Below are 54,892 nucleotides of genomic sequence, written 5' to 3' on the forward strand. Positions count from 1 at the left end.
CGCTCGAGCTCGAGCGCGGCCTCCGCCGCGTGGCGGCGCTCGTCGAGTATCCCGGTGTGCGTCTCGACGTGTTCGCGCAGCGCCGCGTGCTCGGTCTCGAGCGCGGCGAGCGCGCGGGCGAGTTCGTCGATGTTGGCCGCGCGGCGCTCGGCGTCGAGCGCGGCATGGCGCTGGTCGGCGGCGAGGCACTGCTTGTCGAGGTAGTCCAGGCGCGTGCGTTCGACCTCGGCCGCCTGCCCGGCCTGCGACGTCGCGAGCGTGTGCCGGTCCCACTGCGCCTGCCATTCCGACAGCTGCAGTTCGCTCGTACGGAGGGCTTCGGCGGCCGCTTCGTCGGCATCGCGCAGCGTTTCCAGTTGCGGGGTGGCGTCGGCGAGCAGCGCGCTCAGCTCCTCGAAGCGCTGGCGGTCGTTCTCGATGTGCTCGGCGAGCTCGGCATGCGCGCGCTCGGTTTCCTCGCGCGCGCGCTCGAGCTGCTCGGCGAGCTGCCTGCTGTGCTGGATCTGCTGCTCGACCCGCGCGATCTCCGCGCCGACCTTGTACACCTCGCCCTGCACGGCGTTCATGTGCTCGACCGCGGCGGCATGCCTCTCGCGGCCGGTCTCGAGCGCCGCCTCGGTGTGGCGCTGCTCGGCGAGCTGCTGCTCGATCGCGAGTTCGGCCTTGCGCAAGGCGCCCGACTGCCCGTCGACTTCGGCCTGCGCCGCGCGCAGCGAGAGCGCCTTGACCTCCGCCTCCTTCTTCTTCTGCTCTTCCTTGAGCTGCTGCCAGCGCTCGGCGGTGCGCGCCTGGCGCTTGAGGTGCTCGAGCTGCTTGTCGACCTCGTCGCGCACGTCGCGCACGCGATCGAGGTTCTCGCGCGTCGCCTTGATGCGGTTCTCGGTCTCCTTGCGGCGCTCCTTGTACTTGGAGATGCCCGCCGCCTCTTCCAGGTGGTTGCGCAACTGCTCGGGATCGGCCTCGACGATCTCGCTGATCATGCCCTGCTCGATGATCGAATAACTGCGCGGGCCGAGGCCGGTACCGAGGAACAGGTCGGTGATGTCGCGTCGACGGCAGCGCACGCCGTTGAGGAAATATTGCGACTGGCCGTCGCGACTGACCACGCGCTTGACCGAGATCTCGTTGTAGCTCGCGTATTCGCCGACGATGAGCCCGTCGGAGTTGTCGAACAGCAGCTCGACCATCGCGCTGCCGACCGGCTTGCGGCCGTTCGAACCGGAGAAGATCACGTCGGTGAGCGCGTCGCCGCGCAGGCGACTCGCCGCGCTTTCGCCCATGACCCAGCGGATCGCGTCGATGATGTTCGACTTGCCGCAGCCGTTCGGACCGACGACGCCGGTCATGTTGGTCGGCAGGTGCAAGGTGGTCGGGTCGACGAACGACTTGAATCCGGCCAGTTTGATCGTTGTCAGGCGCATCTAGCGGTTACCTCGGAAATCCATGGCGCGAGCGATCCGCTCGCGGACCTGCGGCCGGCGACTCGTCTCAGCCTTCGCCCGGCGCCCGCGCGTCGATCGCGAGCGCGTGGATGTCGGTCTGCATGAGGTCGCCGAGCGCGGCGTACACCGCGCGGTGGCGCGCGAGCGGTGCCTGGCCACTGAATGCGGCGCTCACGACGCGCACGCGGAAGTGTCCGCGACCGTCGCGCGCGCCCGCGTGCCCGACGTGGCGATGGCTTTCGTCGTCGACCGCCAGCTCGAGCGGTGCGAAAGCGGCGGCCAGGCGATCCCGGATGCGGTCCACGCGCGCACTCAAGGTGCCACCTTGCGGAATGGACGCACGCTCACCTGCGCGTACACGCCCGCGGCGACGTACGGGTCCGCATCGGCCCACGCCTGCGCCGCGGCGAGGTCCGCGAACTCGGCGACGATGAGGCTGCCGCTGAATCCGGCCGGCCCCGGATCCTCGGCGTCGATCGCCGGGAACGGGCCCGCGAGCAACAGTCGCCCTTCCTCGCGCAAGCGGTTGAGGCGTTCCAGATGAGCCGGGCGCGCCGAGAGCCGGCGCGCGAGGGAGTCGGGCACGTCGCTACCGACGATCGCATACCACATGAACGGGGCATCCTGCGGACAAAAGACTATGTTAGCCGATGCGCTGCGCGACACGCCGTCGACACCCGACGGTCACGGCATTTGCGCATCGGCGCATTTCCCCGTAGTCTAGGGCCGAATCGAGAGGGCGGAGCCCGCGCGCGCCGACGCGGAGCGTTCCCAGCCCACCTCCCGACCTTTTTTAGGATGGCCGACCTCCGGACCCCTCAGGATCCGGGCGTCCTTGTTGCAGGCCTTGCGCACCGGCGGCCGATTCGCCGCGCGTGCGGCCGCACGCCGTGATCGTTGCACGACCCGCCGCGCCGTGAGGCGCCGGAAGGCGTGGAATCGGGATCATCGATCGAGCATGAACCAGACCGCCGAACAGCCCAGCACAGACTCACCGGCCAGCACGTTCCCGCAGGTGCCGCAGCAGCAGGAGATCCCGCTCGCGGTCGTGCGCGGGCAACCCGTGCTCGAGATCCCGCAGGATCTCTACATCCCGCCGGACGCGCTCGAAGTGATCCTCGAGGCGTTCGAGGGACCGCTCGACCTGCTGCTGTACCTGATCCGCCGGCAGAATCTCGACATCCTCGACATCCCGATCGCCGAGATCACGCGCCAGTACGTCGACTACATCGAGATGATGCAGGAGATGAAGCTCGAACTCGCGGCCGAGTACCTCGTGATGGCCGCGATCCTCGCCGAGATCAAGTCGCGCCTGCTGCTGCCGCGTCCGCCGGCCGAGGAAGGCATCGAGGACGACCCGCGCGCCGAACTCGTGCGGCGCCTGCAGGAGTACGAGCGGTTCAAGAAGGCGGCCGAGGACATCGATGCGCTGCCGCGCCAGGATCGCGACTTCGTGCCCGCGCACGTCGTCGTCGACGACCGCAACGTGATCCGCCTGCCGCCGCCGGTCGAACTGCGCGAGCTGCTGCTCGCGCTCAAGGACGTCATGAAGCGGGCCGAGCTGTACGGCCACCATGCGATCCAGCGCGAGGCGCTGAACGTGCGCAGTCGCATGAGCGACGTGCTGAACGCGCTCGGCGACGGCGAGTTCCACCGTTTCGAGAAGCTGTTCGACGCGAGCGAAGGCCGACGCGGGGTGGTCGTGACCTTCCTGGCGATGCTCGAACTCGCCAAGGAGCAGCTCATCGAGATCGTGCAGGAAGCGTCGCTCGCGCCGATCTACGTCAAGTCCCTCGCGACCGCCGACGGTGCGGGCGCGTCCGACGGGTCGCCGAACGAGGCGCCGTCGGCCGAGGGCGAGCCCGCGACCCTCGCGTCCTGAACCGGACGCAGGCGTAATTCCCGCGGTCGAAGCGACCGCCTTCCGACAGCATACGAACTCCTGTACCGATGGAACTGCAGCCACTCAAACGCATCATCGAGGCCGCCCTGCTCGCCTCCGCGCAGCCACTGTCGCTGCCGCAGCTGTCGGGTCTGTTCGACGAATTCGAGATGCCCTCGCACGAGGAACTCGCGAAGGCGGTCGAGGAACTCATGACCGACGCCGAGGGGCGCGGCATCGAACTGGTCGAGGTCGCGTCCGGCTTCCGCTACCAGGTCCGCGGCGACGTGCATGCACACGTGTGCAAGCTGTGGAGCGAACGCCAGACGCGCTATTCGCGCGCGCTGCTCGAGACCCTGTCGCTGATCGCGTACCGCCAGCCGATCACGCGCGCGGAAATCGAGCAGATCCGCGGCGTCGCGGTGTCGACCAACATCGTGCGCACGCTCGAGGAGCGCGAGTGGGTGCGCGTCGTCGGCTACCGCGACCTGCCCGGCAAACCCGCGCTGTTCGGCACCACCAAGCAGTTCCTCGACTATTTCAACCTCAAGTCGCTCGACGAGCTGCCGCCGCTGGGCGAGTTGCGCGACATCGAGGAGCTCGATCCCCAGCTCGCGCTCGACGAGCCCCGCGGGGCGATCGCCGTGCAGGTCGTGGTCGTCGAGTCGGACGAGGCGCCGGAGCGGGACGCCGACCAAGCACCCATCGCCGAGTTGGCCGACGCGCGACGCGCCGAGGCCGATGCGGAACCCGTTGACAACCGCGAAGCGCCGACCGACGGCGACGCACACGAAGACACCCCGGAATCCATCGCATGACCACCTCCAACCGCGCCATCCTCAAACTCAAACGTCCGGCCGAATCCGCCGATGCCCCCGCGGTCGAAGAACGCCTGCACAAGGTGCTCGCCAACGCCGGCCTCGGCTCGCGCCGCATGCTCGAGGCTCGCATCGAAGCCGGGGAGGTGCAGCTCAACGGCGCGGTCGCGACGCTCGGCCAGAGCGTGCGCAGCGGCGATCGCGTCGAGATGGATGGCAAGCGCTTCGTCGTCGTCGCCGACAACGCCGAACACGCGCAGGTCCTGCTCTACAACAAGCCCGACGGCGTCGTCGCCACGCGCGACGATCCCGAGGGCCGGCCGACCGTGTTCGAACAGCTGCCGCAGCTCAAGGGCGCACGCTGGATCGCAGTCGGTCGCCTCGACATCAACACGACCGGCCTGTTGTTGCTGACGACCGACGGCGACCTCGCCAACACGCTCATGCATCCACGTTCGGAGATCGAGCGCGAATACATCTGCCGCGTGCACGGCGAAGTACCCGACGAAGTGCTGGAGCGACTGCGCACGGGCATCGAGCTCGAGGACGGTCCGGCGCACTTCGAAGAGATCGGCGTGATCAGCCGAGGCGCGAGCCATTCGTGGTTCCGCGTCGTGTTGCGCGAGGGACGCAACCGGGAAGTGCGCCGCATGTGGGAATCGCAGGGCCTGCTCGTCAGCCGCCTCAAGCGCATCCGCTACGGCACGATCGAACTCCCGCGCGGCCTGCTGCGTGGCCAGTCGACCGAACTCGACGCCGGCCAGGTCGCCGCACTGCGCGAGCGGTGCGGCGTCGGCACGCCTGAACCGCGGCTCACGCTCGCACCGGTGATCGGCCAGCGCCGCGCGACGCCGACCGAATTCCGGCCACCGAAGGCGCAGCAGGGCTGGACCGGCGCGCGTGCGGACGAAGCGCGGGAATTCGCCGCGTTCGACCGCCTCCGCGACGACGGCTGGCGCGGAGCGGCCAAGCCGCGCAAGGCGCGCGGTGGTGGTGCCGGTCGCAAGGGACGCCCCGGCGCACAGGACTCGCAGACGCAGGGCCAGCGCCCCGCACGTGGACCGCGGCAAGGGCAGCGCCCGGGCCAGGGCCCGCGGCCGGGCCAAGGGCAAGGCCAGCAACGCCAGGGTCAGGGACAACGCCAGGGCCAGGGCCGTCGCGGCCAGGGGCCGGCGCAGGGTCAGAACCAGGGCCACGATGCGCCGCGTGCCGCCTGGGCCGCCGAACCGGGCCTCAGCCCGGCCGTGCTGCGCAGCTGGTTCCCGGAATCGGCACCGGGCAGCAAACGGCGTGGCGCGCGACCGGGCATGGAGCAGCCATACCATTCCGGCCAGTTCCATCCGCAGGGGCGCGACGATCGCCACGGCAACCGCGCGGCACCGAAGGACGCTACCCGCGGTCCGCGTCCGCAGCGCAGCGGTTCACCCGGCAACTCGGTGCACGACCTTCCCTACGGCCATCCCGATTCGCGCTCGCCGCACGGCGGCCCGCGCCGGGGCGGTGGCGCGCCCGGCAACTCGACGAATGATGCGGGCAACCGCGCACCGGGGGGCAACCGCGCGCCGGGTGGCAACCGCCCGCCCGGTGGCAACCGCGGACGCGGCGGCGGTCGCGGTGGTCCGCGCTCCCGCTGAAGCCTTCAAACCTCGCGCATCGAGGTGCGGCGCCGGACATGCCGCGCGCCAGCCGTTGCGCGCACCTGCGCAAGAAATGAAAAAGGCGGGCGAAAGCCCGCCTTTTTCGTTTCCCGCAAACCGCGCTCAGTCGAGCTTGAGCGACTTGCGGTTGCTGTCGCGGCGCTTCTGCTCCTTCGCGTCGAATTCCGACTCGCAGCTGCCGCGCTTGACCATCACGCAATCGAGATAATCGCTGATCTCGACGAGTGCGGCGCCGATCGCCTTGCCCGCCGGCGTATTCGACTCGTGCGCGAGGTCGCCGCCGAAGCCACCGCGGAACACGCCCACGCTCACGCCGCCACCCGAGCTGCGACCTTCGATCGCGCGCGAGAAATCGACTTCGCCCGTGGTCGCGTTGACGACGCGCACGTCGATGCGGATGTATGCCTCGGACTTCTTGCCGCCGAGCGAAATGCCCTTGAAGCTGATGCCACCGCCGGTGCTCGCGGTGTTCTCTTCATACGCCGTGACCGTGCCGAACACGAGATAGTCGGCGCCCGTCACCTGCCCCATCTTCGCGCCGGTGCCCGCGCGCACGCGGCCGGACGCAGCGAGGTTCTGCTCCTCGAGCACCTTCTCGAGCTTGGAACGCTCGACGATGCGGAAATCGCCGGTGCTCGACAGCTCGTTCGAGAGCATGCCCGACAGTTCCCAGCCCACGCCGCCGCGCCACCATCCGGCTGCCGATTCGTTCTTGAACTCGGCGACGCCGATCGACGGCTTGTTGGCCGCGACCGCGGCACCGCTGGCGACCACGCCGGCAAGGCAAAGCAGCACCGCACAAAACGACTTGCTCATCTCTCTCACTCCCATGAATGGAACCCCGATGCCCCCGTCCAGCAGGCCGCCCCCGACACAGGCTTGGGCCGCCGGCGCTGCAGCTGGCCGGCATCCCGCGTCGCCGTAACGATTGAAGGCATTCTAGCAAACGACTTTCGGCGCCAGCTCGGACACGTTCGGCGAACCGGGGTGGAACTGGTTCACGCCACGAACGTGATGCGGGCTGCACCCGACGATGGAAAAAGGCCATCCCGGGGACTGCGCGGCGGGGAGAACGCGCAGGCGGGATGGCCGGGGGAAACGAGTCCGGCGGGTTCGACGCTCCGCGCGGGATTGCCCGTCGCGACCGGCAGGCTCGGTGCCGGCCATCGCGGAAGCTGCCGGCGAACATGCGCCGGCGTAGTCATCCCCAGGCGTCGCGCGGGTCGCCGCCGGCGTGCCGTCAGAAGCCGGGCGGCGCATCGAAGCCATTGGCGAAGATGCGATCCGGGTCGCCGAACAGGCGCAACAGCGCGAAGTCGTGCGGCGCGACGTTTGGATGCGAGGTGTAGCCGCCGGCGAGGATGTCGCCGGAAATTTCGACCGCGACCGCATACGCGCCGTCCTCGACCGTGGACACCTGCGCGACCTTGAGGCCCTGCTCGCCGAACGTCGTGTCGACGGTGCCGTCGGCGTTCCAGCGGCCCACGAAGAAGTCCTGGTGCGCCGCACCGGTCGCGCGGTTCGTCGCCGAACCCGCGGCGACGATCCGGCCGTTACCCTGCAGCGCGAGCGCCATCGCGATGTCCTCGTCGGCACCGCCGCTGAACTTGATCAGCGAACGGCCGTTCTGGCCGAACGTGGTGTCGAGCGCGCCGTTCGCGTTGAAGCGCATGACTGCCATGCCGCGATCGTTGCCTTCGCCGACGACGACGATGTGGCCGTCGGCGGTCAGGCGGGCCGCCGCCAGCATGTAGAGGCCGCTGAATACGCCGCCGCTGTTGGCCGCCTGGAAGGTCACCCGACCGGTGCCGTTGAACGTCGTGTCGATCGCGCCGTCCGCGGTGAGCCGGGCGAGGAACGAGGTGTTGCGCCCGGAGGTATAGCCGCCGACGACGATGCGGTCGTCCGCACCGAGATTGCCGGCCTGGTCGAGCGCGATCGTGCTGAGCGTGTCGCCCGCCGCGCCGAAGAACGGCGCGAGCACGACGTAGCCCTGCCCGGCCGCGAACGTGGTGTCGAGCACGCCCTCGGCCGTGAAGCGCGCGACCGCGACCTGGCCGTACCAGAAGCCGTCGTGGAACACGCGCGTGATGCCGGCCAGCACGATCTTGCCGTTGCGCTGCACGGCCATCGCGTAGGGATTGTCGTGGATGTCGACGCCGCCGATGTCGAGGCGCACGTAGCCCCTGCGCGCGGTGCCAGCGTCGGGCTCACCGAACGTCGTATCGAGCGAGCCGTCGGCCTTCAGCTTGACCACGCCGTAGTCCGAGTGCGAGGAGGTCGAGAGCGTGCCGCCGACGAGCACGCTGTTGTCGGACAGGACGCGCACCGCACGACCTTCGTCCGATGCGCCGTCGACGTCGAGGTGGAACAACCCACCCGTGCCGAAGCTCGGGTCCAGCGCTCCGTTCGGGAGGTAGCGCGCGACCGCGACGTTCTCGCTGCCGCCGTCGCCGCTCGCGTTCGCCCCGACCACCTTGCCGGTCGCGACGAAACGGCCGTCGCGCATCGGTGCGACGGCGAAGATCCGCTCGTCGGTGCCGAAGAAATCGTTGGTGACGAAGCCGCCTTGGCCGAACCCGCCGTCGATATCGCCCGGGTGCGCCGCGGATGCGGCCCCCGCGGTGCAGGCGAATGCGAGCAGCGTCGCGCCGAAGCGACGCAGGCATGCGGCGGAACGAGTGGAGACCGCGGCGCTGCCGGCCTCATGTCGATGCCGGACGTTCGGCATTCGGTTGCGAGTACACTTCATCTTCCATCTCCCGTTTCGGATTCAGTGGCCGTTCGCGCGACGGCGGTCGTCCGCGCTGTGGCATTCACCGGATCAATACGGGGCGGTGCGGGATTTCCTATCATCGGCGCGAGCGACGTGCGGGACAGGCGCATGAACGAACCCTACGCAGCGAACGACGGGCAGGAGCAACAGGCGGTCACGCGGCTCCTGCACGCATGGAACGACGGCGACGCGTCGGCGGCGGAGCGCCTGACCGAACTCGTCTACGCGCAGGTGCGTGCGATCGCGGGCAAGCACCTGCGCCAGTTCGGCGGCCGCATGACCCTGCAGCCGACGGAGCTCGCGCACGAACTGTTCCTGCGCCTCATGAACGCGGACGTCGCATGGCAGGACCGCCGCCACTTCTACGGCGTGGTCAGCGTCGCCATGCGCCGCATCCTCGTCGACGCCGCGCGCGCGCGGGGGGCCGAACGCCGCGGCGGCGGCGAGGTGCACGTGACGCTGTCGGCTGCGGACGAGGCGCCGGGCGAGGACGCGCAGGGCGAGGCGTTCGCGCTCGAGGAAGCACTCGCGGCACTGCGCCAGATCGATGCGCGCAAGTGCGAGGTGATCGAACTCAACTACCTGCTCGGCCTCAAGCGCGAGGAAATCGCCGAGGTGATCGGCGTGTCGGTGCCGACGGTCGACCGCGAGCTGAGATTCGCGCGGGCCTGGCTCAAGCAGAAGCTCGCTGCATGAGCGGTGATCCGCGCTGGGAGCGCCTGCAGGAACTGTTCGATGGGTTGCTCGCACGCCCGCCGGCGACGCGAGAGGCGTGGCTCGCCGATGTCGAACCCGATGCGGATCTGCGCGCCGAGGCGCTCGCGCTCGTCGCAGCCGAAGGCGACGGCGAGGACGGCATCACGCGCCAGTTGCGGGAAGCGGCGGCGCGCGCTGCGACGGTGCCCGCGAGCGGTCGACAGCTCGGACCCTACCGCCTCACGGGCGAGATCGGCAGCGGCGGCATGGGCACGGTGTTCCTCGCCGAGCGCGTCGACCAGCATTTCGACCAGCGCGTCGCGATCAAGCTGCTGCGCGGCCTGCCCACGCGCGATTCGACCGAGCGCATGCGCCGCGAACGGCAGATACTCGCCGACCTCAGCCATCCGCACATCGCGCGCCTGCTCGACGGCGGCACCACCGCGGACGGCCAGCCGTACCTCGTCATGGAATACGTCGACGGCGTGCCGCTGAACGAATTCTGCCGCGCGCGCGACCTTCCACTGCGCGAGCGCCTGCAACTGTTGCTGAAGATCTGCAGCGCCGTGCAGTACGCGCACCAGCGCCTCGTCATCCATCGCGACCTCAAGCCCGCCAACGTCCTCGTGCGCGGCGACGGTGAGCCGGTGCTGCTCGATTTCGGCATCGCCAAGCTGCTCGGCGAGACCGGCGGCACCGCGCAGCAGACCGGGCTGCCGTGGTTCACCCCCGCCTACGCGAGTCCCGAGCAACGAAAGGGCCACCCCGTGAGCACGGCGACCGACGTGCACGGCCTCGGGTTGCTGCTCTACGAGACGATCAGCGATTGCGTGCCGAGCCGCGACGAGACGGGCCGGCTGCCTCCGCCGAGCCGCGTCGCGAAGCGTCGGCTGCCTCCCGAGCTCGATCTCATCGTCGCCAAGGCCACGCACGTCGAACCGGAGCGCCGTTACGTCTCGGCGTCCGCGCTCGCCGACGACGTCACGCGCTACCTGCGCGGCCGGCCCGTGCATGCCGCGCCGGACCGGATGCACTACCGGATCGCCAAATTCGTCAGCCGCCATCGCCTCGCGACCCTCGCAGGCGTCGCCGCGATCGCGCTCGCGGCATGGTTCACCTGGCGCCTCGCCAACGAACGCGATCGCGCGTTGCGCGCCGAGGCACTCGCGCGGCAGCAGTCGGCGACCGCGAACAGCGTCGTCGATTACCTCGTCGCGCTGTTCCATTCGGCCTCGCCGGAGGAAGCGGGCACGCGACCGATCGCCCCGCGCGACCTCGTCGACCGCGGCCGGCGGGAGATCGACGCGCGTCTCGCCGAAGCGCCGCAGCAGCGAGCACGCCTGCTCGGCGCGTTCGGCAAGATCTATCTCGAACTCGGTTTGCCCGACGACGCCGCCGACAGCCTCCTGCGGGCGGCCGAGCTCGAGCGCAGCCACGGTACGCCGCGCCAGCGCGCCGCGTACCTCGCCGACCAGGGCTTCGCGCTCAATCTCGCCGAACGGCCCGGCTCGGCGGAGCCGGTGCTGCGCGAAGCGATCGCAACCCTCGGCACGGTCGCGCCCGAGGATCGCAAGCTCGCGGCCGACATCCTTTCCACGCTTGGCCTCTCGCAGGCGCGCAACGGCGACGCATCGGGCGGCGTCGCGAGTGCGCAGCGCGCGCTCGAGTACGCGGCCGCCGCGGAAGGCAAGGACAGCGTGACGTATGCGCAGTGCCTGTATGCGCTCGCCGAAACCGAAATGCGCAGCGGTCGTTTCGACGACGCCGAGCGCGACGCCCGGCTCAGCATCGAGACGATGCGACAGCGCCTCCCCGACGATGCGGACGAGGTGATCCAGGCGAAGGGTTTCCTGACCGAAGTGTACGAACAGCAGGGCCGCTACGCCGATGGCGAGCGCCTGCTGCGCGAAATGCTCCAGACGCGCCTGCGCACGCTCGATCCCGGCAGCGCATGGGCGGTCACGGCGCGCAACAACCTCGCCCAGGCGATACAGCTGCAAGGCCGGATCGTCGAAGCGACCGCGCTGCTGCAGGAGAACGTCGATCTCATGCGCGCGAACCACCAGGAACGCACGCCATCGTATTCGATCGGGCTCAACAACCTCGCGAGCCTGCTCGAACAGGCGGGCGACTACGCGACCTCGCTCGCGATGTTCCGCGAGGTGCTCGACAACGCGCTCAAGCAGTCGACCGAGACCGACGATCCGCGCCTGCCGATCTACCGCCAGAACCTCGGCCGCAGCCTCATGCTCAACGGCAAACTCGACGCCGCACGCGTGATGCTCGACATGCCGATCGAAGGCAATGCCGACTCGATGGACCTGCGCATCGAGCGCGCGCGCCGCTTCGCCCATCTGGGGGACTGGATGCGCCGCAGCCATCGCTACGACGAAGCATTGTCCTACCTCGACCAGTCTTCGGCCGCTTTCGCCGCACTCTACCCGCCGACGCACGCGCGACAGGGTTCGATCGCGCGCTTGCGCGGCCTCGTGCAGCGAGATCGCGGCCATCTCGGCGAGGCGGAGTCGGAGCTGCGCCGTGCTGTCGAGATCCTTTCCCGGAGCGCGGGCCCGCAGGCCAATTCGACCATCGATGCGGAGCTGGAACTCGCCGACGTGCTCGTCGTGCGAGGACAACGCGAGGAGGCGCGCGCGCTGTACGACGCGGTCGCCCCGCTGCTCGCGACGCGCTTCGTCGACGGCTCGGCGACGCGCCGCCGGCAGGCCGAACTCGGCCGCAAGCTCGGCGCAACGGTCGCTACGCGCGAGTGACGAGGTCGGCGTAAGCCGGGTGGCGCTGGATCCATGCCGACGCGTAGGAGCAGGCCGGCACGACGCGCCAACCCTCGCGCCGCGCGGTTTCGAAGGCCGACTTGACCAGTTCGCCGGCGATGCCGCGCCCACCGACCTGGACGGGCACGCCGGTGTGCGTGATCGTCATCACGCCGTCGCGCAGGTCGTACTCGAGTACGCACGACACGCCATCGACGACGGTCTCGAAGCGGCGCTGCGCCGCGTTGTGCTCGATATCCACGAAAGTGTCCTCGCTGCAGATCGAATTGTTCCGCGTCGCGCACGATACGTGGTTTCGCTCCGGCGCGCTCGCAACGGGCCGAGCCGGAAAGTGGACGGAATCCGCGCGCAGGACGCGACGAGCCATCGCAGGTCGGAGCACGCCGCACGCACGGCGGAACACGCCGTGGTCCAATCGCGACGCGCCTCGAACGTCCGCCTCCCGCCCCGTCATGCATCGCCGAGGCGGTCACGGTGCACGTTGCCCTGCTCCGCCCGCGATCGCCGACGATGACCCGCGCGCAGCGCGAAGGCGCAAGCCGCGGTCCGCCGCCGAGACGCTGCATGCCTCAGGCGTCGGAATCCGGTTGTTGTCCCTCGGGTTCGAGGTCGCGCGCAGCACGTCCTTGCCGCTCGTCGCGACCGGCGACGATGATGCGCGCGTGGCGTTGGTACGTGAAGTACGACCAGATCCACTCCGCCATGACGACGGCGCGATTGCGAAAACCGATCAGGAAGAACAGGTGCGCCCACAACCAGAAGAACCAGGCCGGCGCACCGGAGAAGCGCACGCGACCGAGATCGACGACGGCCGCCATGCGACCAATCGTCGCGAGGTTGCCGTAGTCGCGATAGCGGAACGCGCGCGTCGCGCGGCCTGCGAGCCGGTTGCGGATCATCGCCGCCGCGTGCGCGCCCATCTGCTTCGCGGCGGGCGCGACGCCGGGCACGGCCTTGTCGTCGTGCATCACGCTCGCGAGATCGCCGACGACGAACACGTCGGGATGCGACGGCAACGAAAGATCGGGCGCGACGCGCACGCGGCCGACGCGGTCGACATCGGCGCCGAGCTGCATGCCGAGCGGCGACGCGGCGACGCCCGCTGCCCACAGCACGGTCCGCGCATCGATACGCTCGTCGCCGAGCTCCACGCCGCGGGCGTCGATTGCGGTCACGGCCCGGCCGAGATGCACGCTCACGCCGAGGCGTTCGAGCTGGCGGCGGGCGCGCTCGGACAGCGTCGCTGGCATCGACGGCAAGACGCGCGGCCCCGCTTCGACGAGATGGATCTTCGAGCGTCGCGGATCGCTGTGGCGGAACTCCTGCGGCAGCGCATGGCGCGCGATCTCGGCGAGCGTGCCCGCGAGTTCGACGCCCGTGGGCCCCGCGCCGATGATCACGAAGTCGAGCCATTCGGCCTGCTCGCGCGCATCGGGCGCGCGTTCGGCCGCCTCGAACGCCTCGAGCATGTGGCGGCGGATCTGCAGCGCGTCGTCGAGCGTCTTCAACCCCGGCGCATGGCGAGCCCATTCGTCGTGGCCGAAATACGCGTGCCGCGCGCCGCTCGCGACGACGAGGTAGTCGTAGTCGAGCGTGCCGCCGTCGAAGCGGACCCGGCGCCCGGCGACGTCGATCTCGCGCGCGACATCCATGCGCACGGTCACGTTGCGCTGCCGGCGCAGGATGTGGCGCAACGGCGCGGCGATATCGGGCGAGGAAAGGCCCGCCATCGCGACCTGGTACAGCAAGGGCTGGAACAGATGGTGGTTCGTGCGATCCACGAGCGTCACGCGCACGGGCGCCGTGGCCAGTGCGCGCGTCGCCCACAGTCCGCCGAAGCCGCCGCCGACGACGAGTACGTGGGGTAACGCGCGTTCCGTCATCTCGTGTTCGCCTGGTCCACGGCGCTATTCTGCCCGAACGCGTTCCGGCTTCGCGCGCAGCGCGAAGCGGTCGAGCGCGACCAGCAGCAGGCCCGCGCCGACGAACAGGACGGCGATCGCACCGGCGTTGCGCAACACCCGTGCAATGCCGAGCGCATCCACGTCGATGAACGGATACGGATACTCGTGCACCCAGGCGCCGCGCAGCAGGCTCCAGGCGAAGAACGCGGCCGGGAACAGCAGCACGCGCAGAGGATCGGTCCATCGCAGTCGCCCGTGCGGGACGCAACCGACCCACCAGGCGAGGTAGAGAACGGGAACGACGTAGTGCAATGCGACGTCGGCGACGAGCTGGAGCCCGCGCGGCGACCAGGTCGACGCGAGGAGGACATGATAGATCGCGCAGACGATCGCGATGCAGAGCGCGGTGCCGCCCTGCACGCGTGCGCTGGTGAAGACTCGATGCCAGGCTCCGTCGCCGCCGCGGGCCGCGGCGCTCGTCGTCAACGCGACGGCCAGGTTGCCGAGGATCGTGAAGTAGCTGAAGTATCGCAGCGTGCCGAGGCCGGGACCGATGCCGTTCCAGGTGGCGGCGAGCAGCAGGATGTACTGCAGCGCGAGCGCCGACCATGCAATCGCCGCGACGGCAAACGCGATCCGGCGTCGCGCGAATGGACCGTTCATGTTCACCCTGCCGCACGTGGCATCGGTTGCCCTGCGCTGCCATCATAGGCCGCCCCGTGCCGGCAAGTGAACGCAATGGTCGATCCATCTCTCCCGCACGCGCGCGTCGCGGCGCGCGCCGAGGTCCGCGTCGGCATCGGTGGCTGGACGTACGCGGCATGGCGCGACAATTTCTATCCCGCCGGACTCGCGCAGCGACGCGAACTCGAGTACGCGAGCCGACACGTCTCCACGATCGAGGTCAACGGCACCTACTACGGCGCGCAGAAGCCGTCGACCTACGCCAAATGGCGCAGCGAGACGCCCGACGGATTCGTGTTCTCGCTGAAGGCGCCACGCTACGGCACCGACCGGCGCGTGCTCGCCGATGCAGGCAAGGTCGTCGACGCATTCGTGCACGGCGGGCTCGCGGAGCTCGGCGATCGACTCGGCCCGATCAACTGGCAGCTCTCGCCCGACAAGGCGTTCGAGCGCGACGACGTCGCCGCGTTCTTCGACCTGCTGCCGAAGGAACTCGATGGCCTGCCGCTGCGGCACGCGCTCGAAGTTCGTCACGCGTCGTTCGCGTGCGACGGGTATCTCGCGCTCGCGCGCGCGCATCGGGTGGCCACGGTGTTCGCGGATTCGCCGACCCATCCCTCGTTCGCCGACGTCACCGGCGATTTCGTCTACGCGCGCCTCATGCGCAGCGAGGCCGCCCGCGCGACGGGCTATGCGCCGCCCGCGCTCGACGCGTGGGCCGAACGCGCGCGCGCCTGGGTCGCGGGAGGCGAGCCGGCGGATCTGCCACGCGTCGCCGCAGCGTCGCCGGCCGCCGGAACGCGAGACGTGTTCATCTACTTCATCGGCGCCGCGAAGGAACGCAATCCCGCCGCCGCAATGGCGCTCCTGTCACGGCTGTGACAGCGCCGGCGCGATCGGCTGCACGCGCGGCAGCCACGGCCGCAGCGACACCGACCAGATGTTGTAGTTGCCGTCGTCCCAGGCGAGCATGCGCACGCCGTCGATGCGCGCCTGTTCGCGCGTTCGCGGAAAGGCCACCGGCACGACGCGCTCGCTGCTGAAGTACAGCGTCGCCCGGTCCGGCCCCAGTCGCGGCTCGGCGTCCGACCCGAGGCTGTTGACGCGATCGCCGAGCCAGACCGGTTCGGCCCAGGCGTCGCCATCGCGGAACGCGATGAACAAGTCGATGCCGCGACCGGGCTTGCGTCCCGAACCGAACACGACGAACGACTCGTCGGGCGCCACCGCCGGATCGACATCGGTCGCGCTGCCGTCGCTGAACGGCAGCGGCTTCGCCGTTTCGTACAGGCCGTCGCGCAACTGCGAACGGTACAGCCGGAACTTGCCGCGCGCCGGATCGGTACTCATGAACCACAGGCTGCCGTCGGCCGCGATGCTCGGCGCGAAGGTCGATGTGTTCGGATTGACCGCGTCGGGCAATCGCTCCGGCTCGCCCCAGCCGCGGCCGCGCCGTTCGACGCGCCAGAGATTGCCGCCCTTCTGCGTGGAACCGTTGTAGGTCGCCTCGATCGGCGCCTGGCCCGCGCTCCCGGGGCGGTTCGACACGAATACGAGCCAGCTGCCATCGGGAGCGAACGCCGGTTCCATGTCGTTCCATTCTCCCGAGAACGGCGCGACTTCGGGTTCTGACCAGCGACCGTCGCGCCGGTGCGACACGACGATCGTCGATTGCGCGGCATTGCTTCGCGTGAAATAGACCGTGTCGCCGTCGGTCGTGAACGCGGGCGCCGAATCGTGCGCGGGCCCGGAGATCGTGCCGGGCGCGAACACCGTCGGCGACGCCGGAGGCGATTGCGCCCCGGGTCCCGGATCGGCAGCGGCCGCGCCCGTCGCTGCCAGCAGCGCGCATGCCAACGTCGCGTCGGCCATCCTCCACAGTGTCGCCATGAGTCCCTCGGGGCTGCGATGAACCATCATCGACCGCGTGCGACGGCGCGGGTTCCCGCGTTCAGATCGACTGCCACGGGTGCAGGGCCATGCACGCGTCGAGTTGCTCGTGCAGTCGCGAATCGGGGGAGAACGGGGTGTCGTCGATGCACGCGATCGGCATGACCGCGCACGAGGTATTGGTGAAGAATGCGGCGCGGAATGCGCCGAGATCCCCGAGATCGACCCTGCGCACGTCGATCGGCATGCCGCGCCGCCGCAGGCCATCCTGCAGCAACTGCATGGAGATGCCTTGCAGCGCGGGCGCGTCCGGCCAGACGACGCGCTCGCCGTCGAAGAAGCCGACGTTCCAGATCGAGCCTTCCGCGACTGCACCGCCGGCGTCGACGAACAACGCGTCGTCGTAGCCCGCCGCCTGCGCGAGTCGCTTCTGCAGGAACAGCCCGAAGGTGCCGACGTGCTTGATGTGCGGCGCATCGCGCTGGTAGCGCACGCTGCGCACGCGCAACGGCCGCGGATCGAGCGTGCGCGCCGGCGCCGTCGCAACGAGTACGTCGGGGGTCGCGGGCGCCGACAGCCGGTCGCGATCGAGTGCACGCGAAAACACGGTCACGCGCAGCGACAGTACCCCACGCGTGCCGGCGACTGCCTGACGCATCCAGCCTCGCGTCGCGTCGACGTCGAGCTCGGCCGCGAACAGCTCGCGCGTGGCCCGCCGCAGGCGCTCGAGGTGCAAGTCGAGTCCGCGCACGCCGCCGTCCTGCACCTGCATCGAACTGAAGTGGCCGTAATTGACGAGCGCGAGCGCACGCAGGCCATCGACGTCGACCGGTCGACCGTTGAGTTCGGTGCGCGTGCGCATGCGATCTCCGCTTCGAATGCCGCCTGTTGACGCTGCCGGGACAGGCCCTAAGATGCAGCTCCCCCCGGCATTCTCCCAATACGTGGCCACGCTGTCTCCCGCGACGAAGGCACAGCCGCAGATCCATGCCTGCGTGCTCCTCTGGGGCTTCACCGCGATCCTCGGCAAGCTCATCACGCTCGACGCGCTCGCGCTGGTCTGGTGGCGCATGCTGTTCGTGATCTGCGCGCTCGCGCTCGTCCCGCGCGCCTGGCGCGGCCTGCGCCGGCTCAGGCCGCGCCTGCTGGCCGCGTATGCGGGCATCGGCGTGCTGGTCGCGTTGCACTGGCTCACCTTCTACGGTTCGATCAAGCTCGCCAACGCGTCCGTCGGCGCCACGTGCATCGCGTTGGCGACGCCCTTCACCGCCCTGGTCGAGCCGAAGCTCGCCGGCAGGACGTTCTCGTTGCGCGAGCTGCTGCTCGGCATCATGGTGCTGCCCGGCGTCGCGCTCGTGGTCGGCGGCGTCCCGGGATCGATGCGCCTCGGCATCGCGGTCGGCGCCCTGTCGGCGCTGTTCGTCGCCCTGTTCGGCTCGCTCAACAAGCGCTTCGTCGAGCACGCGGATCCGCTCTCGGTGACCGGCCTCGAGCTCGGTGCCGGCGTCGCCGCGCTCACGCTGCTCACGCCCGCGTTGCCGTACGTGTTCCCCGTGCTCGCGGGCGACCCGTTCGCCCTGCCCGGCCAGCGCGACGTCGCCCTCCTGCTCCTGCTCGCTCTCGCCTGTACGCTGCTGCCGTTCTCGCTCGCGCTGGTCGCGCTGCGGCACATGAGCGCATTCGCGGCGCAGCTCGCGACGAACCTCGAACCCGTGTACGCGATCGTGCTCGCGGCGATCCTGCTCGGCGAACAGCACGAGCTGACGCCGACGTTCTACGCCGGCGCCGCGATCATCCTCGGCGCGGTCTTCGTCCATCCGTTGCTGCATCGCCCGGCGCCGATCGCCCACCCGGAGGTGCTCGGCACATCCGAGGCCCACCATGCCGACTGACGGTCGTTCAGAACAGCGCCGACAGGAGCATGAGCAGGCCGACCAGGGATACCGCCCAGATGGCCGTGCGCAGGAAAGGAACGCCGATTGCATACGCAGGCACGTACGCGACCCGCGCCCAGAAGTACAGCTGGGCCCCGAGCGCCGTGTGCGCATCGGTGCGCTGTGCCAGGGCAAGCGCGAGCACGGCGGCCGCGAAGAACGGGAACGTCTCGAGGAAATTCTTCGCGGCGCGATCGAGCCGTCCGGCGACCCCTGTGAGCGGCGGCGGCGAGCCGTCCCGCGGACCGACGTTCCAGAGCAACCCGCGTTGCGCGGTCACCAGGCTTGCCGCCGCGAACACCTGCACGAGGCCCAGCACGATCGACCAGGCCAGCATCTCGAGTTCAACCGACATCGTCTCGTCTCCGGTGATTTTCTGAAGGCTCCCTGCACGCAAGCCGTGGCGACGTCGTGCGTGCGGCCAATCTAGCATGCCGCGCCGAGTGCGGCCCGTCGGTTCCGACGCCGCACGCCGCTGTCGCCTGCGACGTCGCTTCCGCTTCCTCGGGCCGCGGGCGAGCATGGAGTGGCCGAATGTCGATCTAGGCGTCCCGGATTCGTCATGAAGATGCGGCGGACATCGCCGCGCGAACCCGGGTATCCGCCATGTCCTACATCGATGGTTTCGTCGTTCCCGTGCCCAAGGGCAAACTCGCCGCCTATCGCCGCCTCGCGCGCAAGGCGGGCAGGATCTGGCGCGAGCACGGCGCCCTGCACTACGTCGAATGCGTCGCCGACGACGTCAAGCCGGGTAAGGTCACGTCCTTCCCGCAGGCGGTCAAGCTGAAGCCGGATGAAGTCGTCGTGTTCAGCTGGATCGTTTACGCGTCGCGACGCGAACGCGATCGCATCAACAAGAAGGTGATGTCCGACCCGCGGCTCGGCATGACTCCCGCCGACATGCCGTTCGACGGCGCGCGCATGTTCTGGGGCGGCTTCAAGCCGATGATCGAACTCTGATCTCGCCGCGATGCGCCTTGCTACGGTTGCAGGCGGCTCGCATGGCTCGCGGCGAGCTTCCAGCGGCCGCCGCGGCGCACCCAGGTATCGGTGTAGGCGAAGTCCGTCGCGAACGCGTCCTTGCCGGAGGTGCCGCGGACCGTGGTGACGCCGGTCACGATGGCGGCGTCGCCGAACCGTCGCACGCTCTGGCCGTGGTTGCGGAACACATCGTAGCGCGGTTCACGGCGCTCGATCTCGGCGATGGTCCGCACATAGCCGGTGACGACGCCGTGCGAGTCGGTGAGCGTGAATGTGTCGTCGAGACCGGCGCGCGCGGTCGCCGCGTCGCCGCTCTCGAACGCCCGGCAGAGCTCGGCCTCGATGCGCAGCAGCTCGCGGATGTGAGCGGCATCGAGCGCCGTGCGATCATCCGCGGCCGTCGCGCTCGCGACGCACAGGGCCAACGCGACCGTCCAGGCGAACCTGCGCATCGTCGGTGCTCCATTCGGCCGCTGGGATGCGCAGTGTAGGCGCGATGGCTGCCGCGTGCGTGACGCTGCTTGCTCGATCGCTAAACCCTGCCGATGTGGCGCGCATCGAACGGACAACCCAACCGACACGCAACGGACCGCCCCTTGAACGACCTGCTGCAGCGCCTGGCCGCGCTCTGCCTTACCGCTTCGCTGTCGCCCGACATCGCTGCCGCCGCGGCGACGACATCCGCCGCCCCGGCGCCGCTCGCGTTCGTGCACGTCAACGTCGTGCCGATGGACCGCGAGCGCGTGTTGCGCGACCAGACCGTGATCGTCGGGGGCAACCGGATCATCGCGCTCGGAGCCGCGATCGAACCGCCCGCGGGCGCGGTGGTCATCGACGGTCGGGGCACGGCGTACCTCGCGCCCGGACTCGCCGACATGCACACGCATTCGGACAGCGCGCGCGACATGGCGCTGTATCTCGCCCATGGCGTGACGACGGTGCTGAACATGGGCGAGGCCTCGAACGAATTCCTCGCCCAGGTGCGCCCGGCGATCGAGCGAGGCGAGAAGCCGGGTCCGCACGTGCATGCCGCGTTCCTCGTCGATGGTTCGCCGCGCTACGGGCATTTCACGGTGACGAACGCCGCCGAGGCGCGCGCGATCGTGCGCCTCGCGAAAACCAATGGCTACGAGTTCATCAAGGTCTACAACAATCTTTCGGCACCCGCGTTCAAGGCACTCGTCGACGAAGGCCGCCGCCGCGGCCTGCCGATCGTGGGACACGGCGTTACCGCGGTCGGCATCGAGCGCCAGCTCGACGCGGGCCAGCTCATGGTCGCCCACACGGAAGAGTTCCTCTACACGTGCCTGCTGCAACCGCGGCCCGGCCGCACCGACCCGGTGCCGGACGAGACCCGCATCCCGCGGGCGATCGCCGCGGTGCTGCGCAACAACGCGTTCGTGACGGCGGACATCTACACGTATGCGACCATCGCGCGGCAATGGGGCAAGCCGGAGGTGGTCGAGCAGTTCCTGCACGCAGACGCAGCGCGCTACGTGTCGCCCGATCGCCGACTCTCGTGGCGACACGCGGGCTACGCGGAACGCACCGGCAGCCTCGACGACAACCTTGCGTTCCTGCGCCGTTTCACCAAGGCGATGAGCGACGCCGGCGTCGCCCTCGTTGCCGGCACCGACGCGCCGACGATCCCGGGCCTCGTGCCCGGCGAGTCGTTGCATGACGATCTGGCGGCGCTCACGCAGGCGGGCCTGTCGCGCTTCCAGGCGCTCGCGACTGCGACGCGCACGCCTGGGCTGCTGCTGCATCGGGTGGCGCCGACGGCGATCGAGTCGGGCACTGTCGGGATCGGCCGGCGCGCCGACCTCGTGCTGTCGGAGCGCAACCCGCTCGACGACCTGTCGACGTTGCGCCGGCCGCTTGGAGTCATGGTCGACGGCCGCTGGCACGATGCGACCGAGCTGCGCACCACGCTCGCGGCGATCGCGGCCGACTACGCGGACGCCGGCGCGACGCCATGAATCAGGTTCGCCGCGCGTCGCCGTCGGGCGGTGCCGTCAGCGCGTAGACGCGGTAGAGCCGAGATTCCTTCTCGGCCAGGTATTTCTGCAGCACGCTGCGCGCTTCCGCGATCAGCTCGTCGGACGGCATGCCCGGGCGTGCACGCGAGAACAGGCCCTCCACGAGTCGCATGAAATGTCTGACGAGCGCGTTGGCGTCGCGGCGCAGCGCCGCGACGGCAGCAGCGCCTTCGTGATCGTTCGCCATCCGGCGCGCTATCGTCGGATAGAGACGCAGCGCTTCGGTGCGCTGCACGTCGTGAAGCTGGCGCGCGCAACGCGAGATCGCGAGGGCCGCCGCATCGAAGGAACCGCGCCGACCCGCGTGCAGCGCGACCGAGTAGCTCATCATCGCCTCGCGATTCGCGCGCTTCAGTTCGTCGATGAGCCGCGGATCGTGGCGCAGCGACACGGTCCGGGCGCCCGCGCCTGCCGAATCGACTCCTGCGTGCGCGTCCGCCTTGCCCAGCATGGTCCACACTCCGTAGCAGACGTCGGGCACGCATGCGACAACGCGCCGGAGCGGGACGCGGCGGCATCCGACCCGGTGCCGGGCGGGTCGGATGCCACCGGCCCACCTGCACGTCGACGGTTGCCTTCCTGCCGTCGATCCATCCGATGTTCGCCGGAGCGGACGCTCGCTCGCGACGAACCTGTGCGTGCAGGCAACTCGACGCGGAAGGTCCCTCGCCACGCGTTGCGTGCGAGTGACGCTAGCAATCGGCGGCGGCGCCGATCAAGTCGCCTGAGGCTTTAGCGACGCTAACAGCAGCGGGCAACGCCGGCCCCGTGCCGATGTCCTGCCGGAGAGACGGGCGCTCGCGCGACAGCGCGGAGGCTGATGGGGTTCGCGTGGTTCCCGGGCTGCGGGTCGCTCAGCGTCGGCCGGGGCGCACTTCCTCGAGCAAATTGACGAGCATCTGCTTCGCGCGTGGCGACAGCAGGCGGAATCGCTCGAGCAGCACCTCCTCGGTCCAGTCCTGCGCGTAGATGTCGAGCTTGAGAGCGGGTATCGAATCCGGATGGGGCCTGCGCTGGCGGCGCTCGCCTCGGCCGGTCGCGAGCCACTCGAAGCTCACCCCGGTTGCGGCAGCGATCTCCTGCAGGCGCGGCGTGCCCGGGCTCGTGCCGTTCGGATGCTCCCACTGCGCGGCGGCACTCGGCGTGACCCCGACGCGCTCGGCGAGCGCCGTCTGGGTGAGTTTCGCGTCGCGTCGCGCCACGCGGATGCGGCCCGCGAGCTTGACCCGGTCGTCCGAAGCCGTTCTTGAAATTTTCATGCAGCACCGATGTATTCGAAGAGTGACTATATACAGCGCGATGCGGAACTCTAGGACACCGGAGCCCAGGTTGCCATCGTTTTTCGTCCGCGGGATCCGCCGCCTCGACCGGGTCAGGACCCGGCGGGAAACACCGGCGGATCCTGCAACCATTCGCGCAACAACGACCATGCGAGCGGTGGACTCACGTGGTAGCCCTGCACGAGGTCGCAGTGGTACCGGCGCAACTGCTCCATGACCTCGCGCGACTCGACGCCTTCGGCGACGACGCTGCGCCCGAGCTCATGGCCGAGGTCGATCGTCGATCGGACGATCGCCGCGTCGCGTTCGTTCACGAGCATCTCGGCGGTGAACGAGCGATCGATCTTCAGTTCGGTGAACGGCAGGTGGCGCAGGTGCATGAGCGACGAGTAGCCGGTGCCGAAGTCGTCGATCGCCAGGCCGACGCCGATCTCCCGCAGGCGCTCGAAGATGTCGGTGGCGAGCACCGCCTGTTCGAGCAGGCTGCTTTCGGTGATCTCGACCGTCAGCCGGCTCGCCGGCAGGCCCTGGCCGTCGAGCTCGCGCGCGATGAACTCCGGCAGGGTCGCATCGCGAAGAGTGTGCGCGGCCAGGTTCACCGAGACGCCCGCGTCGACGCCGGACGCGATCCACGCGCTGCAGTCGCGAATCGCCGCGTGCAGGACCCAGCGCGCGATGCGGTCGATGAGGTCGCTCGACGAGACCAGCGGCAGGAATTCATCGGGCAGCAACAGGCCGCGCTCGGGATGGTTCCAGCGCAGCAACGCTTCGGCGCGCGCGACCTTGCCGCTGCGCAGGTCGATCTGCGGCTGGTAGTGCAGTTCGAACGCTTCGCCGCCGATGGCGGCGCGCAGTTCGTTGACGAGCCGTATGCGTGCCGGCGAGTGCGCATCCTGCTGCGGGTCGTACACCATCGCTCCGGCACGCGACCCTTTGGCGGCGTACATCGCCACGTCGGCGCGGCGCATCAACGTGGTCGGGTCGGTACCGTGCTCGGGGCACCTCACCATGCCGATGCTCGCGCCGACGACGAGCGTGTGTCCTTCGATCTCGAACGGCTCTTCGAGCGCGGCCAGCAACATCGTGGCCGACCGCCCCGCCGTCGACGGATCGCTCGCATGCTCGAGGACCACGGCGAACTCGTCGCCGCCGAGGCGCGCGATCGTATCGGTCTCGCTCAGCCGCCCACGCAGCCGCGTCGCGACCTCGGCCAACAGTGCGTCCCCGGCGAGGTGACCGAAGGTGTCGTTGATTTCCTTGAAGCCATCCAGATCGAGGAACAGCAGCGAGAAGCCCCTTCCGTACCGACGCATGCCCGTGATGCATTGCTCGATGCGGTCGTGCAGCAGCACGCGGTTCGGCAGCCCGGTCAGGGCGTCGTGCAGGGCCTGGTGCCTGAGCGCGTCGAGATGCGCCTTGCGGTCGCTGACGTCGCGCAGGATCGCGATCCAGTGCGGCGCGCGGCCGGCCTCGTTCGGGACCGGCATCGCATGCAGCTCGAGCGCATACACGGACGCGTCCGGTCGCAGCGCGATCGCTTCCGCCTGGAACGGCTCGCCCCGCCGCACGCTGTCGACGAGCGCCGTGAAGGTCGCTTCCTCGCCCGTCGCGAGGCGCAGCTGCGCGAGGGACCGCCCGACCACCTCGTCGGACCGGTATCCGGTGATGCGCGAGAACCCGTGATTGACGAAGACGACGCGCAGCGGGTCCTCGTCTTCGTGGACCTCGAGGATGACGAAGCCTTCGGTCGCGTTCTCGACCGCCGAGCCGAGCAGGCGCAGCTGTTCGGTCGCGCGCTCGAGTTCCCGTGCGCGCGTGTGCACGCGCGCCTCGAGCTGCTCATTGGCCTGTCGAAGCTCATCCTCGAGCCGCTTGCGCTGGAAGAACTCGGGCACCACGCCCTGCCCGCCCGATGCATTGGCGACGTGCCCGCCGCCTGCGCGTGCATGGCGCTCCAGATGCGATTCGATCCTCGACGGTGGCGCCATGATGAACCGGCAATGTCTGCCGCCCGCCGCAAGGCATTCCACCTCCACCGAGACGAGCGGCAGCCCGAAACTCTGCTCGCACCATCCGGACGAATAGCCCGCGCTCATGATGCAGACCGGCGTTTCGCTGCGCTTGTGCTTGGCCAGCCACGAGTGCGATTCGAACGAAAACGGATGGTCGTACAACAGGAAATAGTCTTCGTTGGGCGTCGGTTTCGATTCGGGCAAGATGTCGACGAACGCCCATCCCGAAAACGCGAAATGGATCGGTCCCGCGGAGAGGTTGGCGATCGGATCCCCGAGCGACATCTTCTCGCCGAACGCGCGGGCGTCCGCGCGACCGATCGCGTGCGCCAGGTCGAACAACAGGTTGTTCGCGACGGCTCGAGCTTCGTCGGCGCCCTTGTCCTGGTAGAGCTTCATCACGAGCTCGACGAACTCGACCGAGAGCGAGGCGGCGCGCAGCAGCACGTAGCGCTCCCCTGCGATCGAGATCGTCGCGGTGTCCGGATGTTCGACGCGGTCGGCGAAGTAGCGCGTGACGAGCGCCTGCGCGCTCAGGAACGGCGCTTCGAACTCGGGCGGAACCTTCACCGTGGTGAGACGGTCGGTCGCGCGATCGGGCGCACCGGAAGCCGTGTGCCGTCGGAGCTCGGCCTCGAGTTCGGCAATGCGCGCAAGGAGCTGCTCGCGCGTCGGTGCCGCCGAATCCGAGGACGCGGGTACGGCCGACATCGGCGGCTTCGCACGCTCCGTTCCCATGCCCCCCGGCCCGAGGTCCGCGACGACGCCAGTGTAGAGCATGGCGCGCCGGGCGGGGCGGCGGTATGCCGCCGCTGTCCCTGGCGGCGGCGGGGCGACGGCGTGCCTCAGTGCACGGACGACTTGCCTTGCAGCTCGCCGCCGGAGCGGCCGTTCTGGCTCGCAGGACGCCACGCGAGAATCTTGTCGAACGCGAGGGGCAGGCCGTAGACGTCGACGAAGTCGTCGTTGCGATAGACCGCGTCCTGCCATTCGCCTTCACGCAGCTTGACCTGGATCTTCTGGCCTTCCATCGGCAACTGACTGTTCATGCGTACTCCTCGCTGTGTGTACGGCGCGAACGTAAGCGAGGCCACCTAAGCGGCGCCTGAAGCGGCGGGCGAGGCCGTTCAGGGCGCGGTCGGATTCGTCACGGCTCGAAGCCGCTGCGGAAGATCGGATCGGGCTGGCGCTCGTACGCGCCGATGTCGACCGCGCCGGCACGCGGCGCACCGCGCTGGTCCGTCGGCGGGGCGCCGATCGCCGTTCCCGCATCGATCGCCGGGCTTCCGGTCGGCAGGGCGGCCGTCTCGGTCGGGCCGCCGTTCGCCGCGGGCACGGCAACGCCGGCATTCGCGAACACCGTCCCCGGAGCCGCGGCGACTTCGGTCTGGCCTGCGGCGGGGCGTTGCAGCGGCCACTGCAGGTTGGCCGTACCGTTCGCTGCCGGATGCAGGACCGCCCACGGGTTGTACGCGTTCCCGCCGACGTTGTCCTGGAACAACACGTTGCGCAACGTGAGCGGCGCGCCGCTGTCATTGGCGATTCCGGCGGCGAAGCAGACCGCACACGGCGCTGCGTTGCGCGCGATCGTGACGTTCTGCAGCGTCAGTGCGGTCGCGGCCTCGATCGCCATCGCGCCACCAAGGCCGCCACGTGCGAGGTTGCCGTCGAAGGTCGAGTTGACGATGCTGCCCGTGAGCGACCCGCCGTAACCGAACAGTGCGAGCCCGGCGTAGCCGTTCGCCGCGTTGTCGCGGAACATGCTGCCGCTGATCGAGATCGGGCTGCCCTGGATATACGCGCCGCCTGCGAGCTTGTCCGACGCGCTGCTGACGTTGTGCTGGATGGTCGAGTCCTGTATGCGCGTGTACGACGCATCGCCGTAGGTGACCGTGTAAAGGCCGCCGCCATATGCGTTCGCCTCGTTGTCGCGCAGCCTTACGCGGCAGAGGTTGAGATAGCGCGCATCGCCATCCACGCCGATCGCTCCGCCATTGCCGCCATTGCCGGGGTTGCCGCCGCTGCCGGTCGCGAGATTGCCGTTGAAGCTGCTGTCGTAAAGGTTCACTGTCTTCGAACCGAGCGAGTACAGCGCGCCGCCGTTCGATCCCGTGTTGCCGTCGAACTGGCTGCGCACGATCGCGAGTTCCGCGGCGCCGACGACATAGATCGCGCCGCCGCCGTCGTCCTGGGCCGCGGCGATCGCGCGGTTGTTCGTGAAGCGCACGTCGAACAAGCGCAACGTCACCGCCTGCCAGGGTCCGCCGGTCGCCTTGTAGACGCCGGCGCCGCTCGCCGATGGCGTGCTGCCGTCGGCGATCGCGCCGTGCAGAAGGACGAACGCGTAGGTCTGGCTGGACGGATTCTGCACCTCGATCACGCGCCGCGCGTTGCCGCCCGAGAGGGTAGCGCCGCCGAGGTCGAGCATGGTCGCGCGCGTGACGCGCAACGTGGCGTCGAGCGCGAGCGTCGACGCACCGACGTCGACGCGGATCGCGCCCCCCGCGTCGAGCGCCTGCTGCAGTTGCGCGCGAGTCACGCTACCCGCGCTGCCGTCGCCGAGCACGGTCGGTGCGACGAGCGGCGGCGCCGACGGTGCAACGCAATCGAAGTCGACCTGCGCCACCCCGATGCACGGCGAGACGACGGCGAGGAGGGAAAACAGCCCCAGCCTGCGCTTCGCGCCCGCCGACGCCATGTCGATCGCCTCGTTCCTGTCCATGCATGCGATGGTAGGCGTGCTCCCGCCGCGCAGGCGTGACGGCGTCGTGGAAACCCTCCCCGAAGTCCATGCCGGCGCCCGCCGGACGCGCGCTCCCGGCGTAACCCCGCAGTGGCCCCGCCGCGGATCGTCGAAAGTGGCGCTGTCGCCGTCATGACCGGCGCGCAAGACTCGGATGGATCGGACGGCGGGCGCGCCCGACGATGTCGCTCACCGTCCGCCTCGGGGCCCGCATGAGAGTCACGTCCAGCTTCGCCGTGATGTTCGCCGCCGCAGCCGTCGGGAATGCGCATGCCGTCGCCGATGAAGCGCCGCCGTTCGTCTACGGCTACGTCCAGATCATGGACAACTATATCGGTCGCGGCCTGTCGCAGAGCGTGGGCGACCCCTCGGTGCAGGCCGAAATCGACTTCAATCCCGGGGCGGGCGTTTACGGCAACCTGAGTGCGGTGCGCATTCGATGGGTCGACCGCGTGACGCCCGGCAACCATGTGCCCTTCGAGGTCGACGGCGTGCTCGGCTATCGCTGGCTGTTCGATCGCGACGGCGAAATCCGCGCCGGAATCCTGCAGATGCAGTTCCCGGGGCGCTACATCGCGCATGCGCGACGACCGGACACGACCGAAGTGTTCGCCTTCATCGGCTGGCACGGTCTCAACGCGCGACTCAACTACGATGTGACCGAGTCATTCGGCACGCCCGGTTCGCGCGGATCGTGGTACCTGGACACCAACGCGAACTGGCGGCCCGCATCGGACTGGAATCTCGCGGCGCACGTCGGCCGCCGCCATTCGAACGGCGAAGACCCGTCGACGGGTGCGAGCAATGGAAGACGATTATCGTACACGGACTACAAGCTGTCGGCGACGAGGTCGTTCGCGCACGCAACCAGCGTCACGGTCGCATGGTCGCGAACGACGGCCGATCCCGCGTACTACACGCTCGACGGCTATCGCGTCGGCGGCCGCCATGTTTCGGTCGTGCTCGAAAAGGATTTCTAGTGGCGGCGCCCGCGCATCCCCGCCGCGGGCGCCGGCACGGATGTCACATCTGCAGCGACTGTTCGACGTCCTGGGCACCGCGACGCGCGAGCGCGAGGTTCGACTTCGCCTTGTCGAGCACGAGATAAATGAACAGGCCCGCCTTCGCGGCGACCGGGCGGATGATGTGGTACTGCTTGCCGAGCGTGATGAGGATGTCCTCGATCGCGTCGGTGAGGCCGAGCGACTTCATCGTCTTCATTTTCGCGCGCACGACCTCGGTGTTGCCGGCCGCCGCGAGATCGAGGTCGAGGCCCGTCCCCGCCTTGCCGAGCAGCATGCCGCTGTTGGCGTCGACCACTGCGGCACAGAGCGCGCCGTCGACCTCGAGCAGCTTCGCAAGACTATCGTTGATGTTCGCCATTTTCCTGTCTCCGAGACATCGGTTTTGATCGCCGCGGACGGTGCCTCATCCGCTCGCGGCTCATGGATCCAGCAGTTTTCCGAGCGCCTGGCAGCAGCGTTGCGTCGCCCACAGCAGTTGCCCGAGCACGGCATCCTTCCCCGCGACGACCGCGAGTGACATCGAACGGCTGCTGCCGACGCGCATGATCGTCACCGCGCCGCGGTCGCTCTCGATGGTCGTGCGTTCGAAGTCCCCGAGTCCCGCTTCGCCTGACAGCGCAGTGCCGAGCGCGGCAAGCGAACTGCCGATCGCGGCGAGACGCGCGGAAGCGGCGGCATCCGCCGCATGCGAGGCGATCTCGAAGCCGTCGGCGGAGAACAGCACGGCGCATTGAACGCCGGCGACTTCGCCGTAACCTTCGAGCACCTTGCGCGCGAGTTCGCGCGACACCCTCGCGGGGCGCGCCTTCATGCGACGGCTCCATGCGTCGCGTGCGACGCGAGGATGCAGACGAGCGTCCTCACGAGCATCGTGACGTCGGCACGCCGGCGCACGTCGACCGAGAGGACGGGAGCCACGATGCCTCGCGCGTCCAGGCGCGCCGCGAACGCATCCGTACCCTGGGAATCGGGCAGGTCCGTGCGGCCGACGCCGACCACGAGCGCACCGTGCACGACGTGCGGCAGGAACGCATCGACGAATACGTCGAGCTGCACGAGCGCTCCCGGCTCGCTCGCGTCGAGCAGGATGATCACGCCCGCGGCGCCGCGGCCGAGGATGTCCCACATGAACCGATAGCGCGGCTGACCCGGCGTGCCGTACAGCCGCACGATGCTGCCGTCGGCGAGCGTGATGCGACCGAAGTCGAAGCCTACCGTGGTCGATTCCTTCGCGTTCGCGACGCGATCGGAGTTCTCCACCTCGGTATTCACCGGCTCCACTTCGCTGATCGCCGCGATCGCCGTCGTCTTGCCCGCACCCATGGGGCCGGTGAACACGATCTTGAACTCTTCAGCGTCCACATCGCTCATGCGGCAAGCCCCAGGTGTCGCCGAAGGCCGCCGAGGAACCGGTCCCAGCCACCTTGCAACCGACCTCGCGTAGGCGCCGCCTGCGTCGGCTCGCCGGCGTTCGTCGCGAGCAATCCGGCCAGCGATGCCGCTGCAAGGAAGCGATGCACGTCAGCCATCGACTGTCCGCTCGCCTGGGCCATCGCCGATGGCGTCCACGCGCGCACCGTGCTCATCGCGCACAGCTCCAGCAGGCCCGTCGACGCACCGAGGCGACCGACGTCGGGCCAGCGACGCAGGCGGTAGGCCGCTGCCGGATCGAGCCATGGCGCCAGGTTCACCGCACTCGCCAGGCCCACCTGCCACGCGAAATCGCACACCGCCAGCGCGACCGACGTGGGTGGAGGCGCCGTGCCGGCGGGATGGAAGGCGGCGAGTTCGAAGTCGCCATGGCGCAACCGCGCGACCAGGTCCGCCCCGACGAGGACCCTGCCGCGTCCGAGCCAGATTTCATCGCCGAGCGACGTTCGCGCCACGTGCCAGCCCAGCGTGCCCGCCTGCGGCATCAGTGCCCGCAGCGATTCCGCGCCGGCCCACAGACTCGAGTTGCCGCGCTCTCGCGGAGGTGAAGCCGCCAGCAGGTCGGCGACGTCGTCGAGCACCGACAGGAGTTGCATCACCCGGAACGGATGGCGCAGCACGAACGTCGCCGGAGGCCAGCTGCCGCGATCGTCGGTCACGAGCACGACGGGTTTTCCCGACCCGCTCCATGCAGCCAGCGCCTCGTCGCTGCCCGCGGACGAGGCGAACAGCACGTCGGCTTCCGCGACGCCTGCGAGCCGCCATCGGGCTTTCGATCGTCCAGCGACGATCTGCAACATCGAGTGGAAGGCGTGTGATGTGTCCGCCGCGAGACCCAAGTCGCAGATCTTCAGGATTTGCATGCGATGCCTCCCGCCGCGTTCGCGCCGCATCGCGCTCGGCCGCGGCCGCCTCCACGGCAGATCCTTGCAGGAATCGTCCCCATCCGACGTCGCCCTCCCCCGAGTGCTCGAATCGATCGGCGCGTCGATCCGTGTCGACGTCGCTTCATCCAGCGCCGCGGCGCGAATCGCCACCCGCGATTCCCACCTGGGCCCCGTCTGCGACGATCCGTGCGATGCAACGCGCGCACCATGTATACGGCAATGCATGTAGAGTGCGAAACAGGATGCAGCGATCTCGGGCGGAGCGTGGAGAACGCCGACAGTGCCGCTGCGATCACAGCATCATGCGCGCGCCGCGATCAGTGCGGCTGCGTGCGGCGGCGGACTCGCACCGGCCCTGCGCGAGGTCGTTCCCGCGCTCTGCGCGTGTCCGCATGACGGCCAATCCGCGTCGCGGGGCACCGACGTCGTCGCCGCCTGCATCGATGCGCACCTCGCGCATGGCGCGCCGCCCGCGCGCGCCACGCGGCCCCACGCCCCCGGCTGACGGGCGCTTCTTCTTCGCGAGGTCGAGAACGCGGGAAGCGCGTGGAGGGAATGTCCGCGCGCATCTGCGCGGTTTTCCGGCTGCGCGCAGACTCGGCATCGCCTAGCCTGCTATCACCCGAAGGAGAGCCACCCGGACGACCGCCGCCAACGAACGGCAGCGGCCATCGGATGTTCGGGCCGCCGCAGCATCCGCGCCTCGAAGACCAGGGGAAGGCCACTTCGAACGGATGCTGCGGACCTATTCCGGCTTCACCCCGCCGCAGTGACGATGCGCACCGCGCCCTGCAGGGTCCTGTGCACGGGGCATCGCTCCGCCATCTGCAGCAGGCGTTCGCGCGCGGCAGGCGCGAGGTCGCCATCGATCCAGATCGTTCGTTGCAGGCGGTCGACCTTGGCGCCGGCGTCGTTTTCGCAATGTTCGCAGTCGACTTCGTGCACCTTGTCGTGCCGCACGAGCACGCGGATGCCGGTGACGGGGAAGGCCTTGAGTTTGGCGTACGAATGCAACGTCATGGCCGTGCACGCGGCGAGCGCGGCCGACAGCATGCCGTAGGGCGATGGCCCCTGGTCGGTGCCGCCGCGCGGCACCGGCTCGTCGGCCACCGCGGGATGCCCCGCGATATCGAGCGTCGTACGGAAGCCGGTGTTGTCGGATACGGCGTACGCCTCGCCTTCGCGCGTCGGCGCTCCCGCCATGCCTGCATCGGTCTCGCCCATGGTCTCGTCTCCTGTCGGTGCGGGGCGCCCATGCTACCGTCGCCGCACGCGGTCCGCCCGGGCCGGCCAGCGGAGACGACATGGCAAAAGGCACGCACGATTACCGGCCCGATCCACGCAACGAGGCCATCCTCGTCAACGTCAACGGCGAGCTCGTGCCGCGCGCACGCGCGGTCGTTTCCGTGTTCGACAGCGGCTTCGTGCTCGGCGACGGCGTTTGGGAGGGACTGCGCGTGCACGACGGCGGCATCCCGTTCCTCGACCTGCACCTGGACCGGTTGTACGAAGGCGCGCGCGCGCTCGACCTCGACATCGGCCTCGACCGCGAGGCGCTCGTGCGACGCATCGTGGATACGCTGCGGGCGAACCGGATGCGCGACCACGTGCATATCCGGCTCATGGTCACGCGCGGCGTCAAGGCGACGCCGCACCAGGACCCGCGCTTCGTCGTCTCGGACGCGACGATCGTGATCGTGCCCGAGTACAAGCAACCGCTGCCACAGACGCTCGAACACGGGATTCGCCTCTTCACGGTGCACGTCCGTCGCGGCGCTCCCGACGTACAGGATCCCAAACTCAACAGCCACTCCAAGATCAATTGCATCCTCGCCTGCATCCAGGCGCAGAAGGCCGGCTACGACGAAGCGCTCATGCTCGATCCGCACGGCTTCGTGGCGACGTGCAACTCGACCCATTTCTTCATCGTCCGCAAGGGCGAAGTCTGGACCTCGACCGGCAAGTACTGCCTCGGCGGCATCACGCGGTCGAACGTGATCCGGCTCTGCCGAGAACACGGCATCCCTGCATACGAGAAGGATTTCAGCCTCACCGACGTGTACGGAGCCGAAGAGGCGTTCGTCACCGGCACGTTCGCGGGCGTCGTGCCGGTGCACGAGATCGACGGCCGCCGGGTCGGCGGCGGGACGCGCGGGCCGACGGTCGAGCGCCTGCAGCGCGAGTACGTCGCACTCGTGCAGGCGGAAACGCGGTCGGGGACCCGGGTATGACCGCGACACCGGCGGCTCCGCTACGCGTCGCGATGTGGTCCGGACCGCGCAACATCTCGACCGCGATGATGCGCGCGTGGGAGAACCGCGCGGACACGGTCGTCGTCGACGAGCCATTCTATGCCTGCTACCTGCTCGAGACCGGCGTCGATCATCCGGGGCGCGAGGACGTGCTCGCCGCGCAGAGCACCGATCGCGCCGAGGTCGCGGCCTGGCTGGCCGGACCGGTACCGGGCGGCGCGGCGATCTGGTACCAGAAGCACATGACGCAGCACGTTCCGGCCGACATGCCCCTGCAGTGGCTCGATGCGTTGACGCACTGCTTCCTGATCCGTTCGCCGGACGCCGTGGTCGCTTCGTTCACGCAGAACCGCCCGGACGCTGCGACGTGGGAGCTCGGTTTCGAACAGCAGGCGCGCCTGTTCGATCATCTGTGCGATCGCCTCGGAGCCGTGCCTCCCGTCATCGATGCGAGTGATGTGCTGGCCGATCCGCGCGGCGTGCTCTCGGCCTTGTGCGCACGGCTCGGCATCGCCTTCAGCGAGCGCATGTTGCATTGGCCGCCTGGACCGCGCGCGAGCGACGGCGTGTGGGCGCCGTACTGGTATCGCACGGTCGAGCGGTCGACCGGCTTCGCGCCGCGCGACGACGAGCACCAGCCGCGATTGTCCGACTTCCAGCAGCGGCTCGCCGAATCCTGCCGGCCTCACTACGAACGGCTCGCCGGATTTCGCCTGCTCGCGTGAGAGCGGCGCGGGTTCAAATTCCGTTTGTTGCGCCGCATTCAGCAAGCCGGTGCAAGACTTCGCTTGCAACGGTTGGTGACACTCCCTCCCCTGAGTCAATCCCACGTTTGCGCTGCGCGTGAGCGCCGCACAGGGACAAGTCGAACTATCGATCGCCATGGACGGGCGAGGAGCGGCGGGCCTGGCGCAAGTCGGGCCCGCCGTTACCGTTCTCGGGTCCCGCGTCATCGCGCGATCTTCGACTGCGCGCCGTTCAGCGGTGCTGCGCTCAACCTGACCGCGCGAGTGCGGCATGGAGGACGTCGCGATGACGAAGAGCGACTTGACCGATCTCATCACCGGCGGCAATGGCATGTTGCCGCAATGCCCCCCTTGCCGGACCTACGACCTCGACTTGCCGCAGCTCGTGCGCGGCGACGACATCGTCAAGTGCCGCGGCTGCGGCGAGCTGTTCACGTTTGCGTTCGTCGAGTCGCGCACGCTCGAGACCACGCGCGAGGAGCTCGCGCGCACGTTTCCGGGTCTTCCGCTCGATCCGATCTGATCCGCGTACGGCGCCCCGACGGCGCCCGCGTGGTGCGGCATCGACGTGCTTGGCTTCAGGGTCGGGCCGCGGGAGGGCGGTTCCCGTGCGCCGCCATCTGTTCTACGCTCGCGCGATGGGTCCCGAACAGAAGCGCACCGCCGGCGCACTCGTGCGTGCGGTCGTCGTGCTGCAGCTCAAGCTGCTGCTCAATGCCGCGCGCGACCTCGTGCTCATCCCGCTCGCGCTCGCAGCGGCGGTCGCCGATCTCGCGCTGCTCAAGACGGCGGAGCCGCGCCACTTCCGCGCGGTGCTGCGCCTGGGCGAGCTGTCCGATCGGTGGATCGACGTCTGGTCCGGCGGCCGCGACCCCGACGAGGATCCGCGCGAGAACGTCGATGCGCTTCTCGCGCGCGTCGAAGACGTGGTGCGCGACCCGCAAGCAGGCGCGCGCAGGGCGCGTGTCCTCAAGCGATGGGCGGAGCGACAGGTCGCACGCGCGCGACAGCGCGGCGCACGAGCGCAAGGCGGAACGCTGCCGCCGACGAACGAGCGCAGCTGATCGTTCGAACGGCGATTTCCCGCACGGATGCAAGGCGTCCCGCAGGCGCGTCAGCGCCGCGCGAGTACGACGACGGCATCTCAAGCCAGGCTGGGCACCCTGCTTCCCGCCGAGGCGCCTTCCGGGCGGCGTGCGCGATCCAGCGGCCGCGCTTGGGCTATGCTCCCGCCGACCTCGACGGAGTCGTGCATGCGCGAGCTGTATCCGGACATCGAACCCTACCGCAGCGAGCGCCTCGCGGTCGACGACCTCCACACGCTGCACGTCGAGGAATGCGGCAACCCGCGTGGCCTGCCCGTGATATTCCTGCACGGAGGACCCGGCGCGGGCGTCTCGCCCTATCATCGTCGTTTCTTCGATCCCGCGCGTTATCGCATCGTATTGTTCGACCAGCGTGGCGCGGGCAAGTCGACACCGCACGCGGAGCTGCGCGACAACACCACGCAACACCTCGTCGCCGACATCGAGAAGATCCGCGTCCACTGCGGCATCGAGCGCTGGGTCGTGTTCGGCGGCTCGTGGGGCTCGACCCTCGCGCTCGCGTACGCGCAGGCGCATCCGGGGCGCGCGCTCGCCCTCGTGCTGCGAGGCATCTTCCTCGGCCGCCGCGGCGAACTGCGCTGGTTCAACGAACTCGACGGCGGCGCGCGCTGGATCTTCCCGGAACGCTGGCGCCGCTACGTCGAACACATCCCGGAAGCCGAGCGCGGCGAGCTCGTCGAAGCCTACTGGCGCCGCCTCGACGACGCCGACCCCGAGGTGCGCCTCGCGGCCGCGCTCGCATGGGGCTGGTGGGAGGGCGGCAGCACGACACTCGTGCACGATCCCGACGAGAGCGGCAATTTCGAGGAGCCAGCCGTCGCGATCAGCGTGGCGCGCGCCGAGGCGCATTATTTCCGGCATCGCGTATTCCTCGAGCCCGACCAGCTGTTGCGCGACGTCGACCGCATCCGCCACATCCCGGCAACGATCGTGCACGGCCGCTACGACATCATCTGCCCGGTCGCGAGCGCGATCGACCTTGCCTCGGCATGGCCCGAAGCCGCGCTGCACATCGTGCTCGCCGGCCACAGCGCCGCCGATCCCGCGATCGTCGACGTGCTCGTCGGCGCTACGGACGCCCTCGCTGATCGCTTCGCGCCGCGCTGAGCGCGTCCCTTCAGGCACCCGCTCGTTTCAGGCAGCGCCGGTAGCGCTCGTCGACGCGTCGCGCGAACCACTCCGTGGAGAGCTTGCGCGTGATCTTCGGGCTGTGCAACGCGATGCGCGGTACGAGCGCACGCGGCAGCGGCTTGCGTGCGGTACGCTCGGCGAGTTCGAACACGCGTTCGTACAGCGACGTGCGTTCGAAGGCCTCACTGTCGCCACGTTCGAGCGCGCGGCGGATGTCCCGCGCATCGAGATCGAGGCGCCGCGCGAGCGTGCGCAGCGCGCGTTCGGTCTGGCCGGGTTGGTCGAACGCGGCATCCGGCTGCAGCACGTCGCCGTCGAGCGCGAGCGGCACGCCGGCCGCGATGCCCACCGCATTCTGGAACGCTGCATTGCGGCTCGCGTACCAGCCCGCGTTGAAATCGGCGAAGCGGTACAGTGTTTGCGTGTACGGGGCGCGATAGCCGAGCAGGTGGGCCGTGCCGAACCAGACGCCGCCGCGCCGGCTGAACACCTCGTGCCGGATCGATGTCTCGACCGGATACGGGTAGCGGCTCGCGTGCGCTTCGGCGAATGCGATGCTCACCTGCATCGGTCCGCCCGTTCGGACCGGGTTGAGGCGTCCGAACAGGCGTTGACCGAGCGGCACCATGCCGATGAAGTCGTCGAACATCGCGCTCATGTCCCTCTCGGTGCGCACCGCCGCGAGCCGCTCGCGATAGCTGCGTCCGTCCGGCGACGGGATTCGCAACGCGGCGTCGACGAGGAAGTCGGGCAGGTGCAGCGCGGCCGCGCGTCGATCGATCTCGGCGCGCGCGATTCCCGGCAGTCCCGGCACCGGAGGATCGGTGCGGAACGTCGACTCCTGCTCGGCGACGGCGAGCACCGCGCAAACGTTCGCGGCGGTCGGTTCGATGTCCTGCGTACGCAGGGCGGCCTCGATATCCGCGGCCCATCCTTCCCGGTCGCCGACCTGGGCGGGCATCAGCTGCGCGATCTGCGCGCGCACGTCGACAGGGCGGCGCGGCGGCGCCTGCGGACGCGGTGCGAGGCAGCCGGTGAGCGCAACCAGCAGTACGGGTGCCGCGAACCGCCGCAGCGCGATGATGCGATCCATCGATGGCTCTCCTGCGCCGCGACCGGGATCGCGCGATTGCCGGCAGTACCCTTTGACGCCTGCCCGCGTGCGACCGGCACGACCACGGCTAGCTTACGTCCTGTCGAACGCAGCCGCACGACGTACATGGCGCGAGTCATTGCCCGCTCGATGCGTCGGCGCCGACATGGCGCGGGCGGTATCGGTACCGAATTCGAGAAGGCCCTCGTCGCCGGGATCCCGATGGGCCGCCTCGGCGAGCCTGCCGAGATCGCCCGCGTCGCGAAGCTCTTCGCTTCCGAGGACGCATGGCCGACCGGGTAACGCATCATCGCATTCGGCGGCCAGCGCTGATCGGCACGGGTTCCGGGGCTTGCTCGCGCGGCGCCGGAAGCCCTGCCTCGACCGCGTCCTCGAGGGACGCGCGCGGCGTTCTGCTACAGTCGGCCGCCGCCAAGGGGGAATGCCGATGGAACGCGTGCTTTCGCGCCGCGCCTGCGCTGCGCTGCTGGCTTCGACCGCGACGACCGCGTTCGCCGCGCCGATCGATGTCGTCACCGAGCGCTACGACGCTGCGCGCCTCGGCGCGAACCTCGACGAGACCGTACTGACGACGTCGAACGTCGGCGTCGCGACATTCGGCAAGCTGTGGGCGTACCCGGTCAGCGGTTCGGTCTATGCACAGCCGCTCTACGTGCGCAACGTCGCGATCCCGGGCCAGGGCGTACACGACCTCGTCTACGTCGTCACGATGAACGACCGCGTGTACGCATTCGACGCGCACGGCGCAACGACGACTCCCCTGCTTTCGCTCGACATCACGAGCCAGGTTCCGGGTGCGACACCGATCCCGATCCTCGACATCCTCGGCTACAACGACAACATCATCGGCAACGTCGGCATCGAGAGCACGCCGCAGATCGATCTCGCGACGAACACGATGTACCTCGTCGCGCGCACGCGCGAGACGGGTTCGAATTGCGGACCGGTGCAGCCGACGTTCTGCCAGCGCCTGCACGCGCTCGACATCACGACGCTCGCCGAGCTCCCGGGCAGCCCGGTCGTGCTCGGCGGCAGCGTGCCCGGAAACGGCAATGGCAGCGCGGGTGGCGTGCTCACGTTCAACCCGAAGATCCAGGACCAGCGCGCGAGCATCGCGCTCGCCAACGGTCGCGTGTTCATCGCGTGGGGCGCGCACAGCGACCAGTTCGCTTACCACGGCTGGGTCATGGTGCACGACGCGTCGACCTTGCAGCGCACCGCGATATGGACTTCGACGCCGGATGGCACCGCGTTCAACGGCGGCGGCATCTGGATGGCCGGCCGCGCACCCGCGGTCGATGCCGACGGCAACGTCTACTACATGGTCGGCAACGGCACCTACGACGGCGTGCGCAACTTCGGCGAATCGTTCGTGAAGTTCGGCGCGACGCCCGATACGCCGATGCTCGACTGGTTCACGCCGTCGGTGTACGACGAACTCAACCAGGCCGACGCCGACCTCGGCGGCTCCGGGCCGATCCTGTTGCCCGGGACCGACCGCATCGTCGGCGCCGGCAAGAGCGGCGTGTTCTACGTCACGCGCACGACGTCGCTCGGCCATGAATCCGCGGACGACGCCAACATCGTGCAGGTGTTCAGCAATGGCGGCCAGCAGATCAAGGGGGGCCCCGTGTACTGGAACCGCAGCGGCGGGGCCGGTCCGTGGATGTACGTCTGGTCCGACGGCAACAGCCCGATGAAGGCGTACCGGTTCGACGCGTCGGCCGGCACGTTCGACACGACGCCGGCCTCGCAATCGACCTTGTTCTCCAACAATGGCTCTGCCGGCGGGGTGCTCACGCTGTCGGCGAACGGCAGCACGCCGGGCACGGGCGTGCTGTGGTCGTCGATGGCGTTCAGCGGCTCCGATCCGAACAGCGGCGTACACCCGGGCGTGCTGCGCGCGCTCGACGCCGACGACCTCACGCACGAGCTGTGGAACTCGGAACAGGACGCCGCGCGCGACCGCATGGGCAACTGGCCGAAGTTCAGCCCACCGACGGTCGTCGGCGGTCGCGTCTACATGGCGTCGTTCCCGGGCGACGGCGTCGGTGCGGCCACCGTCAGCACGTACGGATTGCTGCCGACGCCGGACTTCGCGCTTGCAGCCACGCCGCGCAATCCGGGCGTGCACCCCGGTGACAGCGTCGTTTACACGATCGACACGAGCGCGCTGCAAGGCTACTCGGGCATGTTGCACTTCGACGTCGCGGGACTGCCACCGGATGCGACCGCGTCGTTCGCCGCGAACGACATCGTCGCGGGCGGCAGCACGACGCTCACCGTGCAGACCGCCGCCTCGATGCCGCCCGGCCCGAACACCTTCGAGGTCACGGCGACGGATGGTACGCTCAGCCACAGCGAGGACATCGGCCTGCATGCGAGCGATGTCGATGCCGGAGCCGGTACGATCAGCGTCGATTTCGTCGGTACCGGCACGCCGATGGACGCCCGTGAGCGTGCGGGCGCGGTCGCCGCGGTGAACTGGAATTCTTTCGCGGGCTCTAGCGGCAGCGCCGCCGGGCTCGTCGACGAAACGGGCAGCGCGACCGCTGCGTCGATCCAATGGTCCGCAGCCGGCGTGTGGAGGCCGTCGATTCCCGACACCGCCGGCGACTTCCGCATGATGGACGGCTATCTCAGCGCGACCGATACGCCCGTCGTGGTCAGCGTGAGCGGGTTAGCCGACGATCCTTCCGGCTACTACGTGCACGTGTACGCCGATGGCGACAACCCGCGCGGCGCATCGACCGCGTCCTGCACGATCGCCGCGTCCGGCGACACACCGCGCACGATCGACGTCGTCGACGCGACGGGTATCGACTTCGCCGGCGACTACCTGCCCGCCGGCGCCGGCCCGGGCAACCATGCCGTGTTCTTCGTCGCTGGCAACGCGTTCACGCTCACCGTCGCGGCGACCGCATCGCTCGGCACGCTGCCACGCGCGGCCCTGAACGGACTGCAGATCGTGCACGGCGATCGCATCTACGGCGACGGCTTCGAGCACGCACCCGTTCGACGATAGGCGTTCGCGCGCACGTCGCATCACTAAAGAATTCGACAGCGGGGTCGGTCCCTCGCGGTGTCTAGTGCGTACCTCCTTCCAGCGAGGTCCGCCCGATGCATCCGTTCCGTCTTTCGCGCAGCGCAGTACGCGCGTTCTCCGTCGCCATCGTCGCGGCGGCCGCCGTACCGGCCTTCGGCTCCGACCACCTCGACACGCCGGCGGTGATCGCCGATCCACGCGCCGACATCGGCGACCTCTATGCGTGGACCTCGCCCGACGGGCGGCAGCTCGAGCTCGTCATGACGATCGTCGGGCACGCGTTTTCGGATCGCCTCGACTACGTGTTTCACGTCGACAGCGGGCCTCGCTTCGGGCGCACGAGCGCGACGACCACGATCGCATGCCGCCTCGCGACCGCGGACGAGATGGAGTGCCGCGCCGGTCATGGCGACTGGGCGCGCGGCGGCAACACGATGCCGGACGGCCTCGACGGCCGTAACGCTCGCTTCCGCGTCTTCGCCGGCCTGCGCGACGATCCGTTCTTCAACAACGTGAAGGGCACGCGCGCGGCCTACCAGGCCGCGGTTGCGGCGTTGCGCGACGGCGCGCCGGTCGACGAGGCCGGTTGTCCCGCGTTCGACGCGGCGACGGTGCGCGAGATCCACGAGCAATGGCGGCACACCGACGGCGGGCCGGCGAAGAACCTGCTCGCGGGATGGACGCCCGCATCGCTCGTCGTTTCGATCGACGTCGCGAGCGTGGCCAAGGGTGGCCGCATGCTAGCGGTCTGGGCGAGTACGTCCGAAGGCGCGCGTCGCATCGACCGTGCGGGACGCCCGCTCACCGGAAACGCCCTGCTCGGCACGACTGCGAGCAACGACGTCGCCGACCGGCTCAAGGAGCAGTACAACGCGGCGACGCCGGCGACGTCCGATCGCTTCGTCGCCGAGATCGAGAAGAACCTCGCGCTCTACGACGGCTTCGACGGTACGTGCGGGAACGCATGGCTGGCCGATCCGAACGCGCGCGCGCATCGCTATCGCACGCTCGCACGCCTGCTCGCGGACGATCGCCTGTGGATCGACACGGCATCGGCGACCTGCACGCAGCCGTTCGCGGTCGAACTCGCCGCACTCGGCGGGCATCGCGGGCACGCCGGCGACTGCGGCGGCCGCACGCCGCTCTACGACGCGATCGACGTCTATCGATCGCTGCTCGCGAACGGCATGACGAGCGGCATCGACGATGGCGTCGACCGCGACGAGCGCGAGCATTCCACCTCGGTGTTCCCGTTCCTCGCCGCGCCGGACGCCAAGGAGCACGCGCGATGAAGCGCAAGCCGCTGATCGCCGCCGCCATCTTCGCGGAGGGCATGCTCGCGGCCCTGCACGCTTCGGCGCACACCGGCGCGGGGCTGCGCGGCGGACTCGTCGCCGGCGCCCTGCATCCGTGGACCGGCTTCGATCACCTGCTCGCGATGGTCGCCGTCGGATTGTGGGGCGCATTCCTCGAGCGCCGTCTCGCCGTGGCCCTCCCGATCGCGTTCCCGCTCATGATGGTCGCCGGCGCCGCGCTCGGCATGCGCGCGACGCCGCTGCCGCCGGTCCAACCCGCCATCGCAACGTCGGTGCTCGTCCTCGGCACCTGCATTGCGTGTGCGTGGCGCGCGCCCGCCTGGCTCGCGCTCACGATCGTCGGCGTATTCGCCTTGTTCCACGGCTACGCGCACGGGCGCGAACTGCCGTCGGCGGCCGATCCCATCGGCTACAGCGCCGGCTTCGTGGTCGCCACCGGACTGCTGCACGTCGGGGGCATCGCGTTCGCCGAGCTCGCCACACGCGTGCCCCGCTTGCCGCTCACGCGTGTCGCAGGCGCCGCGATCGCTGCGGCGGGTATCGCCTTCCTCGATCGATCGCTGGGCCCATGAATGCCGTCGCGCTTCCACTCGTGCTGCTCGGGCTCGCGACCGGCGTCGCGATCGCGCCGGCGGCGCGCAGCACGCGCGCGATCGGCTTCGTCGCGTTCGCCTTGCTCGCCGGTATCGTCGCGAGGCTCGCGTCACCGATCCCACTCGATGCCGCGCTGCGCGGATCCTGGATCGTCATCGGTCTCTGTGCCGGCGCGATCCACCTGCCGCGGACATCCGGGCGTCTCGCGCTCGTGTTCGCGTGCGCGAGCGGTGGCTGCGCCGGCATGCTCGCGGCGTCGTCTGCCGCGTTGCCCGAAGGCTACGTCCTGCCGCCGGCGATCGCGGCGCTTGCGCTCGCATCATGGTGCCTGTGCCACGGGGCACATGTCGCCGTGAAGATCCTGGCGAGCTGGCTCGTCGCGATCGCGTTGCTCATGGCGAGCCTGCACGGCGTGCCCGTGACGCCGGGCGACCGGCTGGATCATCTCGAATAGGTGTCGACATGAATCGCATCGGCCTGTACCTGCGCCGTTCCGTCGCGCTCGCGCTCGCGACCGGCGACGTCGCGGCCCACGACTTCTGGCTGCAGCCACGCGACTTCCGGGTGGAACCCGGCAGCGAGTGGACGATCACCTTGCAGGTCGGGCACGGTGCCGCGCGGCAACGCTCGCCGATCCCGCTGCAGCGCATCGAACGTTTCGACGCGATCGCGCCCGACGGTCGCACCGTTGGCGCGCACGGATCGCTGCATCCCGGGCGCGACGATGCGGACGCGAGCCTGCGCCTCGATGCACCAGGCACGTGGATGGTCGTGCTCGAGACCGACAGCCGCGCGCACAGCCGGTTGCCAGCGCTCCGCTTCAACGACTACCTCGACAGCGAAGGCTTGACGCCCGCACTCGAATGGCGTCGGCGCACGCGACGAATGGATGTCGACGGCTCCGAGATCTACAGCCGCGTCGCGAAGACGCTCGTGCAGGTCGGCCCCGTCGCCTCGCAGGAACATGATCCGACTACGGCACCTGCGGGTCTCGACCTCGAGATCGTGCCCGAACGCAATCCCGTCGCGGAGCCGCGCGCGCCGACGTTGCCGGTGCACGTGCTCTACCACGGCACGGCCCTCGCGGGCGCGCGGATCACGCTGACCCTGCTCGAAGACGATGCCGAACCGGTCGCGATGCGCACGACCGATGCCGCCGGGCGCGCGGTGTTCGAAGTGCCCTCCCACGGCAGCTGGCTGCTCAACGTCGTCTGGACCCGGGTGCTGCCCGAAGGCAGCGACGCCGAGTTCGACACGACGTTCTCGAGCCTGAGTTTCGGCTATCCGGACTCGGAGCCGCCCTAGCCAAGGCCACCGGGCCGCTCCCGATCCAAGACGCGCTGCCGACGACGACGTCGGACTGGAAGGTGCCGGCGTGACCGCTCCCACCCGAACCGAAGTCCCATTGGCTCGTTCCGCACGAGCGCAAATGGTGCTTGAGGGGCAGCGGTCGGTGTCGCCTACTGCGATGCACATCCGTCGCGGAGCATGCCATGCGATTGCGTACTTCGAATCCCCTCGCGTCGATCGCGCTCTTGCTTGCGATGCCCTGCGCCATCGCCGCAGTGGCGCCGGCACCCTCGACAGCCGACGCGTCGCACGATTTCGATTTCGAGATCGGTACCTGGAAAACGCACGTGTCGCGGCGAACGCACCCGTTGAGCGGTTCGAATACGTGGGTCGAACTGGACGGAACGAGCGTCGTTCGCAAAGTGCTCGATGGGCGCGCGAATACCGTCGAACTCGACATCGCCGGTCCCTCGGGCCGAATCAGTGGTGTCGCTCTGCGACTCTATGACGCGTCGGCGCGGCAATGGAGCATCCACTATGCACCGCTCGACGCGGGGGCGTTCACGCCGCCCCTGTTCGGGCGCTTCGAGCACGGCCGCGGCGAATTCCACGGCGCGGACAGCCTCGGCGGTCGCAGCATCTTCGTGCGCTTCGTGATCGCGTGCGCGACGTCCGATACCTGCCGTTTCGAACAGTCCTATTCCGACGATGGCGGTCGTCATTGGGAAGTCAACTGGATCGCGACCGATACGCGCTTGCCCGAGGATCGCTGATCGCGAGGTTTGCTGAGCCACCAACTCGATCCTCGTCCGCTCATCGCGGCCATGCCAGCGCCGGGATCGCATGCCTGGAATGCCCCGGTGTCGGCGCTGCCGGCAGGCAGAGTTCGACGACCTCGTTGCGCGACGGCAAGCCCACGACGAGACAGCGGCGGCGCACGTCGTAGGCTCGACTCATGAACTCGTTCGTCGTGGCGCCGAGCACGCTGTTTCCGGGCCCGACCGGTCCGACGGTCGGCTCGCTCCCTGAAAGCAGCGTGAGCGCACCGGCATCCCGCACGTTCCCATTGTCCCATTGAGGGTTGGCCGCGACGAAATTACCGTCGTCGAGCGGAACTAGGAACGAGCCGATCGCGTCGTAGGCGTGCGTGCCGAACAGGGCTCGAGTGGAGCCGATCACGCCGACGGATCCGATGGTGCCGTCCGCCCACACGACCGCACCCGCGTCGGTCGCATCGCCATTGTCCCAGTTCGGGCTCGCGACTGCGTAGTGGCCGTTCACGAGAGCGATCGATCGTCCGAGCATTTCGTGCGACCCTGCGCCGACCAGCGAATTGGCGACCGTGACCACGCCGCGCGCCCCGGTAGCACCGTCGGCCCAGGTCGCCGCGCCGACTTCCGGCGCACTGCCGTTGTTCCACAGGGGGCTCGTAACCACGTAGTTGCCGTTGGCGAGCGCGAGCGCGCCATTGCCGACGCCGTCATTGATCGTCGAACCGGTCAGCGAGTTCGTCGCATCGACGACACCGGTCGTGCCGGTCGCGCCGTCGCCCCAGGTCGCCGCGCCGCGCGCCCCGTTCCAGCCCGCGCTCAGCACAACGTAGTTCCCGTTCCTCAGGGCGAGGACTCCGTTGCCACCGACGAAGTCGCGCGCGACGGCACCGACGAGTGAGTTCCCGCGAGAGATTTCACCCGCGACGCCGGAAAGGCCATCGCCCCATGTGACGGCACCGCGCGCGTCGGACCATTCGGGTGTCGAAACGACGTAGTTGCCGTTAGTAAGGGCAACCACGCCTGCGCCCACGCCTGAACCCGCGCTACCGTAGAGGGTCCTGCCGGTGGAAAGATCGCCGATGGTCGGTGCGCTGCCATCGAACCATGTAACGCAACTGCCGAAACCGCCCGTGGGAAGCTGCCCGATGTCGGTGGTCACGTAGTTGCCGTTTGCGAGTGGCGTGACGCCACGGCCGACGTCGAAGTATTCGCCGTCGCGGGCGTAGATCGAATTGCCGGCAGCGACCGGCCCACGTGGCAAGCCGCTGCCACCGTCGATCCAGGTGTAGGCAGCCGCACGTCCGTCGCGATGGCTGACGACAACGAAATGGCCGTTGCGCAACGGCGTCATCTGCGAGCCGACGAAACTGTCGCGGGCATTGCCGACGAGTGAATTGGCCGTCGAAACCGTACCCGTAAGCCCCCATCGCGCGTCGACCCAGGTCACGGCACCGGCGTTGGTCGCAGCGCCGTTGGGCCAATAAGGACTCCGGATCACGTAGTTGCCGTTGTCGAGCAACGTGATCCGCTCGAAACCTGGCGCAACGAACGTGTTGTTCACCATGATCGGTCCGCGCGCACCGCTCGTGCCGTCGCCCCAGACGATGCCCTTGTTGGTCAGGAGCCCGACATTCGGTTCGGATGCCAGCACGACGTAGTTGCCATTGGGCAATGACACGACGTCCTGCACGCGATCGTTCGCGGTCCCCGTCAGCGAGTTGGCCGCCGAAACCACGCCCGACACGCCGCTCGACGCGTCGGCCCAGGTGACCGCGCCGACGCCGCCGTTCCAGGACAGACTCACGAGCAGATAGGCGCCATTGGCCAGCACGACGATGCCGCCATCCCCAACCCGATCGCCCGGCGCACTGCCCTTGATCTCGCTGATCATTTCGCCCGAAGGAGCGTAGAGGAAGGCAGCCCCGACCCCGCGTTCGCCGCCCGGCGCGGTGACGGCGATGTTGCCATTCGGCAATACCGCGACCGATTCGCCGAACCGTTCGCTCCCGTCCGGCGCGACGATCGCTGCGAGTGACGCGCCCGGCAACGCGAGAAGCAGGATGCCGAAGCGGCCCCAGGCAGCATGAGCGATAGACCGACCCATCAGGGAGACCCCGTACGACCTTGGAGACGTATCCAGAGTGTGGCCGGGCTGCGACCGCCGCACAAGGAGGCTCGTCGCGCGGATGATGTTCGATCACGCGTGGGCGCGGTTCCTCACCATCATGCCCGCGAGCTCCTTGACCAGCTTCGCCGCGACGCCGAGCGTGAGATCGGCGATGTCGCAACGCGGGTTGTACTCGACGACGTCGGCGCCGACGATCGGCCGATCGATCGACTGGATGATGTCGATCACGCGGCGCACGCTCAAGCCGCCCGGCTCGCGGTGCGAAACGCCCGGAGCGTAGGCGGGATCGAGCGCATCGATGTCGATCGACACGTACACGGGCGAGTCGAAGTCGAGGCGCACCGGTTCGCCGCAACGCGCCGCCTCGACGACGTCGACGCCGAACCGGGCGAACTGGGCACGGTGCTCGTCGTTGATCGTGCGCAATCCGACCTGCACGAGGCGTTCGACGAGCCGTTCTTCCATGATGCGCGCGAACGGCGACGCATGCGAGCGCGGGTTGCCCTGGTAGCTGTCGTAGATGTCCGGGTGCGCGTCGATGTGCAGCACGGATACGCGAGGATGGCGGGACCGCACGCCGCGCAGGATCGGATGCGTGATCGCATGGTCGCCGCCGAGGCATACGAGCGGATCACCCGCTCCGATCGCTTGCGCGACCGCGTGCTCGATCGCCTGCCACGGATCGGTCGCCGCATCGAATCGCAGATCGCCGTGATCGACGATCGCGCCGGGTGCGCCGAGGTCGAAGCCCGTCTCGCTCCACGTGCTGTACGCGTCGCAGAACAGATGCGCGCGGATGCGCGCCGGTGCCTCGGCGGCGCCGCGCAGGTACGACGAATTGTCGTCATTGGGGACGCCGAGCAGGGCGATGCGTGACATCAGGAGGCTCCACCGCAGCCCGTGACGGTAGCCCGACGACGTCGCGAGGTCTACTCCGATCCGGCGCTCGTCGAGGCAGGAAAATCCCTCACGCGGTCACGGCGACTCGAACCCGTCGGCGAAGATCACGTCGGGCGCGCGCTCGATCGCACCCATGTCGTAAGCACCGGCTGCGTCCGGCTTCGGCAGGTCCTGCGGCCGCGCGGTACCGATCAGATCGGGGATGTTGCCAGGGCCGGCGCCACAGGCGTCGACGGCGGGCGAACCCGGGCCGGGTACGTACATGCCCGCGGCATAGGCACCGCTCGTATCCCATTGCGGATCGCCAACGACGAGATCCGTCACGCCCGGCTGGCCGGCGAGCGCGCTGTCCTCGTGCACGAGCACGCAGTTCACGTTGAACGTGGAGCCGACGGGCGCCGCGAGCACGACGCCCGTACCCGCACCGTTGTCGTCCCAGAGCACGCTGTTTCCTGCGCTGAACCCGCCCGGTGCGTCGAAGCGGATCAACGCGTCGTCGTCGCTGCCGTTGTCGGCGATCGTCACGTAACGCAGGTCGACGTAACCGCCCGCCGAACGCACGAGCTCGGGCGCACCGTGGTTGCCCGCGACGTGCGTGTCGATCACGGTCGCACCCGCGCCGGTCGCGCCGATCTGCAGCACGCTCGCGTGCGCGGCATCGTTGTCGGCGAAGACGAGGTTCCACGCGAGCAGGCTCGCGTCGCCCGAAAGCGCGAGCGCACCGCCGATACCGGTCGCATGATTTCCGCGAAAGCGCGGGCAGCCGTCGAATGCGCCGCCGCAACCGAGCGTGATCGGCGCGTCGATCACGAGCAGGCTCGTGTCGGCGTACAGCGCTCCGCCGTCGCCGCCGGCGCTGTTGCCATCGAAATGCACGCCGCGGAACGTCAACGACGAACCGGCGCCGACACCGGTGAGATAAAGGCCGCCACCGCTGCCACCCGCGCTGTTGCCGGAGACCGGCACGGGCTTGAGCGGCGTGCTCGAGCCCAGATTGAAGGTGCCGCCCGATGCCCAGACGCCGCCGCCGTCGCCGACCGCGGTGTTCGCGCGGATGCCGACGTCGGGATCGGACGCCGTCGACGGCGACGGATTCAGCGAGGTCGAGCACGCCTCCTGCGCGATGCCACCGCCGTGCCCTGCCGCCGCATTGCCGGAGATGCTGCAGTAGCGATCGCAGTAGACCTCCGCATTCGCGCAGTAGAGACCGCCGCCGTCCTGCGTCGCGTCGTTGTCGCGGATCGCGGCGGGCGCGGCGTTGCCGACGAAGATCAGCTGCGGGACACCCGCCGGCGTCGCTTCGACGCTCACGCCGCCGCCGTTCGTCGCGGTGTTGTCGTGCACATCCGCCTCGTACAACGTGAGCACGACGTTGCCGCGCACGCGCACCCCACCGCCGTTGCCGGCGTGGTTGCCGCCCGTGATCGCGAGCTGGCCCACGGTGACCTCGAAACGCCGCGCATCGCCCGCAACGCTGCCCTCGATGTCGATGACCGGCGCGCCGCCATTGCCGGTACCGTCGATCACCGCGGGAGCGCTCGCCGCCTGCAGGTGGCACGAGGGCATGCTGCCGTTGAGCGAGAGGCCGCTGCTCGCGGTCGGTGTCGGTATCGAGATCGCGGCGCCGGCGTACGCCTGGGCGCTCGTGACGTAGACGGTGAGGAAGTCCGGGCTCGGCGACGCCGCCCATGCGTCGACGGCTTGCTGGATCGTCGGGTAGTCGCAGTCGGGATCGCTCGCCGGGCCGACGAACACGTACTGGGCCGATGCCGCCGGCGCGACGAGCAAGGCGGCGATGCGGAGCAGCGTAACGGACGGCGGATGCGAGGCGAGTGGCATGGCGGGTCTCCCTTTGCCCCCGATCAACGTCCAAGGGCATCGGAATGAGACATCGACCGCGACTACTTGGTCCGCACGAATGTCTCGACTTCACCCATGTCGCGCGAAGGATCGTAGTCGCTGCCGTTGCGGACGTAGGTCTCGCCCCGCGTGATCCTGCCCTGAGCGTCGATCCGCAGCCAGAATGCGTGCTCGTGCGAACCTTGCGGATCCTGCAGGTTGGCGCCGTCGACGAATTCGAAGCGGTAGGCGCCGGACGCGTCGATGGCTTCGAGCCGCAGCCGCGGCGCGTTGCCCTGCGGGCAGTAGTGGGTCGCGAGCAGCCGATCCCCGTCCATCGTGTAGACGGTCATCGACTGCCGGGTCGGCGACATCGTCCAGCGCTCGACGAGAGCGGCGCCGTTCGCGATCGCGCGGTAGTCGACGACCGTCGCGCTGCCCGGCCGCGCACTCCGCCAGTCTCCTGCGAGCGACTTCAGCCGCTCGAACGCGTCCTTCGCTGCGGGCGCCGCCGTGGACGCGGGGCTTGATGAAAGGGCGAGCGCGACGGCGAGCACGATTCGACGCATCGGCATGCGGGGACTCCGGCGACGATTTGACACCGCACAAGTCTGGCGCGTGCGTTCGTGCGCCGCCAGCCCGTACCCGGCGGACCGTGGTTCGAGGTCGCCTGAACGGATGCCCCGCGCGCGGCGCGGCGTTCGGCGTTCATATAGCCGGTCCCCTGCACGCTGCCGATGCGGACACGCTTCGCGCCACGACAACCCAGGGAGGTTTCCATGTTGCGCACGATCCTGCTCGTCCTGTTGCTGCTGCTGATTCTCGGCGCGTTGCCGTTATGGCCGTACAGCTCCGGCTGGGGCTACTACCCGAGTGGCGGCGGCCTGCTGCTCCTGATCATCCTGCTCGTGCTGCTGTTCCGCTAGCGCGGGTCGCCTCGGCCCTGGCCGCGCGAGCGGCCAGCTCGTCGCGTCGCCCGCGGTCGCGACGCGACGGCGTCTCAGCGATCCTGCGCGGGCGCCGCGTCGGTCCTCGCCGCAGCGCACTCGACACTGCTCGCGGTGACGACGTAACCCGCGCCGCTCTTGCCATCGTCGTCGACCCAGTTCGACGAACCGACGAACGCGCCTTCGTTCGCCTTCAGCTCGGCCGACCAGCCGCTGCGACCATTGCCCATGCCGATGCGGATCGACGTGGCGCTGACCGGACGCCATACGCTCGCGAAATCGGCGTCGGACGCCGGCACGGATTCGACCGCGTAGCTCCCCGGACTCGCCGGTACCTCCGTTCCCGTGAGGCGCACGACGCGCGTCTTCGATGCGTCATCGCCGAAGGTGAGCCGATAGCAGCCAAGCCAGAACGCGAGCCCGGAGGCTGCCGGTTCCGCTGCGGCGGCGCCGATGCCGACGCCGGCATTCGCGAACAGCAGGGACGTGGCGCACACGGCGCCGAGGATACGAAGGGGCATGTTCATGGGCACGCACTATAGCGCCGCCGGCTCGTGGTACCCCGGCGAACTATCGCCGTGTGCGCGCCCGTTCAGCGCCCAGCAGGCCGGAATGGGTACGGTGTGTGGCATGAACCTTTCGCGCGCCCAACTCGACGGCAATCTCGACCAGCTCGAAGCCGACCTGCCCGGCCTGCTCGAATCATCGAGTCGCACCGATGCGCGCGCCGCCTTGCGCACTCGTGGCGACGAAATCCTGCGATCCGCGGCCTCCGAGGACGACCGGCGTCACGCACGCGAGCGCATCGAAGCGATGACGCGCGAACACGGCCTCGGCTGAATCCGCAGGCACTTGCCACGCTGCCGCGCAGGGCACGAGCGGCCGCGTCGACCGTCGACCCGCTCAGTTGAGGTCGCTCGCCGCCTTGACGCGATCGAGCTGCCAGCCCGGCCGCGGACGAGTTCCGTCCGCGCGCAGCCACTCGCGCCCGTTGATGAGCCGGAATCCCGGCATGAGGCCCGCGTTGGCCCAGCGCTGCACCGCTTCGAGCTGGCTCTGGGCAAGCCGGATCGCGAGCACTTCGCCGATGCCGAAGTCGATGTAGATCTCGTACCAGCGTACCCCCGGCGGCGATTCGCGCGCCGGGATGATCAGGCACGGGGAATCCGGTGCGTTCCCGCGCAGGTCGTCGACAATCGGAGCATCCGCCTCGATCTCGAATACCGCGACGCGTTGCCAGCCCTCACGTGATCTCGGGACGCTCATGGCGGTCTCCTCATGCCTCGCGACGGATTTCGCGACAGCACGAGATTCCGCTTTTGCGCCTAATTGCAATTGTGACGCACCCCGCAACGCCGCGCGTTGAGGGATTCTCCCCTGCCGGCCGATCTCAGCGTTCGTGCAGGACCTTCTCGACGTCGACGATGTCGACACCCTGCATCCGGCCGAGCAGCGCATCGAACCACGGCTTGTGCGAACTGCCGACGACCGACAGCACGCGCGCGCCCGGCCGCGCGCCGAACGCGGCGCGGATGTTCGCGACCATGCGCAGGTTGCGCGTTTCCCATCCGGCGACGTAGAGCTGCCCATAGTGCTGCGGCGAAGGGTCGCGCAGCGCCGCACCGAAGTCGGCGGCGATCGCGATGCGCAGCACGTCGGGCCGGTTGACGTAGCGATACAGCGCGAGCATGTCGCCGGCCTTCTTGAGCGCATCCTCGCGGTCCCGCATCGCCCGCGCCTTCGGCCGGGCGGCGTCCCACGCGGCCTGGATCGCGCGACCGTAGGCCTCCTCGTCGTCCACCGCGACGTTGTCGCCGGTGTGGTCGTCGATCGGGAATACGCGCTGCAGTCCCAGGCGCGCGGCGAGTCGCGCCGCGACCTGATCGCTTTCGTTGTTGCGCGAGCCACGCTTGGCCAGCAGATCGACGAGCGATTCGTCGAGCCCGTCGCCCGCATGCCGCTCCGCCGGCGGCAGCTGCAGCCATTGCACGAGCGCGGACGACGGGTCGTTCGCGGCGAGGAACAACGCGGCGAGATGCCGGCGCTGAGCCGGCGTCGGCTGCGCCGGCCATTGCGCGAGCACCTCGTTCGAGGCGGCGATGGCCGCGGGCACGTCGAGCCCGGTCGCCTTCTTCGCCGCTTCGGTGTCCTTGCAATACGGCGAGATGCCGTCCGGCGGGTAGACCTTCGGATGGCGCGCGAGCAGGTCGCACTGCTCGCCGGAAAGATTCTCGATCGTGATCACGTCGGGCTTGAACGCAGCGAGCCGCTCGAGCACGGGGTCGAGCGAGGCCGGATCGAGTTGCTTCATGCCGGAGAGGTGCACGCTGCCGAGCACGAGCACCTGCGCGCGCGGCCCCGCCATCGATGCGTCGAGCGTCGACAGGTCGACATCCGCGTGCGCGCCGCCGGCCAACAGCATGGCCGATCCCACTGCAATCCACTGCTTCCTCATGCGTCGCTCCGGGCACGGTCCGCGACCGCACGGCGCGATCGCGCGGGATCCGCGGCCCCGCGAGGCGATCGATCGACGCCACCGGCGGCCACGCTGTTTCCCGTCGCCGCTTCGATGCCCGAAGCGCGTGGAGGGTTTAAGCGCGCGCGAGCGGCCGCCGCGCGCGAACATCCTGCAACCCGCAGGCGATGCCGGAGCGCGAAGAGCACGGGCCGGAACGGCGGCGACCGAACCGCGCGACACCCAACACGCCGCAGTCCCGACCCATGCAGCCGTACGCGCCTATCGCGGCTCGTCGCCGCGTGGCGCATGATCCTCGAGGTCGCGCATGACCTCGGCATCCTTTTCGTCGCCGGGCCTGGCGTGCGCAAGGCCTTCGCGTTCCTCCGCCGTGGGCGCGTCCGTCGCGTCCTCGGCCGATCCCTTGATCGTCCTCCCGCCCCGGGTGTGCTCCTTCACGAAGCGCTCGGCGTCTTCCTGGTAGCGGCGGGCGGACTCGTAATCGCCTTCGCCCTGGATCTTGTCGTCGATCATCTGCGTGCTCCATCGGTTTCGCGGTGCCATGCGCGCACGCGTGCACGCATCGCGTTGCATGCATAGCAAGCTCCGGATGAACGCCGTCCCCCGCGCGCCGCCGCGGTTTGGCCCGGCTTCAGCGGCGGGCGCGCGCTCGCCGAGGCAACACTTCAGTCACATGCGCGCGAATGCGGCGAACGTGTACGGTCGACCCACCCACCATGACCGGGACGCCGATGACACGTTGCCCTGCCCTGGCGAGCGTCGCCCTCGCCGCTGCGATGAGCGTGTCCTGGGCGGCGCGCGCCGAACCTTACGCCGCCGTGATCCACACCGACGACGTGGATCGCTTCTATCGACTGTACGACGCGACGCACGGGCATCCGAGCGCGGAGCAATTGCAGCGCGATTACCTCGATGTCGGCACGGAAGGCCTGCACGAACTCGCCCGGCAACGCCGTGTCACGGGCGCGCGCATCGCCGAGACGCTCGCGCAGCGGCCCGCGCTGTATGCGGACGCGAAGCGTTGCCTGGCCGTGCTCCCGCGCGTGCGCGGGCGCCTCGCGACCGCGATCGCGACGCTCGCCAGGCTCCATCCGCAGTCGCAGCTGCCGCCCGTGACGATCGCGGTCGGCCGCGGCAAGCCGGTCGGCATCGGTAGCCCCCTCACGGGCGTGCAGATCGGCCTCGAGGCGCTGTGCGCAACGGAGTGGCTCAATCCCGACGTCGAGCAACGCTTCGTCACCGTCATCGCGCACGAATACGCGCACACGCAGCAGGCCGCGGCGCTCGTCGACAAGGAGCATCCGACCGTGCTCGAGGGCTCGCTGGTCGAGGGCGCGGCGGAATTCGTCGCCGAGCTCATCGCCGGGCATGCGTCGTACGCGTACTTCCCGGCGCTCACGCGCGGTCGCGAACGGGCGATCGAAACCGCGTTCGCCGCGGACCTCGACAAGACCGATCTCTCCGATTGGCTCTACAACAGTACGCCCGACAAGCCTGCGGACCTCGGTTACTGGGTCGGCTATCGCATCGTCAAGGCGTACTACCTGCATGCGTCGGACAAGCGTGTCGCGCTGAGCGACATCTTCGCGATGACCGACGCTCATGCGTTCCTCGAGAAGAGCGGCTGGCAGCCGGGTATCGAGCTGCACTAGGGCGCGGTCAGCGGCTTCGCGCGGCGCGATTCAGGCCAGGATCGACGCGAACGCCGCGATGCGACCGGGCTCGACCGGCGCCGTCGGCACGAGCCAGGCCTCGCCCCCGATGGCGCTCGTACAGGGTCCGTAGCTGCACACGCGAATCGGGCGCTGTGACGCCTGCGCGCGAAGCGCATCGAGCACCGCGCGCAGGATCGGACCGCCGAACGGCGTATAGAGGTAGAACACCGTGCCCGTGGAAAGATCCGCGACGCGCGCGTCCTGTTCAAAGAAGGCGACGCGGTCGAGCTTCAAGGCCATCGCCGCTGCGCGCGAGCGCGCGACGTAGGCGCCTTGCAGCTCGATGCCGATCGCGCGCGCGTCCGTGCACAAGCCGACCAGCAGCGGCACGTGGCCAAGACCGGAGCCGAGGTCGACGAGCACGTCGTCGCGTCCGAGCGCCGCGCGTTCGAAGAGATCGAACACATGGCGCGCTGGCGTGGGCTGGTAGAAGACCATCCCTTCGGCGAGAGGCTCCGCACCATCGGGCTCGTCGAGTCCAAGGATGCCGGCGACGAGGTCGTCCCGATGATCGTAGCGGTCACCACCCGCGACGGCACCCTCCGCGGCGAGTCGAAGCAGGCGTTCGCGGCCGCGACCGCGCTGCAGGTCGGCGCGCAGCGCCTCGAACAGGCGCCGATCGACGGCCTCGAGACGGGCGCGCAG

57 protein-coding genes are annotated in these 54,892 nt (G+C 69.4%); 25 read left to right on the top strand and 32 right to left on the bottom strand.

The features are described from left to right. From VI238_RS08170 to VI238_RS08180, 3 genes are all read right to left on the bottom strand, one after another. A partial coding sequence (locus VI238_RS08170) for a chromosome segregation SMC family protein (protein ID WP_331650276.1) occupies positions 1-1,421 on the bottom strand: 1,421 nt, incomplete at its 3' end. Positions 1,422-1,488: 67 nt separating this feature from the next. Next, a complete protein-coding gene (locus VI238_RS08175; protein ID WP_331650278.1) occupies positions 1,489-1,758 on the bottom strand; it encodes a BolA family protein in 270 nt (89 codons plus the stop codon). Next, on the bottom strand, positions 1,755-2,054 hold the full coding sequence (locus tag VI238_RS08180) for a YciI family protein (protein WP_331650280.1): 300 nt from the start codon (positions 2,052-2,054) through the stop codon (positions 1,755-1,757). Before VI238_RS08180 ends, VI238_RS08175 begins: the two co-directional genes overlap by 4 nt. A 346-nt stretch (positions 2,055-2,400) precedes the next feature. On the opposite strand from VI238_RS08180, the gene VI238_RS08185 reads away from it, so the two are divergent. From VI238_RS08185 to rluB, 3 genes are all read left to right on the top strand, one after another. Next, positions 2,401-3,324, top strand: a complete 924-nt coding sequence (locus tag VI238_RS08185; RefSeq protein WP_331650282.1) for a ScpA family protein — start codon at positions 2,401-2,403, stop codon at positions 3,322-3,324. A 68-nt stretch (positions 3,325-3,392) separates the two neighbouring features. Continuing rightward, the gene (gene scpB / locus VI238_RS08190; RefSeq protein WP_331650284.1) at positions 3,393-4,142 is read left to right on the top strand and encodes an SMC-Scp complex subunit ScpB; all 750 of its coding nucleotides are present in this window, start codon (positions 3,393-3,395) and stop codon (positions 4,140-4,142) included. Then, a complete protein-coding gene (gene rluB / locus VI238_RS08195; RefSeq protein WP_331650286.1) occupies positions 4,139-5,776 on the top strand; it encodes a 23S rRNA pseudouridine(2605) synthase RluB in 1,638 nt (545 codons plus the stop codon). The genes scpB and rluB overlap by 4 nt, the downstream gene beginning before the upstream one ends. Before the next feature lie 126 nt (positions 5,777-5,902). On the opposite strand, the gene VI238_RS08200 is transcribed toward rluB, so the two are convergent. Then, positions 5,903-6,616 carry a CsgG/HfaB family protein gene (locus VI238_RS08200; RefSeq protein ID WP_331650288.1) on the bottom strand — a complete coding sequence of 238 codons (714 nt, stop codon included), beginning with the start codon at positions 6,614-6,616 and terminating at the stop codon, positions 5,903-5,905. A 424-nt stretch (positions 6,617-7,040) separates the two neighbouring features. After that, the gene (locus VI238_RS08205) at positions 7,041-8,552 is read right to left on the bottom strand and encodes a hypothetical protein (RefSeq protein WP_331650290.1); all 1,512 of its coding nucleotides are present in this window, start codon (positions 8,550-8,552) and stop codon (positions 7,041-7,043) included. Between the two features lie 132 nt (positions 8,553-8,684). Between VI238_RS08205 and VI238_RS08210 the strand changes: the two genes are divergently transcribed. Together VI238_RS08210 and VI238_RS08215 are read left to right on the top strand one after the other, a co-directional pair. Continuing rightward, positions 8,685-9,272, top strand: coding sequence for an ECF-type sigma factor (locus VI238_RS08210; RefSeq protein ID WP_331650293.1), 588 nt, complete (start codon positions 8,685-8,687; stop codon positions 9,270-9,272). Then, on the top strand, positions 9,269-12,043 hold the full coding sequence (locus VI238_RS08215) for a protein kinase domain-containing protein (protein WP_331650295.1): 2,775 nt from the start codon (positions 9,269-9,271) through the stop codon (positions 12,041-12,043). Before VI238_RS08210 ends, VI238_RS08215 begins: the two co-directional genes overlap by 4 nt. On the opposite strand, the gene VI238_RS08220 is transcribed toward VI238_RS08215, so the two are convergent. The 3 genes from VI238_RS08220 to VI238_RS08230 form a co-directional block, all read right to left on the bottom strand. Further along, on the bottom strand, positions 12,030-12,305 hold the full coding sequence (locus VI238_RS08220; protein ID WP_414650039.1) for a GNAT family N-acetyltransferase: 276 nt from the start codon (positions 12,303-12,305) through the stop codon (positions 12,030-12,032). The genes VI238_RS08215 and VI238_RS08220 overlap by 14 nt on opposite strands. Positions 12,306-12,633: 328 nt before the next feature. After that, entirely contained in the window at positions 12,634-13,947 is a 1,314-nt protein-coding gene (locus VI238_RS08225; protein ID WP_331650297.1) for an NAD(P)/FAD-dependent oxidoreductase, read from the bottom strand. Between the two features lie 24 nt (positions 13,948-13,971). After that, positions 13,972-14,631: a Pr6Pr family membrane protein gene (locus VI238_RS08230; RefSeq protein WP_331650299.1), complete on the bottom strand. Its 660-nt coding sequence runs from the start codon at positions 14,629-14,631 to the stop codon at positions 13,972-13,974. A 75-nt stretch (positions 14,632-14,706) separates the two neighbouring features. Here VI238_RS08230 and VI238_RS08235 point away from each other — a divergent pair, with 75 nt between their 5' ends. Beyond that, positions 14,707-15,534: a DUF72 domain-containing protein gene (locus VI238_RS08235; RefSeq protein WP_331650301.1), complete on the top strand. Its 828-nt coding sequence runs from the start codon at positions 14,707-14,709 to the stop codon at positions 15,532-15,534. Here VI238_RS08235 and VI238_RS08240 read toward each other — a convergent pair. Continuing rightward, positions 15,523-16,542 carry a hypothetical protein gene (locus VI238_RS08240; protein ID WP_331650303.1) on the bottom strand — a complete coding sequence of 340 codons (1,020 nt, stop codon included), beginning with the start codon at positions 16,540-16,542 and terminating at the stop codon, positions 15,523-15,525. The genes VI238_RS08235 and VI238_RS08240 overlap by 12 nt on opposite strands. Before the next feature lie 61 nt (positions 16,543-16,603). Beyond that, the gene (locus VI238_RS08245; protein WP_331650305.1) at positions 16,604-17,404 is read right to left on the bottom strand and encodes an aminotransferase class IV family protein; all 801 of its coding nucleotides are present in this window, start codon (positions 17,402-17,404) and stop codon (positions 16,604-16,606) included. A gap of 52 nt (positions 17,405-17,456) precedes the next feature. Here VI238_RS08245 and VI238_RS08250 point away from each other — a divergent pair, with 52 nt between their 5' ends. Beyond that, positions 17,457-18,434, top strand: coding sequence for a DMT family transporter (locus tag VI238_RS08250; protein ID WP_331650307.1), 978 nt, complete (start codon positions 17,457-17,459; stop codon positions 18,432-18,434). Positions 18,435-18,441: 7 nt separating this feature from the next. Here the strand turns inward: VI238_RS08250 and VI238_RS08255 are convergent, their stop codons facing one another. Next, positions 18,442-18,831 carry an MAPEG family protein gene (locus VI238_RS08255; RefSeq protein ID WP_331650309.1) on the bottom strand — a complete coding sequence of 130 codons (390 nt, stop codon included), beginning with the start codon at positions 18,829-18,831 and terminating at the stop codon, positions 18,442-18,444. Between the two features lie 251 nt (positions 18,832-19,082). Between VI238_RS08255 and VI238_RS08260 the strand changes: the two genes are divergently transcribed. Next, the gene (locus tag VI238_RS08260; RefSeq protein WP_331650311.1) at positions 19,083-19,436 is read left to right on the top strand and encodes a DUF1428 domain-containing protein; all 354 of its coding nucleotides are present in this window, start codon (positions 19,083-19,085) and stop codon (positions 19,434-19,436) included. Between the two features lie 20 nt (positions 19,437-19,456). On the opposite strand, the gene VI238_RS08265 is transcribed toward VI238_RS08260, so the two are convergent. Then, positions 19,457-19,909 carry a nuclear transport factor 2 family protein gene (locus tag VI238_RS08265; protein WP_331650313.1) on the bottom strand — a complete coding sequence of 151 codons (453 nt, stop codon included), beginning with the start codon at positions 19,907-19,909 and terminating at the stop codon, positions 19,457-19,459. Between the two features lie 144 nt (positions 19,910-20,053). On the opposite strand from VI238_RS08265, the gene VI238_RS08270 reads away from it, so the two are divergent. Next, a complete protein-coding gene (locus VI238_RS08270; protein ID WP_331650315.1) occupies positions 20,054-21,436 on the top strand; it encodes an amidohydrolase family protein in 1,383 nt (460 codons plus the stop codon). Position 21,437: 1 nt separating this feature from the next. Here the strand turns inward: VI238_RS08270 and VI238_RS08275 are convergent, their stop codons facing one another. The 5 genes from VI238_RS08275 to VI238_RS08295 all read right to left on the bottom strand — a co-directional run bounded on the left by VI238_RS08275 (position 21,438) and on the right by VI238_RS08295 (position 27,510). Then, positions 21,438-21,947, bottom strand: coding sequence for a hypothetical protein (locus tag VI238_RS08275; protein ID WP_331650317.1), 510 nt, complete (start codon positions 21,945-21,947; stop codon positions 21,438-21,440). Positions 21,948-22,350: 403 nt separating this feature from the next. Then, the gene (locus VI238_RS08280; protein WP_331650319.1) at positions 22,351-22,755 is read right to left on the bottom strand and encodes a helix-turn-helix transcriptional regulator; all 405 of its coding nucleotides are present in this window, start codon (positions 22,753-22,755) and stop codon (positions 22,351-22,353) included. Positions 22,756-22,868: 113 nt separating this feature from the next. Then, positions 22,869-25,499: an EAL domain-containing protein gene (locus VI238_RS08285; protein ID WP_331650321.1), complete on the bottom strand. Its 2,631-nt coding sequence runs from the start codon at positions 25,497-25,499 to the stop codon at positions 22,869-22,871. A 134-nt stretch (positions 25,500-25,633) separates the two neighbouring features. Then, positions 25,634-25,837, bottom strand: coding sequence for a hypothetical protein (locus VI238_RS08290; RefSeq protein ID WP_331650323.1), 204 nt, complete (start codon positions 25,835-25,837; stop codon positions 25,634-25,636). Positions 25,838-25,935: 98 nt separating this feature from the next. Further along, positions 25,936-27,510 carry a choice-of-anchor Q domain-containing protein gene (locus tag VI238_RS08295; protein ID WP_331650325.1) on the bottom strand — a complete coding sequence of 525 codons (1,575 nt, stop codon included), beginning with the start codon at positions 27,508-27,510 and terminating at the stop codon, positions 25,936-25,938. 233 nt (positions 27,511-27,743) lie between these two features. Here VI238_RS08295 and VI238_RS08300 point away from each other — a divergent pair, with 233 nt between their 5' ends. Beyond that, positions 27,744-28,511, top strand: a complete 768-nt coding sequence (locus tag VI238_RS08300; protein WP_331650327.1) for a TorF family putative porin — start codon at positions 27,744-27,746, stop codon at positions 28,509-28,511. Between the two features lie 43 nt (positions 28,512-28,554). On the opposite strand, the gene VI238_RS08305 is transcribed toward VI238_RS08300, so the two are convergent. From VI238_RS08305 to VI238_RS08325, 5 genes are all read right to left on the bottom strand, one after another. After that, positions 28,555-28,914: a hypothetical protein gene (locus VI238_RS08305; protein WP_331650329.1), complete on the bottom strand. Its 360-nt coding sequence runs from the start codon at positions 28,912-28,914 to the stop codon at positions 28,555-28,557. A gap of 60 nt (positions 28,915-28,974) precedes the next feature. Next, positions 28,975-29,367 carry a roadblock/LC7 domain-containing protein gene (locus tag VI238_RS08310; protein ID WP_331650331.1) on the bottom strand — a complete coding sequence of 131 codons (393 nt, stop codon included), beginning with the start codon at positions 29,365-29,367 and terminating at the stop codon, positions 28,975-28,977. Next, positions 29,364-29,927 (bottom strand): GTP-binding protein, encoded by a 564-nt coding sequence (locus VI238_RS08315; protein ID WP_331650333.1) that lies wholly within the window; start codon positions 29,925-29,927, stop codon positions 29,364-29,366. Before VI238_RS08315 ends, VI238_RS08310 begins: the two co-directional genes overlap by 4 nt. Further along, positions 29,924-31,024 carry a hypothetical protein gene (locus VI238_RS08320; protein WP_331650335.1) on the bottom strand — a complete coding sequence of 367 codons (1,101 nt, stop codon included), beginning with the start codon at positions 31,022-31,024 and terminating at the stop codon, positions 29,924-29,926. The genes VI238_RS08315 and VI238_RS08320 overlap by 4 nt, the downstream gene beginning before the upstream one ends. Before the next feature lie 606 nt (positions 31,025-31,630). Beyond that, positions 31,631-32,098 carry an OsmC family protein gene (locus VI238_RS08325; protein WP_331650338.1) on the bottom strand — a complete coding sequence of 156 codons (468 nt, stop codon included), beginning with the start codon at positions 32,096-32,098 and terminating at the stop codon, positions 31,631-31,633. A gap of 80 nt (positions 32,099-32,178) precedes the next feature. Between VI238_RS08325 and VI238_RS08330 the strand changes: the two genes are divergently transcribed. The 5 genes from VI238_RS08330 (at position 32,179) to pip (ending at position 36,085) form a co-directional block, all read left to right on the top strand. Next, positions 32,179-33,105, top strand: coding sequence for an aminotransferase class IV (locus tag VI238_RS08330; RefSeq protein WP_331650340.1), 927 nt, complete (start codon positions 32,179-32,181; stop codon positions 33,103-33,105). After that, positions 33,102-33,851: a hypothetical protein gene (locus VI238_RS08335; protein WP_331650342.1), complete on the top strand. Its 750-nt coding sequence runs from the start codon at positions 33,102-33,104 to the stop codon at positions 33,849-33,851. Before VI238_RS08330 ends, VI238_RS08335 begins: the two co-directional genes overlap by 4 nt. A gap of 307 nt (positions 33,852-34,158) precedes the next feature. Next, the gene (locus VI238_RS08340; protein ID WP_331650344.1) at positions 34,159-34,395 is read left to right on the top strand and encodes a hypothetical protein; all 237 of its coding nucleotides are present in this window, start codon (positions 34,159-34,161) and stop codon (positions 34,393-34,395) included. Positions 34,396-34,480: 85 nt separating this feature from the next. Beyond that, the gene (locus tag VI238_RS08345) at positions 34,481-34,936 is read left to right on the top strand and encodes a hypothetical protein (protein ID WP_331650346.1); all 456 of its coding nucleotides are present in this window, start codon (positions 34,481-34,483) and stop codon (positions 34,934-34,936) included. Positions 34,937-35,125: 189 nt separating this feature from the next. Then, positions 35,126-36,085, top strand: coding sequence for a prolyl aminopeptidase (gene pip, locus VI238_RS08350; protein ID WP_331650348.1), 960 nt, complete (start codon positions 35,126-35,128; stop codon positions 36,083-36,085). A 10-nt stretch (positions 36,086-36,095) separates the two neighbouring features. Here pip and VI238_RS08355 read toward each other — a convergent pair whose 3' ends face one another. Continuing rightward, entirely contained in the window at positions 36,096-37,202 is a 1,107-nt protein-coding gene (locus VI238_RS08355) for a DUF1615 domain-containing protein (RefSeq protein WP_331650350.1), read from the bottom strand. Between the two features lie 448 nt (positions 37,203-37,650). Between VI238_RS08355 and VI238_RS08360 the strand changes: the two genes are divergently transcribed. The 6 genes from VI238_RS08360 to VI238_RS08385 all read left to right on the top strand — a co-directional run bounded on the left by VI238_RS08360 (position 37,651) and on the right by VI238_RS08385 (position 44,242). Beyond that, positions 37,651-40,248, top strand: a complete 2,598-nt coding sequence (locus VI238_RS08360) for a PQQ-binding-like beta-propeller repeat protein (protein ID WP_331650352.1) — start codon at positions 37,651-37,653, stop codon at positions 40,246-40,248. 95 nt (positions 40,249-40,343) lie between these two features. Then, positions 40,344-41,561, top strand: coding sequence for a DUF4331 family protein (locus tag VI238_RS08365; RefSeq protein WP_331650354.1), 1,218 nt, complete (start codon positions 40,344-40,346; stop codon positions 41,559-41,561). Then, positions 41,558-42,157 carry a HupE/UreJ family protein gene (locus VI238_RS08370; protein ID WP_331650356.1) on the top strand — a complete coding sequence of 200 codons (600 nt, stop codon included), beginning with the start codon at positions 41,558-41,560 and terminating at the stop codon, positions 42,155-42,157. Before VI238_RS08365 ends, VI238_RS08370 begins: the two co-directional genes overlap by 4 nt. Continuing rightward, positions 42,154-42,633 carry a hypothetical protein gene (locus VI238_RS08375; RefSeq protein WP_331650358.1) on the top strand — a complete coding sequence of 160 codons (480 nt, stop codon included), beginning with the start codon at positions 42,154-42,156 and terminating at the stop codon, positions 42,631-42,633. The genes VI238_RS08370 and VI238_RS08375 overlap by 4 nt, the downstream gene beginning before the upstream one ends. Positions 42,634-42,641: 8 nt before the next feature. Continuing rightward, positions 42,642-43,484, top strand: a complete 843-nt coding sequence (locus tag VI238_RS08380; protein WP_331650360.1) for a DUF4198 domain-containing protein — start codon at positions 42,642-42,644, stop codon at positions 43,482-43,484. A gap of 353 nt (positions 43,485-43,837) precedes the next feature. After that, positions 43,838-44,242, top strand: a complete 405-nt coding sequence (locus VI238_RS08385) for a hypothetical protein (RefSeq protein WP_331650362.1) — start codon at positions 43,838-43,840, stop codon at positions 44,240-44,242. Positions 44,243-44,282: 40 nt separating this feature from the next. On the opposite strand, the gene VI238_RS08390 is transcribed toward VI238_RS08385, so the two are convergent. From VI238_RS08390 to VI238_RS08405, 4 genes are all read right to left on the bottom strand, one after another. Further along, positions 44,283-46,346, bottom strand: a complete 2,064-nt coding sequence (locus VI238_RS08390; protein ID WP_331650364.1) for a hypothetical protein — start codon at positions 46,344-46,346, stop codon at positions 44,283-44,285. Positions 46,347-46,439: 93 nt separating this feature from the next. Continuing rightward, a complete protein-coding gene (locus tag VI238_RS08395; protein WP_331650366.1) occupies positions 46,440-47,249 on the bottom strand; it encodes an arginase family protein in 810 nt (269 codons plus the stop codon). Between the two features lie 96 nt (positions 47,250-47,345). After that, the gene (locus VI238_RS08400) at positions 47,346-49,109 is read right to left on the bottom strand and encodes a hypothetical protein (RefSeq protein ID WP_331650368.1); all 1,764 of its coding nucleotides are present in this window, start codon (positions 49,107-49,109) and stop codon (positions 47,346-47,348) included. 62 nt (positions 49,110-49,171) lie between these two features. Next, positions 49,172-49,684 (bottom strand): hypothetical protein, encoded by a 513-nt coding sequence (locus tag VI238_RS08405; RefSeq protein WP_331650370.1) that lies wholly within the window; start codon positions 49,682-49,684, stop codon positions 49,172-49,174. A gap of 204 nt (positions 49,685-49,888) precedes the next feature. On the opposite strand from VI238_RS08405, the gene VI238_RS08410 reads away from it, so the two are divergent. Further along, entirely contained in the window at positions 49,889-50,035 is a 147-nt protein-coding gene (locus tag VI238_RS08410) for a DUF3309 family protein (RefSeq protein ID WP_414650040.1), read from the top strand. 74 nt (positions 50,036-50,109) lie between these two features. On the opposite strand, the gene VI238_RS08415 is transcribed toward VI238_RS08410, so the two are convergent. Further along, complete coding sequence (locus tag VI238_RS08415; protein ID WP_331650372.1) at positions 50,110-50,583, bottom strand: hypothetical protein; 474 nt, start codon at positions 50,581-50,583, stop codon at positions 50,110-50,112. Between the two features lie 103 nt (positions 50,584-50,686). Here VI238_RS08415 and VI238_RS08420 point away from each other — a divergent pair, with 103 nt between their 5' ends. Continuing rightward, positions 50,687-50,896 (top strand): hypothetical protein, encoded by a 210-nt coding sequence (locus tag VI238_RS08420; protein ID WP_331650374.1) that lies wholly within the window; start codon positions 50,687-50,689, stop codon positions 50,894-50,896. A 63-nt stretch (positions 50,897-50,959) separates the two neighbouring features. Here VI238_RS08420 and VI238_RS08425 read toward each other — a convergent pair whose 3' ends face one another. From VI238_RS08425 to VI238_RS08435, 3 genes are all read right to left on the bottom strand, one after another. Further along, complete coding sequence (locus tag VI238_RS08425; protein ID WP_331650376.1) at positions 50,960-51,322, bottom strand: hypothetical protein; 363 nt, start codon at positions 51,320-51,322, stop codon at positions 50,960-50,962. 124 nt (positions 51,323-51,446) lie between these two features. Next, positions 51,447-52,511: a DUF5694 domain-containing protein gene (locus VI238_RS08430; protein ID WP_331650378.1), complete on the bottom strand. Its 1,065-nt coding sequence runs from the start codon at positions 52,509-52,511 to the stop codon at positions 51,447-51,449. A 282-nt stretch (positions 52,512-52,793) separates the two neighbouring features. Beyond that, entirely contained in the window at positions 52,794-53,045 is a 252-nt protein-coding gene (locus VI238_RS08435) for a hypothetical protein (protein ID WP_331650380.1), read from the bottom strand. Positions 53,046-53,308: 263 nt separating this feature from the next. On the opposite strand from VI238_RS08435, the gene VI238_RS08440 reads away from it, so the two are divergent. Beyond that, a complete protein-coding gene (locus VI238_RS08440; RefSeq protein ID WP_331650382.1) occupies positions 53,309-54,184 on the top strand; it encodes a DUF2268 domain-containing putative Zn-dependent protease in 876 nt (291 codons plus the stop codon). 30 nt (positions 54,185-54,214) lie between these two features. On the opposite strand, the gene VI238_RS08445 is transcribed toward VI238_RS08440, so the two are convergent. Then, positions 54,215-54,481: a hypothetical protein gene (locus tag VI238_RS08445; RefSeq protein ID WP_331650384.1), complete on the bottom strand. Its 267-nt coding sequence runs from the start codon at positions 54,479-54,481 to the stop codon at positions 54,215-54,217. Positions 54,482-54,520: 39 nt separating this feature from the next. Between VI238_RS08445 and VI238_RS08450 the strand changes: the two genes are divergently transcribed. After that, the coding region (locus VI238_RS08450) for a hypothetical protein (protein WP_331650386.1) at positions 54,521-54,892 on the top strand (372 nt) is incomplete at its 3' end.

Source organism: Dokdonella sp. (genome assembly GCF_036518555.1).
Taxonomy (GTDB): Bacteria; Pseudomonadota; Gammaproteobacteria; order Xanthomonadales; family Rhodanobacteraceae; genus Dokdonella_A.

Excerpts from the sequence above, each read along its gene's own strand:
- VI238_RS08370 (WP_331650356.1), top strand. The coding sequence starts at position 41,558 with ATGAAGCGCAAGCCGCTGATCGCCGCCGCCATCTTCGCGGAGGGCATG.
- VI238_RS08425 (WP_331650376.1), bottom strand. The coding sequence starts at position 51,322 with ATGAGCGTCCCGAGATCACGTGAGGGCTGGCAACGCGTCGCGGTATTC.
- VI238_RS08185 (WP_331650282.1), top strand. The coding sequence starts at position 2,401 with ATGAACCAGACCGCCGAACAGCCCAGCACAGACTCACCGGCCAGCACG.
- VI238_RS08180 (WP_331650280.1), bottom strand. The coding sequence starts at position 2,054 with ATGTGGTATGCGATCGTCGGTAGCGACGTGCCCGACTCCCTCGCGCGC.
- VI238_RS08290 (WP_331650323.1), bottom strand. The coding sequence starts at position 25,837 with ATGAACAGTCAGTTGCCGATGGAAGGCCAGAAGATCCAGGTCAAGCTG.
- VI238_RS08400 (WP_331650368.1), bottom strand. The coding sequence starts at position 49,109 with ATGCCACTCGCCTCGCATCCGCCGTCCGTTACGCTGCTCCGCATCGCC.
- VI238_RS08265 (WP_331650313.1), bottom strand. The coding sequence starts at position 19,909 with ATGCGCAGGTTCGCCTGGACGGTCGCGTTGGCCCTGTGCGTCGCGAGC.
- VI238_RS08260 (WP_331650311.1), top strand. The coding sequence starts at position 19,083 with ATGTCCTACATCGATGGTTTCGTCGTTCCCGTGCCCAAGGGCAAACTC.
- VI238_RS08380 (WP_331650360.1), top strand. The coding sequence starts at position 42,642 with ATGAATCGCATCGGCCTGTACCTGCGCCGTTCCGTCGCGCTCGCGCTC.
- VI238_RS08440 (WP_331650382.1), top strand. The coding sequence starts at position 53,309 with ATGAGCGTGTCCTGGGCGGCGCGCGCCGAACCTTACGCCGCCGTGATC.
- VI238_RS08390 (WP_331650364.1), bottom strand. The coding sequence starts at position 46,346 with ATGGGTCGGTCTATCGCTCATGCTGCCTGGGGCCGCTTCGGCATCCTG.
- pip (WP_331650348.1), top strand. The coding sequence starts at position 35,126 with ATGCGCGAGCTGTATCCGGACATCGAACCCTACCGCAGCGAGCGCCTC.
- VI238_RS08315 (WP_331650333.1), bottom strand. The coding sequence starts at position 29,927 with ATGAGCGATGTGGACGCTGAAGAGTTCAAGATCGTGTTCACCGGCCCC.
- VI238_RS08360 (WP_331650352.1), top strand. The coding sequence starts at position 37,651 with ATGGAACGCGTGCTTTCGCGCCGCGCCTGCGCTGCGCTGCTGGCTTCG.
- VI238_RS08285 (WP_331650321.1), bottom strand. The coding sequence starts at position 25,499 with ATGTCGGCCGTACCCGCGTCCTCGGATTCGGCGGCACCGACGCGCGAG.
- rluB (WP_331650286.1), top strand. The coding sequence starts at position 4,139 with ATGACCACCTCCAACCGCGCCATCCTCAAACTCAAACGTCCGGCCGAA.
- VI238_RS08420 (WP_331650374.1), top strand. The coding sequence starts at position 50,687 with ATGAACCTTTCGCGCGCCCAACTCGACGGCAATCTCGACCAGCTCGAA.
- VI238_RS08225 (WP_331650297.1), bottom strand. The coding sequence starts at position 13,947 with ATGACGGAACGCGCGTTACCCCACGTACTCGTCGTCGGCGGCGGCTTC.
- VI238_RS08435 (WP_331650380.1), bottom strand. The coding sequence starts at position 53,045 with ATGATCGACGACAAGATCCAGGGCGAAGGCGATTACGAGTCCGCCCGC.
- VI238_RS08395 (WP_331650366.1), bottom strand. The coding sequence starts at position 47,249 with ATGTCACGCATCGCCCTGCTCGGCGTCCCCAATGACGACAATTCGTCG.
- VI238_RS08410 (WP_414650040.1), top strand. The coding sequence starts at position 49,889 with ATGTTGCGCACGATCCTGCTCGTCCTGTTGCTGCTGCTGATTCTCGGC.
- VI238_RS08405 (WP_331650370.1), bottom strand. The coding sequence starts at position 49,684 with ATGCCGATGCGTCGAATCGTGCTCGCCGTCGCGCTCGCCCTTTCATCA.
- VI238_RS08340 (WP_331650344.1), top strand. The coding sequence starts at position 34,159 with ATGACGAAGAGCGACTTGACCGATCTCATCACCGGCGGCAATGGCATG.
- VI238_RS08305 (WP_331650329.1), bottom strand. The coding sequence starts at position 28,914 with ATGGCGAACATCAACGATAGTCTTGCGAAGCTGCTCGAGGTCGACGGC.
- VI238_RS08250 (WP_331650307.1), top strand. The coding sequence starts at position 17,457 with ATGCAGCTCCCCCCGGCATTCTCCCAATACGTGGCCACGCTGTCTCCC.
- VI238_RS08280 (WP_331650319.1), bottom strand. The coding sequence starts at position 22,755 with ATGAAAATTTCAAGAACGGCTTCGGACGACCGGGTCAAGCTCGCGGGC.
- VI238_RS08300 (WP_331650327.1), top strand. The coding sequence starts at position 27,744 with ATGAGAGTCACGTCCAGCTTCGCCGTGATGTTCGCCGCCGCAGCCGTC.
- VI238_RS08245 (WP_331650305.1), bottom strand. The coding sequence starts at position 17,404 with ATGCGCACGCGCACCGAACTCAACGGTCGACCGGTCGACGTCGATGGC.
- VI238_RS08205 (WP_331650290.1), bottom strand. The coding sequence starts at position 8,552 with ATGAAGTGTACTCGCAACCGAATGCCGAACGTCCGGCATCGACATGAG.
- VI238_RS08365 (WP_331650354.1), top strand. The coding sequence starts at position 40,344 with ATGCATCCGTTCCGTCTTTCGCGCAGCGCAGTACGCGCGTTCTCCGTC.
- VI238_RS08210 (WP_331650293.1), top strand. The coding sequence starts at position 8,685 with ATGAACGAACCCTACGCAGCGAACGACGGGCAGGAGCAACAGGCGGTC.
- VI238_RS08430 (WP_331650378.1), bottom strand. The coding sequence starts at position 52,511 with ATGAGGAAGCAGTGGATTGCAGTGGGATCGGCCATGCTGTTGGCCGGC.
- scpB (WP_331650284.1), top strand. The coding sequence starts at position 3,393 with ATGGAACTGCAGCCACTCAAACGCATCATCGAGGCCGCCCTGCTCGCC.
- VI238_RS08415 (WP_331650372.1), bottom strand. The coding sequence starts at position 50,583 with ATGAACATGCCCCTTCGTATCCTCGGCGCCGTGTGCGCCACGTCCCTG.
- VI238_RS08255 (WP_331650309.1), bottom strand. The coding sequence starts at position 18,831 with ATGTCGGTTGAACTCGAGATGCTGGCCTGGTCGATCGTGCTGGGCCTC.
- VI238_RS08325 (WP_331650338.1), bottom strand. The coding sequence starts at position 32,098 with ATGGGCGAGACCGATGCAGGCATGGCGGGAGCGCCGACGCGCGAAGGC.
- VI238_RS08215 (WP_331650295.1), top strand. The coding sequence starts at position 9,269 with ATGAGCGGTGATCCGCGCTGGGAGCGCCTGCAGGAACTGTTCGATGGG.
- VI238_RS08330 (WP_331650340.1), top strand. The coding sequence starts at position 32,179 with ATGGCAAAAGGCACGCACGATTACCGGCCCGATCCACGCAACGAGGCC.
- VI238_RS08275 (WP_331650317.1), bottom strand. The coding sequence starts at position 21,947 with ATGCTGGGCAAGGCGGACGCGCACGCAGGAGTCGATTCGGCAGGCGCG.
- VI238_RS08375 (WP_331650358.1), top strand. The coding sequence starts at position 42,154 with ATGAATGCCGTCGCGCTTCCACTCGTGCTGCTCGGGCTCGCGACCGGC.
- VI238_RS08230 (WP_331650299.1), bottom strand. The coding sequence starts at position 14,631 with ATGAACGGTCCATTCGCGCGACGCCGGATCGCGTTTGCCGTCGCGGCG.
- VI238_RS08200 (WP_331650288.1), bottom strand. The coding sequence starts at position 6,616 with ATGAGCAAGTCGTTTTGTGCGGTGCTGCTTTGCCTTGCCGGCGTGGTC.
- VI238_RS08335 (WP_331650342.1), top strand. The coding sequence starts at position 33,102 with ATGACCGCGACACCGGCGGCTCCGCTACGCGTCGCGATGTGGTCCGGA.
- VI238_RS08235 (WP_331650301.1), top strand. The coding sequence starts at position 14,707 with ATGGTCGATCCATCTCTCCCGCACGCGCGCGTCGCGGCGCGCGCCGAG.
- VI238_RS08310 (WP_331650331.1), bottom strand. The coding sequence starts at position 29,367 with ATGAAGGCGCGCCCCGCGAGGGTGTCGCGCGAACTCGCGCGCAAGGTG.
- VI238_RS08295 (WP_331650325.1), bottom strand. The coding sequence starts at position 27,510 with ATGGACAGGAACGAGGCGATCGACATGGCGTCGGCGGGCGCGAAGCGC.
- VI238_RS08240 (WP_331650303.1), bottom strand. The coding sequence starts at position 16,542 with ATGGCGACACTGTGGAGGATGGCCGACGCGACGTTGGCATGCGCGCTG.
- VI238_RS08355 (WP_331650350.1), bottom strand. The coding sequence starts at position 37,202 with ATGGATCGCATCATCGCGCTGCGGCGGTTCGCGGCACCCGTACTGCTG.